At 73.7% G+C, this 56864-nt stretch carries 52 protein-coding genes, 1 tRNA gene and 1 riboswitch (1 of these 54 only partly in view); of the genes, 30 read left to right on the forward strand and 23 right to left on the reverse strand.

What is annotated here, in order from left to right:
* Positions 1-886, reverse strand: the 5' portion of a protein-coding gene (locus tag GXB85_RS10415; RefSeq protein WP_161917590.1) for a glycerophosphoryl diester phosphodiesterase membrane domain-containing protein. Its footprint begins 476 nt before the window's first position; 886 of the gene's 1362 nt are visible here — the first part of the coding sequence; the start codon lies at positions 884-886; its stop codon lies off the left edge, out of view.
* Between the two features lie 193 nt (positions 887-1079).
* Here GXB85_RS10415 and mtrA point away from each other — a divergent pair, with 193 nt between their 5' ends.
* The 8 genes from mtrA to secA all read left to right on the forward strand — a co-directional run bounded on the left by mtrA (position 1080) and on the right by secA (position 12117).
* Positions 1080-1763 (forward strand): MtrAB system response regulator MtrA, encoded by a 684-nt coding sequence (gene mtrA / locus GXB85_RS10420; protein ID WP_161917591.1) that lies wholly within the window; start codon positions 1080-1082, stop codon positions 1761-1763.
* Positions 1764-1773: 10 nt separating this feature from the next.
* Positions 1774-3489, forward strand: a complete 1716-nt coding sequence (gene mtrB, locus GXB85_RS10425) for an MtrAB system histidine kinase MtrB (protein WP_370524157.1) — start codon at positions 1774-1776, stop codon at positions 3487-3489.
* A complete protein-coding gene (locus GXB85_RS10430) occupies positions 3489-5213 on the forward strand; it encodes an LpqB family beta-propeller domain-containing protein (protein ID WP_161917592.1) in 1725 nt (574 codons plus the stop codon). The genes mtrB and GXB85_RS10430 overlap by 1 nt, the downstream gene beginning before the upstream one ends.
* A 67-nt stretch (positions 5214-5280) precedes the next feature.
* Positions 5281-6054 (forward strand): ComF family protein, encoded by a 774-nt coding sequence (locus GXB85_RS10435; RefSeq protein WP_370524158.1) that lies wholly within the window; start codon positions 5281-5283, stop codon positions 6052-6054.
* 173 nt (positions 6055-6227) lie between these two features.
* Positions 6228-6851, forward strand: a complete 624-nt coding sequence (gene hpf / locus GXB85_RS10440; RefSeq protein ID WP_161917593.1) for a ribosome hibernation-promoting factor, HPF/YfiA family — start codon at positions 6228-6230, stop codon at positions 6849-6851.
* A gap of 35 nt (positions 6852-6886) precedes the next feature.
* Positions 6887-8227 (forward strand): winged helix-turn-helix domain-containing protein, encoded by a 1341-nt coding sequence (locus tag GXB85_RS10445; RefSeq protein ID WP_161917594.1) that lies wholly within the window; start codon positions 6887-6889, stop codon positions 8225-8227.
* 9 nt (positions 8228-8236) lie between these two features.
* Positions 8237-9241: a DMT family transporter gene (locus GXB85_RS10450; protein WP_202627823.1), complete on the forward strand. Its 1005-nt coding sequence runs from the start codon at positions 8237-8239 to the stop codon at positions 9239-9241.
* Positions 9242-9258: 17 nt separating this feature from the next.
* Positions 9259-12117, forward strand: coding sequence for a preprotein translocase subunit SecA (secA, locus tag GXB85_RS10455; protein WP_161917595.1), 2859 nt, complete (start codon positions 9259-9261; stop codon positions 12115-12117).
* Positions 12118-12126: 9 nt separating this feature from the next.
* Here the strand turns inward: secA and GXB85_RS10460 are convergent, their stop codons facing one another.
* Together GXB85_RS10460 and GXB85_RS18665 are read right to left on the reverse strand one after the other, a co-directional pair.
* Positions 12127-12702 carry an Rv3235 family protein gene (locus GXB85_RS10460; RefSeq protein ID WP_161917596.1) on the reverse strand — a complete coding sequence of 192 codons (576 nt, stop codon included), beginning with the start codon at positions 12700-12702 and terminating at the stop codon, positions 12127-12129.
* Positions 12699-13544 carry a LysM peptidoglycan-binding domain-containing protein gene (locus GXB85_RS18665; RefSeq protein ID WP_161917597.1) on the reverse strand — a complete coding sequence of 282 codons (846 nt, stop codon included), beginning with the start codon at positions 13542-13544 and terminating at the stop codon, positions 12699-12701. The genes GXB85_RS10460 and GXB85_RS18665 overlap by 4 nt, the downstream gene beginning before the upstream one ends.
* A gap of 147 nt (positions 13545-13691) precedes the next feature.
* Here GXB85_RS18665 and GXB85_RS10470 point away from each other — a divergent pair, with 147 nt between their 5' ends.
* Entirely contained in the window at positions 13692-14231 is a 540-nt protein-coding gene (locus tag GXB85_RS10470; RefSeq protein WP_161917598.1) for a hypothetical protein, read from the forward strand.
* On the opposite strand, the gene GXB85_RS10475 is transcribed toward GXB85_RS10470, so the two are convergent.
* Positions 14202-14444: a helix-turn-helix domain-containing protein gene (locus GXB85_RS10475; RefSeq protein ID WP_161917599.1), complete on the reverse strand. Its 243-nt coding sequence runs from the start codon at positions 14442-14444 to the stop codon at positions 14202-14204. The two genes, GXB85_RS10470 and GXB85_RS10475, sit on opposite strands and share 30 nt — an antisense overlap.
* A gap of 141 nt (positions 14445-14585) precedes the next feature.
* Between GXB85_RS10475 and GXB85_RS10480 the strand changes: the two genes are divergently transcribed.
* From GXB85_RS10480 to GXB85_RS10490, 3 genes are read left to right on the forward strand one after another with little or no spacing between them, the layout of a single operon-like run.
* A complete protein-coding gene (locus GXB85_RS10480) occupies positions 14586-15269 on the forward strand; it encodes a hypothetical protein (protein WP_161917600.1) in 684 nt (227 codons plus the stop codon).
* Positions 15266-16615: a hypothetical protein gene (locus GXB85_RS10485; protein WP_161917601.1), complete on the forward strand. Its 1350-nt coding sequence runs from the start codon at positions 15266-15268 to the stop codon at positions 16613-16615. The genes GXB85_RS10480 and GXB85_RS10485 overlap by 4 nt, the downstream gene beginning before the upstream one ends.
* A 4-nt stretch (positions 16616-16619) precedes the next feature.
* Entirely contained in the window at positions 16620-17063 is a 444-nt protein-coding gene (locus GXB85_RS10490; protein ID WP_161917602.1) for a hypothetical protein, read from the forward strand.
* Positions 17064-17084: 21 nt separating this feature from the next.
* On the opposite strand, the gene hisN is transcribed toward GXB85_RS10490, so the two are convergent.
* On the reverse strand, positions 17085-17888 hold the full coding sequence (hisN, locus tag GXB85_RS10495; RefSeq protein ID WP_161917603.1) for a histidinol-phosphatase: 804 nt from the start codon (positions 17886-17888) through the stop codon (positions 17085-17087).
* Between the two features lie 138 nt (positions 17889-18026).
* Here hisN and map point away from each other — a divergent pair, with 138 nt between their 5' ends.
* Entirely contained in the window at positions 18027-18797 is a 771-nt protein-coding gene (gene map / locus GXB85_RS10500; protein ID WP_161917604.1) for a type I methionyl aminopeptidase, read from the forward strand.
* Positions 18798-18830: 33 nt separating this feature from the next.
* Here the strand turns inward: map and rsgA are convergent, their stop codons facing one another.
* The 3 genes from rsgA to GXB85_RS10515 all read right to left on the reverse strand — a co-directional run bounded on the left by rsgA (position 18831) and on the right by GXB85_RS10515 (position 21834).
* Positions 18831-19913: a ribosome small subunit-dependent GTPase A gene (rsgA, locus tag GXB85_RS10505; protein ID WP_161917605.1), complete on the reverse strand. Its 1083-nt coding sequence runs from the start codon at positions 19911-19913 to the stop codon at positions 18831-18833.
* The gene (gene aroA, locus GXB85_RS10510) at positions 19914-21257 is read right to left on the reverse strand and encodes a 3-phosphoshikimate 1-carboxyvinyltransferase (RefSeq protein WP_161917606.1); all 1344 of its coding nucleotides are present in this window, start codon (positions 21255-21257) and stop codon (positions 19914-19916) included.
* A 64-nt stretch (positions 21258-21321) separates the two neighbouring features.
* Positions 21322-21834 carry a DoxX family membrane protein gene (locus GXB85_RS10515; protein WP_161917607.1) on the reverse strand — a complete coding sequence of 171 codons (513 nt, stop codon included), beginning with the start codon at positions 21832-21834 and terminating at the stop codon, positions 21322-21324.
* Positions 21835-21955: 121 nt separating this feature from the next.
* On the opposite strand from GXB85_RS10515, the gene GXB85_RS10520 reads away from it, so the two are divergent.
* A complete protein-coding gene (locus tag GXB85_RS10520; protein ID WP_161917608.1) occupies positions 21956-22708 on the forward strand; it encodes a sigma-70 family RNA polymerase sigma factor in 753 nt (250 codons plus the stop codon).
* Positions 22708-22971: a mycothiol system anti-sigma-R factor gene (gene rsrA / locus GXB85_RS10525; RefSeq protein ID WP_161917609.1), complete on the forward strand. Its 264-nt coding sequence runs from the start codon at positions 22708-22710 to the stop codon at positions 22969-22971. Before GXB85_RS10520 ends, rsrA begins: the two co-directional genes overlap by 1 nt.
* A 72-nt stretch (positions 22972-23043) precedes the next feature.
* On the opposite strand, the gene GXB85_RS18855 is transcribed toward rsrA, so the two are convergent.
* Entirely contained in the window at positions 23044-23118 is a 75-nt protein-coding gene (locus tag GXB85_RS18855) for a 50S ribosomal protein bL37 (protein ID WP_156968370.1), read from the reverse strand.
* A 118-nt stretch (positions 23119-23236) separates the two neighbouring features.
* Between GXB85_RS18855 and GXB85_RS10530 the strand changes: the two genes are divergently transcribed.
* Positions 23237-24328 carry a type IV pilus twitching motility protein PilT gene (locus tag GXB85_RS10530; RefSeq protein WP_370524159.1) on the forward strand — a complete coding sequence of 364 codons (1092 nt, stop codon included), beginning with the start codon at positions 23237-23239 and terminating at the stop codon, positions 24326-24328.
* An 18-nt stretch (positions 24329-24346) separates the two neighbouring features.
* Here the strand turns inward: GXB85_RS10530 and GXB85_RS10535 are convergent, their stop codons facing one another.
* Both GXB85_RS10535 and GXB85_RS17835 read right to left on the reverse strand, forming a co-directional pair.
* A complete protein-coding gene (locus tag GXB85_RS10535) occupies positions 24347-24946 on the reverse strand; it encodes a GDSL-type esterase/lipase family protein (protein ID WP_161917611.1) in 600 nt (199 codons plus the stop codon).
* Positions 24947-25028: 82 nt separating this feature from the next.
* Positions 25029-25178 (reverse strand): hypothetical protein, encoded by a 150-nt coding sequence (locus tag GXB85_RS17835; RefSeq protein ID WP_202627825.1) that lies wholly within the window; start codon positions 25176-25178, stop codon positions 25029-25031.
* A 93-nt stretch (positions 25179-25271) separates the two neighbouring features.
* On the opposite strand from GXB85_RS17835, the gene GXB85_RS10540 reads away from it, so the two are divergent.
* Positions 25272-26231 (forward strand): GlxA family transcriptional regulator, encoded by a 960-nt coding sequence (locus tag GXB85_RS10540; RefSeq protein ID WP_161917612.1) that lies wholly within the window; start codon positions 25272-25274, stop codon positions 26229-26231.
* Between the two features lie 21 nt (positions 26232-26252).
* Here the strand turns inward: GXB85_RS10540 and GXB85_RS10545 are convergent, their stop codons facing one another.
* From GXB85_RS10545 to GXB85_RS10565, 5 genes are all read right to left on the reverse strand, one after another.
* Positions 26253-30149: a multifunctional oxoglutarate decarboxylase/oxoglutarate dehydrogenase thiamine pyrophosphate-binding subunit/dihydrolipoyllysine-residue succinyltransferase subunit gene (locus GXB85_RS10545; protein ID WP_161917613.1), complete on the reverse strand. Its 3897-nt coding sequence runs from the start codon at positions 30147-30149 to the stop codon at positions 26253-26255.
* 231 nt (positions 30150-30380) lie between these two features.
* A complete protein-coding gene (locus GXB85_RS10550) occupies positions 30381-31190 on the reverse strand; it encodes an ABC transporter permease (RefSeq protein WP_161917614.1) in 810 nt (269 codons plus the stop codon).
* Positions 31187-32137, reverse strand: coding sequence for an ABC transporter ATP-binding protein (locus tag GXB85_RS10555; RefSeq protein ID WP_161917639.1), 951 nt, complete (start codon positions 32135-32137; stop codon positions 31187-31189). Before GXB85_RS10555 ends, GXB85_RS10550 begins: the two co-directional genes overlap by 4 nt.
* Before the next feature lie 59 nt (positions 32138-32196).
* Positions 32197-33267, reverse strand: a complete 1071-nt coding sequence (locus GXB85_RS10560; RefSeq protein ID WP_161917615.1) for an ATP-binding protein — start codon at positions 33265-33267, stop codon at positions 32197-32199.
* Positions 33267-34007 carry a response regulator transcription factor gene (locus tag GXB85_RS10565; RefSeq protein WP_161917616.1) on the reverse strand — a complete coding sequence of 247 codons (741 nt, stop codon included), beginning with the start codon at positions 34005-34007 and terminating at the stop codon, positions 33267-33269. The genes GXB85_RS10560 and GXB85_RS10565 overlap by 1 nt, the downstream gene beginning before the upstream one ends.
* Positions 34008-34201: 194 nt before the next feature.
* Between GXB85_RS10565 and GXB85_RS10570 the strand changes: the two genes are divergently transcribed.
* The 3 genes from GXB85_RS10570 to GXB85_RS10580 all read left to right on the forward strand — a co-directional run bounded on the left by GXB85_RS10570 (position 34202) and on the right by GXB85_RS10580 (position 37628).
* Positions 34202-35515 (forward strand): hemolysin family protein, encoded by a 1314-nt coding sequence (locus GXB85_RS10570; RefSeq protein ID WP_370524160.1) that lies wholly within the window; start codon positions 34202-34204, stop codon positions 35513-35515.
* Positions 35512-36594, forward strand: coding sequence for a hemolysin family protein (locus tag GXB85_RS10575; protein ID WP_161917617.1), 1083 nt, complete (start codon positions 35512-35514; stop codon positions 36592-36594). The genes GXB85_RS10570 and GXB85_RS10575 overlap by 4 nt, the downstream gene beginning before the upstream one ends.
* Before the next feature lie 353 nt (positions 36595-36947).
* On the forward strand, positions 36948-37628 hold the full coding sequence (locus GXB85_RS10580) for a M15 family metallopeptidase (RefSeq protein WP_161917618.1): 681 nt from the start codon (positions 36948-36950) through the stop codon (positions 37626-37628).
* Between the two features lie 126 nt (positions 37629-37754).
* On the opposite strand, the gene GXB85_RS10585 is transcribed toward GXB85_RS10580, so the two are convergent.
* The 3 genes from GXB85_RS10585 to adhE form a co-directional block, all read right to left on the reverse strand.
* The gene (locus GXB85_RS10585) at positions 37755-38717 is read right to left on the reverse strand and encodes an aldose 1-epimerase family protein (protein ID WP_370524161.1); all 963 of its coding nucleotides are present in this window, start codon (positions 38715-38717) and stop codon (positions 37755-37757) included.
* Between the two features lie 55 nt (positions 38718-38772).
* A complete protein-coding gene (locus GXB85_RS10590) occupies positions 38773-39213 on the reverse strand; it encodes a hypothetical protein (protein ID WP_161917619.1) in 441 nt (146 codons plus the stop codon).
* Positions 39214-39447: 234 nt separating this feature from the next.
* Complete coding sequence (gene adhE / locus GXB85_RS10595; RefSeq protein WP_370524162.1) at positions 39448-42186, reverse strand: bifunctional acetaldehyde-CoA/alcohol dehydrogenase; 2739 nt, start codon at positions 42184-42186, stop codon at positions 39448-39450.
* A 247-nt stretch (positions 42187-42433) separates the two neighbouring features.
* Here adhE and GXB85_RS10600 point away from each other — a divergent pair, with 247 nt between their 5' ends.
* Positions 42434-42913: an Hsp20/alpha crystallin family protein gene (locus GXB85_RS10600; RefSeq protein WP_161917620.1), complete on the forward strand. Its 480-nt coding sequence runs from the start codon at positions 42434-42436 to the stop codon at positions 42911-42913.
* 13 nt (positions 42914-42926) lie between these two features.
* On the opposite strand, the gene GXB85_RS10605 is transcribed toward GXB85_RS10600, so the two are convergent.
* Both GXB85_RS10605 and GXB85_RS10610 read right to left on the reverse strand, forming a co-directional pair.
* Positions 42927-44177 (reverse strand): MalY/PatB family protein, encoded by a 1251-nt coding sequence (locus tag GXB85_RS10605; protein WP_161917621.1) that lies wholly within the window; start codon positions 44175-44177, stop codon positions 42927-42929.
* A 40-nt stretch (positions 44178-44217) separates the two neighbouring features.
* Positions 44218-44667 carry an SRPBCC family protein gene (locus GXB85_RS10610; RefSeq protein ID WP_161917622.1) on the reverse strand — a complete coding sequence of 150 codons (450 nt, stop codon included), beginning with the start codon at positions 44665-44667 and terminating at the stop codon, positions 44218-44220.
* A gap of 275 nt (positions 44668-44942) precedes the next feature.
* A riboswitch (cyclic di-GMP riboswitch) is annotated at positions 44943-45019 on the forward strand.
* A gap of 15 nt (positions 45020-45034) precedes the next feature.
* Between GXB85_RS10610 and GXB85_RS10615 the strand changes: the two genes are divergently transcribed.
* Positions 45035-45268, forward strand: coding sequence for a BldC family transcriptional regulator (locus GXB85_RS10615; protein WP_161917623.1), 234 nt, complete (start codon positions 45035-45037; stop codon positions 45266-45268).
* A gap of 158 nt (positions 45269-45426) precedes the next feature.
* Entirely contained in the window at positions 45427-47181 is a 1755-nt protein-coding gene (locus GXB85_RS10620; RefSeq protein ID WP_370524163.1) for a BCCT family transporter, read from the forward strand.
* Between the two features lie 57 nt (positions 47182-47238).
* On the opposite strand, the gene GXB85_RS10625 is transcribed toward GXB85_RS10620, so the two are convergent.
* Both GXB85_RS10625 and GXB85_RS10630 read right to left on the reverse strand, forming a co-directional pair.
* Positions 47239-47314, reverse strand: a tRNA-Arg gene (locus GXB85_RS10625).
* Between the two features lie 60 nt (positions 47315-47374).
* A complete protein-coding gene (locus GXB85_RS10630) occupies positions 47375-48073 on the reverse strand; it encodes a FadR/GntR family transcriptional regulator (protein WP_161917624.1) in 699 nt (232 codons plus the stop codon).
* A 150-nt stretch (positions 48074-48223) separates the two neighbouring features.
* Between GXB85_RS10630 and GXB85_RS10635 the strand changes: the two genes are divergently transcribed.
* The 7 genes from GXB85_RS10635 to GXB85_RS10665 all read left to right on the forward strand — a co-directional run.
* A complete protein-coding gene (locus GXB85_RS10635; RefSeq protein ID WP_161917625.1) occupies positions 48224-49507 on the forward strand; it encodes an MFS transporter in 1284 nt (427 codons plus the stop codon).
* A gap of 9 nt (positions 49508-49516) precedes the next feature.
* Positions 49517-51196: an arginine--tRNA ligase gene (gene argS / locus GXB85_RS10640; protein ID WP_161917626.1), complete on the forward strand. Its 1680-nt coding sequence runs from the start codon at positions 49517-49519 to the stop codon at positions 51194-51196.
* Positions 51193-52584: a diaminopimelate decarboxylase gene (lysA, locus tag GXB85_RS10645; RefSeq protein ID WP_370524164.1), complete on the forward strand. Its 1392-nt coding sequence runs from the start codon at positions 51193-51195 to the stop codon at positions 52582-52584. The genes argS and lysA overlap by 4 nt, the downstream gene beginning before the upstream one ends.
* 111 nt (positions 52585-52695) lie before the next feature.
* Positions 52696-54057 carry a homoserine dehydrogenase gene (locus tag GXB85_RS10650; RefSeq protein WP_161917627.1) on the forward strand — a complete coding sequence of 454 codons (1362 nt, stop codon included), beginning with the start codon at positions 52696-52698 and terminating at the stop codon, positions 54055-54057.
* Positions 54058-55128, forward strand: a complete 1071-nt coding sequence (thrC, locus tag GXB85_RS10655; protein ID WP_161917628.1) for a threonine synthase — start codon at positions 54058-54060, stop codon at positions 55126-55128.
* Positions 55129-55138: 10 nt separating this feature from the next.
* Positions 55139-56068: a homoserine kinase gene (gene thrB / locus GXB85_RS10660; protein ID WP_161917629.1), complete on the forward strand. Its 930-nt coding sequence runs from the start codon at positions 55139-55141 to the stop codon at positions 56066-56068.
* Between the two features lie 267 nt (positions 56069-56335).
* The coding region (locus GXB85_RS10665; protein WP_370524165.1) for a Rho termination factor N-terminal domain-containing protein at positions 56336-56864 on the forward strand (529 nt) is incomplete at its 3' end.

Consider the following 56864-nt stretch of genomic DNA (forward strand, 5'->3'; position numbering starts at 1 on the left):
CGGTGCTGAGCCCCACGATGCCTGCGACGACGCCCGCGAGCGGTAGGAGGCTCGCGATCGACAGGACGACCGTGTAGCCGACCACCCGCAGGATGTGCGGCCAGCTCGAGGTCCACAGCATGCCGATGCTGATCCGCTGGCCGATCACGGAGCGGCTCACCGACACGGTCAGGGCTCCGCTGAGTACTGCGGTCGCGATCAGCGTGAACGGGGTCATGACGAGCGAGCTGAACGAGTAGCCGAGCGAGTCGTCCATGTAGGCGTCGGCCATCATGTCGCCCGTCGACGCCGTGGAGCTCAGCGCCCGCGTGATCTCGGGGAGCACGAGCCACTGGAACAGCGTTCCGACCACGGTCGCGATCACGACGACGATCGTGCTGAAGCCGAACATCACCTTGGGGTTGTGCCGCACGGCACGGAACGCGCCGTCGTAGATCTCTCCGAGGCTCAGCGGGCGAAGGGGCACGATCCCGCGCTGGACGGGCGGCGGCCGGTATCCCGGAGGGAGGCCCGGCTGCCCGTACTGGGGCTGCCCGTACTGGCCCTGCGGCTGGCCGTACTGAGGCTGCCCGTACTGAGGCTGCCCGTACTGGCCCTGCGGCTGGCCGTACGAGGGCGGCTGCCCGTACTGAGGCTGCTGCCCGTACTGGCCCTGCGGCTGGCCGTACGGCGGCTGCTGCCCGTACAGGCCCTGCGGCTGGCCGTACGAGGGCTGCTGCCCGTACTGCGGCTGCTGGCCGTGCTGACCACCCTGCGGCTGGCCCTGACCCGCAGCGGGCGCCCCCTGTCCGTACCCGGGCGGGGACGCGGCCACCTCGCCCCACCCGCTGGGTGCGGCGGGCGCGGGACGGCCGTCCCCGCGCGTGGGCTCGTCGGGCACGGTCACGGCGTCTCCTGCGTCCTGGGCTGCACGGACATCGCGCGGTGCGTCCGGCTGCTGCCGCACGCGCCTGCGCACCGGTGGCGCCACGTGCGCGGCCCCTCCCCGGCGGGGCCATCGTGCCACGTCACGCCGACGCGCCGCGTCGGCTCGCCACAGGATGTCCCGGCCCGGGGGTGCGAGGTGACACCATGAGGCCATGAAGGGTCGCATCTTGGTGGTGGACGACGACGTCGCGCTCGCGGAGATGATCGGCATCGTGCTGCGCTCGGAGGGCTTCGAGCCCCTGTTCTGCGCGCACGGTGACGAGGCGATCGGGGCGTTCCGCAACGGTCAGCCGGACCTCGTCCTGCTCGACCTCATGCTCCCCGGCAAGGACGGCACGGAGATCTGCCGCGAGATCCGGGCGGAGTCCGGGGTGCCGGTGGTGATGCTCACCGCCAAGAGCGACACGGTCGACGTCGTGCTCGGGCTCGAGTCCGGGGCGGACGACTACATCTCCAAGCCGTTCAAGCCCAAGGAGCTGATCGCGCGCGTCCGCGCCCGGCTCCGCCGCACCGACGAGCCGACGCCCGAGCACCTCACCATCGGTGACCTCGAGATCGACGTCACGGGTCACCGTGTCACGCGCGCCGGCACGCTCATCCCGCTCACGCCGCTCGAGTTCGACCTGCTGGTCGCGCTCGCGCGCAAGCCGTGGCAGGTGTTCACGCGCGAGGTGCTGCTCGAGCGCGTGTGGGGCTACCGGCACGCGGCCGACACGCGCCTGGTCAACGTCCACGTGCAGCGCCTCCGCTCGAAGATCGAGCACGACCCGGAGAAGCCCGAGATCGTCGTGACGGTGCGCGGTGTGGGCTACAAGGCGGGCTCCGGCTCGTCGTGAGGTCCCTGGCGTGAGCTCCCTGCAGCGGCTCCGGCGCGGGCTGAGGCTGGTCCGCCTGCGGGGCGAGCGCGTGACACGTGTGCTGTGGCACCGCTGGCGCGCCTCCCTCCAGGTGCGCGTGGTGACGTCGACCCTCGTGGTGGGCATCGTGGCGGTGGGCCTGCTCGGCACGTACCTGTCGGACAGCATCCGCGACGGCCTCGTGGACCAGCGCGTGAGCCAGATCCTCGAGGACAGCGCGCGGTCCACGGAGGAGGCCCAGCGCACCCTCGACGCGTCGACGGCCTCGACCGGCGACGACGTGCAGGCCCTGCTCAACAACCTCGTCCCCGCGCTCCAGGTACGCGGCCCCGGCGAGCGCGACGTGTTCCTGCGCAGGTCACCGGGAGGTGTGCCCTCGCTGTTCGTCACCGATCCCGCGAGCCGCCCCGAGCTCGTCAGCCTCATCAGCCAGCCCGTGCGGGAGGCCGTGCGCACCTCCGACGTGCAGCGCTGGACCCACGTGGGGATCCCGGCCGACGGCGCCCTCCCGGGCAGCGAGGCCGCCGTGGTGCCGGGCGTGCTCGTGGGTTCGGTGGTCAACGTGCCCGCCGTCGGGCAGTACGAGCTCTACTACCTGTACGACCTGCAGACCGAGCAGCAGACGTTGTCCTTCGTGCAGCAGGTGCTCGCGGTCGCGGGTGCGCTCCTCATCGGCCTGCTGGGCGCCATGACCTGGCTCGTCACGCGTCAGGCGGTGCTGCCCGTGCGGATCGCGGCACGGGTCGCCGAGCGTCTCGCCGACGGCAACCTCACCGAGCGCATGACCGTGCGCGGCGTCGACGAGATGGCCACGCTCGCGCGCTCGTTCAACGAGATGGCCGAGAGCCTCCAGGACCAGATCCACCGGATGGAGGAGCTGTCGCACATGCAGCGGCGGTTCGTCTCCGACGTGTCCCACGAGCTGCGCACACCGCTGACCACGGTGCGCATGGCCGCCGAGGTGATCCACGAGTCCCGGGACGAGCTCGACCCGGCCGCACGGCGCTCGGCCGAGCTGCTGACCACGCAGCTCGACCGGTTCGAGGCCCTGCTCGCGGACCTCCTCGAGATCAGCAGGTTCGACGCCGGCGCGGCGATGCTCGACGCCGAGCACCGCGACGTGCGCGACGTCGTCCTGACCGTGGTCGAGCAGGCGGCGCCCCTCGCGCAGCGGCGCGGCACGTGGCTCGACGTCGAGGTGCCCGAGACGCGCGTCGGGGCGGACATCGACCCGCGCCGTGTCGAGCGCGTGCTTCGGAACCTGCTCGTCAACGCGATCGAGCACGGCGAGGGGCGACCGGTGCGTGTGCGGCTCGCGGCCGACGCGACGGCGGTCGCGGTCTCGGTGCGTGACCACGGCGTGGGCATGACGGCCGAGGAGGTCGAGCACGTCTTCGACCGCTTCTGGCGTGCGGACCCCGCTCGCGCCCGCACGCTGGGCGGCACGGGGCTGGGCCTGGCGATTTCGATCGAGGACGCGCGTCTGCACGGAGGGTGGCTCGAGGCGTGGGGGAGGCCCGACGAGGGTGCGTTGTTCCGCCTGACGCTCCCGAGGCGCGCGGGCATCGTCCTCGACTCCTCCCCGCTCCCGCTCGCGCCCGACGACCGCGCGGACGCGACGACCTCGACGCCTGCGGCCACGCACGCGGTGCCGTCGGGCTCCGACCCGGCAGCCCTGCCCGACCTCGACCGGCTGGAGGCCTGATGTCGCGCACCACCCGTCGCAGGACCCGGTCCCGCGCGCTGGGCGTGCTCGTGCTCGCCGCCGTCGGGCTCGCGGGCTGCGCGGCGATCCCCACGTCGGGCCCCATCAACAGCGGTGAGGTGCCCGTGTCGGAGCCCGCACCCGTCATCCCGATCGGCAACGACCCGGTGCCCGACGCCGAGCCCGAGCGCCTCGTCATGGACTTCATCAGCGCGAGCAGCGCGGGCTTCTACGACGACTTCGAGATCGCGCGCAAGTACCTCACCACGCGGACGGCCGATGCGTGGGACCCGCGCGCGCAGGTGCTGGTCTACCAGGGCGAGGAGCCGACGATCGTCGAGGGCGACGACGAGCAGACGTTCCTCGTGCGGGTGCCCGTGATCGCGACGGTCGACGCGGGTGGTCGCTACACCGAGACCGTGCCGGGCTCGCTGCCCACCGAGCTCGTGTTCGAGGTGCGGCAGGAGAACGGCCAGTGGCGCATCTCCGCGCTCGCGGACGGCGTGCTCATGCGTGCGCCGAACTTCTACGACGTCGTGTTCCGGCGGACCGCGTTGTACTTCGCGACCCCCGACCGCACGCACCTGGTCCCGGACATGCGGTGGTTCCCGTCGCGCAACACCGCGAGCTCGGCGGTCTCCGAGCTTCTCGCGGGCCCCTCGCCGTGGCTGCGCGACGCCGTCGTCTCGGGCTTCCCGGAGGGCACACGCCTGAGCACGGCGACGGTCCCGGTCACCAACGCCGTCGCGACGGTCGACCTGTCCGCCGACGTGCGCGTGGCCGAGCCCGCCGACGCGAGCCTGCTGCGTACCCAGCTCGAGACGACCCTCGGGCGTCTGCCGGGCACCCTGGTGACCTCGGTCGAGACGCTCGTCGGCGGTCTGCCCTGGGACGTCGGGGAGCCCCTGGAGCTGCGTCGGGACGTCGCGCCCGAGCGCGGCCCGTTCGTGCTGTCGGACGACCGGCTCGCCGTGGTCGAGGGGCGCGACGAGGTGGTGCCCCTCGACGACGCCGCACCGCTGACGGGGATCGACGCCAACAGTCCTGCCCTCAGCCCGGACGAGCAGGTGCGCGTGGTGCGCGACGGCACGACGCGGGTGCTGCTGCTGCCTCTCGACGCGTCGCCGCCCGTCGAGCTGCTGCGCGGCAGCTCACTCATCGCGCCGACGGTGGACCGGTTCGGCTGGGTGTGGGCGGGTGAGACGTCCTCGGGCGGGACGCTCACGGCGGTCGACGCCGGGGGGAACCAGGTGGCCGTCGAGGCCGAGTGGCTCGACGCGCGCGTCGTGCGCTCGCTGCGCGTCTCACGCGACGGCGCGCGGATCGCCGTGGTGTCTGCCAGCGCGGGCGGACGTGACGCGACGATCGAGGTGGCCGGGGTGGTGCGGGACGAGAACGGTGTGCCGCAGCGGGTGACGACGGAGACGGTGCGTGTCGGGTCGGCGCTCGAGGACGTGACCGAGGTCGCCTGGACGGACGAGGGCATGCTCGCGGTGCTCGGCACGAGCGGGACCCTGAGCACGCCGACGCCCACGATGCACCTGGTGCCCATCGGCGGGCCGACGCAGGTGCTCCCGATGGTGCGCGACACCGTGGGCATCGCGTCGAGCCGCGGTGACCGCGGTCTGTACCTCGCGGTCGAGGGCGGGGTCCTGTACTCGCGGCAGGGCTCGAGCTGGGTGGTCGCCGCGACCGGCGTGCGCGACCCCGTCTTCCCCGGGTAGCCGCGCTCCCGTGGCCCGGCCTGTGGAGGACGCACCTGCCGACCCTGGGACCGGGCATGGTCGTCGCGTGCACCTCACCGCCACCACCGTCGTCGGCGCAGGCCTGCGCGACCTCGCGCGCCTGGTCGTACCCGTGCGCTGCCCCGGCTGCGGGCTCTGGGACGAGCCCCTGTGCTCGCGCTGCGCGCACTGCTTCGACGGTCCGCCGCAGCGCTGCGAGGACGACGTCCCGCGTCTGGACCGCGACCCGGCCCGGCTTCGCGGCCTCGACCCGCTCCCCGTCTGGGCCCTCGCGACGTACCAGGGCGAGGCGCGCGGTGTCGTGGTGGCGTGGAAGGACCGAGGGCGCCGCGACCTGGGGCGTCCCCTCGAGCGAGCGGCCCGGCGTGGCGCCCGGCGCCTCGACGACGTGGTGCAGGCGGCACGGGGCACCGCGGTGCACGTGGTCGGCGTCCCGACGGGGACCGCCGCCCGGCGCAGGCGCGGTGGTGACCTGGTGGCCGGCCTCGCCTCGGCCGTGGTGGACGGCCTGGTGCGCGCGGGGGCCGACGCGCGGGCCGCGCCGCTCCTGCGACGGGCGGGTGGGCTCGACCAGGTAGGGCTGGGGGCCCGGGCCCGCGGACGCAACACGGCTGGTTCGTACGTCCTCGCACGGCGTCCCGCGCCGGGCGCGCTCCATCTGCTGGTCGACGACGTCGTCACCACGGGCAGCACCCTGGCCGCGTGCGAGGCGCTCGTGTCCGGTTCGGGTGGGCTCGTCCTGGGCGCTCTGGTGCTCGCCGCGACTCCGTCCCCCGGACGGCGCACGTCGAGCGTGGCGAAAGGGGGGACGGGGGTCTAGCGTCAGTGCATGGAGCTGTACGTCAGGGCCCGGGAGGGCGAGCCGCGAGGCCGTCGGGCCCGCCCGGTGCAGCGCGGCCCCGGGAGGGGGTGGTGCGTCTCGTCCGCCCCGTGAGGGTTTCTCTGAAGTCCCCCCGGACGGCGTCGTCGCCGTCCCACTCCCAGGAGGTCAGCATGGAGATCGTCGTCGTCGGCCGTCACGTCGAGGTGCCCGACCGGTTCCGCCGCCACGTCCAGGACAAGCTCACCAAGATCACCCAGCTCGCGCCGCGTGCGCAGCGGGTCGACGTCGAGCTCACGCACGAGAACAACCCGCGCCAGTCGGGGACGTGCGAGCGCATCGAGCTGACCGTGCGGGGGAAGGGGCCTGTGATCCGTGCGGAGGCCGCCGCCGACGACATGTACGCGGCGCTCGACGTCGCGTCCGGGAAGCTGCTCGAGCGGCTCAGGCGCGCGCGCGACCGGCGCAAGGACCACCACAAGCAGCCCCCGCCGCTCGCGCCGGTGGACGTGCGCCCGCCCGCCGAGCCCGAGCCCGAGCCCGAGCCGCCGGCACCGGGTGAGGCGGTCGAGTCGACCTGGGGGGACTCGCCCGTCGTGATCCGCGAGAAGCTGCACCGCGCCCAGCCGATGACGCTGGACGACGCGCTCTACGAGATGGAGATGGTGGGGCACGACTTCTTCCTCTTCATCGACGCCGAGACCGCGCTTCCCTCGGTGGCCTACCGACGCCGCGGCTGGAGCTACGGCGTCATCCGCCTCGACGCACCCGTGGGGCAGAGCGTCGAGGCCGTCTGACCTCGCGTGTCGGTGGCGGGGGCGAGGATGGCGGGATGCCGACCTCGCCCCCGCGCGCCGATGCCGGATCCCCCGGCGCACGGACGACCGACCTGGCGCGCGCACCTCGATCCGGGGCGCCGCGCGCGGTGACCGAGCTGTCCCTCGCGCAGGCCCGCCGCGTGGCGCTGCGCGCCCAGGGCCTCGACCGCAGGCGCGTGTCGCGCAGCGCTCCCGTGACCATGCGTCAGCTCCAGCAGGTGATCGACCGGCTGGGTCTGTTCCAGATCGACTCCGTGAACGTCCTCGCGCGTGCCCACCTCATGCCCACCTGGTCGCGCCTGGGCGACTACGACGTGGGTCTGCTCGACCGCGCCTCGGGCCGCTCGCCACGCCGCCTGGTCGAGGCGTGGGCCCACGAGGCGTCGTTCATCCCTCCCGAGACCTACCCCCTGCTGGCCTGGCGCCGACGTGACCACGAGCGCCACTGGTCCACGCTCCCGGCCGAGGCCGGCCACGGCGCCGTGATCGACGAGGTACGTGCGCTCCTGCGGACCGCGGGGCCCATGACGGCGCGCGAGGTCCACGCGGCGCTCGAGGTCGAGCACCCGCGCACCCGCACCGACTGGGGGTGGAACTGGACGGTCGCCAAGCGGGTCCTCGAGCACCTGTTCTTCACCGGAGAGATCTCGTCGGCCGGTCGCACGCCGTCGTTCGAGCGGGCGTACGACCTGACCTCGCGCGTGCTCCCGCCGGCGGTCCTGGCACAGCCCGCGGTGTCCGACGCCGACGCCGTGCGCGGGTTGATCGAGATCGGGGCACGCGCTCACGGGATCGGCACCGAGCGCTGCTTCGCCGACTACTTCCGCGTGCGCGGGCCGGCCGTGCGCGGGGCCGTCACCGACCTCGTCGACGACGGCGTGCTGGTGCCCGTGCGCGTGCGGGGCTGGGACCGCCCCACCTACCTGCACCGCGACGCCCACCTGCCTCGCCGCGCGACGGGTCGCGCACTGCTGAGTCCCTTCGACCCGCTCGTGTTCGAGCGGCGTCGCCTGCTCGAGCTCTTCGGCCTCCACTACCGGATCGAGATCTACACGCCGGCCGACCAGCGGGTGTACGGCTACTACGTGCTGCCGTTCCTCCTCGGCGACACCTTCGTGGCCCGTGTCGACCTCAAGGCCGACCGCCGCGCAGGTGCGCTCCTCGTGCAGGCCGCGCACGCCGAGGAAGGGGCTCCCGTCGAGACCGCGGACGAGCTCGCCGACGAGCTCGGTGACCTCGCGCGCTGGCTGGGCCTCGACCAGGTCGTCGTGCCCGACGGAGCGCGTGGTGCGCTCGCGGGCTCCCTCGTGGGGCTCGCGGGGGTGCGCGCCGAGAGCTCGTCGCCGGCCCCCTAGGCTCGGCCCGTGCCGCCGACCGCGCCCGGGTCCCGTCCGTCCCCGGACTTCCTGCTCGTGTGCCTCGGCGCGGTGCTCTGGGGCACGGGCGGCCTCGCGGGCTCGGCCCTGCGAGAGGCGACCGCTGCCCCGATGCTCGTGGTGGCCGCGCTGCGGTTGCTCGTGGGCGGCGGGCTGCTGCTCGTGGTGCTCGCGCTCGTGGGGCGGGTCCGAGGTCTGCGTGCTCCCGGGGCGCCAGGGCGCGTCGCCGTCACGGGCCTGCTCGCCGCGGTCTACCAGTCCGCGTACTTCGGCGCGGTGCAGCTGACCGGGGTCGCGGTCGCGACGGTGGTCGCGCTGGGCTCCGCGCCGGTGGCGGTGGCCGTCGCGACGGCCCTCGTGCGTCGCCGCGTGCCCGGCCTGCGCACGGTCGGTGCGCTCGCCCTCGCCACGGGCGGCCTGGTGCTGCTGGTGCTCGGCCCGGGGGAGGGCGCGGTGGTGGCACCGGGAGGGGTGCTCCTCGCCCTGGTCGCCGGCAGCGCGTTCGCGGCGATGACGCTGGTGAACCGCCGTCGCCGGCCCGGTCCGGACCCCCTCGGGCTCACCGCGGTCGCGTTCACGGTCGGCGGGCTCCTGCTGGCACCGTTCGCGGTGCTCGTCGGGGGCTGGCCCGGGGAGGCCGGGGCGACCGACGGCTGGGACGCGTCGGCGTGGCTGCTGGTGATCTACCTGGGCATCGGTCCGACGGCCCTCGCCTACGCCGCGTACTTCCGCGGCCTCCACGGCGTCCCGCCCACCACGGCGACCGTGCTCGCCCTCCTCGAGCCGCTCACCGCCGCCGTCGGGGCCGCGGTGCTGCTGGGGGAGCGGCCTGGTCCGGTCGCGCTCGTCGGCGGCCTCGCCCTCGTGGCGGCGGTCCTGGTGCTGCGTCCCGCCTCCCCTACGATGGAGGATGGTCGGCGCCGACCGCGCGCCCTCGGGCGCTCGGACGAGCTGCCACCCATCGGCCCGCTGCCACCCGGCGCGGGGAGCTGACGAGTCTGGAGCAATACGTGCCCTCGATCCTCGACAAGGTCCTGCGCATCGGTGAGGGGCGCATCCTCAAGAAGCTCTCGGGGATCGCCGACCAGGTGAACGCCCTCGAGGACAGCTTCAGCGGGCTGACCGACGACGAGCTCCGCGAGGAGACCGAGCGCTTCAAGGCGCGTGTCGCCGAGGGCGAGTCGCTCGACGACCTGCTGCCCGAGGCCTTCGCAGCGGTCCGTGAGGCAGCCAAGCGCACGCTCGGTCAGCGGCACTTCGACGTCCAGATCATGGGTGGTGCGGCCCTGCACATGGGCAACATCGCCGAGATGAAGACCGGTGAGGGCAAGACGCTCGTCGCGACGCTCCCCGCCTACCTCAACGCGCTCAGCGGCAAGGGCGTGCACGTCGTCACCGTCAACGACTACCTCGCGCAGTACCAGAGCGACCTCATGGGTCGCGTCTTCCGCTTCCTCGGGCTGAGCACCGGCTGCATCGTCGCGGGGCAGAAGCCCGCCGAGCGACGTGAGCAGTACGCGGCCGACATCACGTACGGCACCAACAACGAGTTCGGCTTCGACTACCTGCGCGACAACATGGCCTGGAAGCCCGAGGACCTGGTGCAGCGCGGGCACAACTTCGCGATCGTCGACGAGGTCGACTCGATCCTGATCGACGAGGCGCGCACGCCGCTGATCATCTCCGGGCCCGCGTCGGGTGACGCGAACAAGTGGTACGGGGAGTTCGCGAAGGTCGCCCGCAGGCTCACCGCGGAGACCGACTACGAGGTCGACGAGAAGAAGCGCACCATCGGCGTGCTCGAGCCGGGCATCGCGAAGGTCGAGGACTACCTCGGCATCGAGAACCTCTACGAGTCGCTCAACACCCCGCTCATCGGGTTCCTCAACAACGCGATCAAGGCCAAGGAGCTGTTCAAGCGCGACAAGGACTACGTCGTCATGAACGGCGAGGTGCTGATCGTGGACGAGCACACCGGTCGCATGCTGCCCGGGCGCCGGTACAACGAGGGCATGCACCAGGCGATCGAGGCCAAGGAGGGCGTGGCCATCAAGGCCGAGAACCAGACGCTCGCCACGATCACGCTGCAGAACTACTTCCGTCTGTACGGCAAGCTCGCGGGCATGACGGGCACGGCCCAGACCGAGGCGGCCGAGTTCCAGGGCACCTACGGGCTGGGTGTCGTGCCCATCCCGACCAACCGCCCCATGCAGCGCATCGACCAGCCCGACCTCGTCTACAAGAACGAGGAGGGCAAGTTCGCCGCGGTGGTCGAGGACATCGTCGAGCGTCACGCCCAGGGCCAGCCGGTGCTGGTCGGGACGGTGAGCGTGGAGAAGTCCGAGCTGCTCTCGTCGATGCTGCGCAAGCAGGGCGTCCCGCACGAGGTCCTCAACGCGAAGCAGCACGCACGCGAGGCGGCGATCGTCGCGCAGGCCGGACGCAAGGGTGCCGTGACCGTCGCGACCAACATGGCCGGCCGAGGCACCGACATCATGCTGGGCGGGAACGCCGAGTTCATGGCGGTCTCCGACCTCGCGGGCCGCGGGCTCGACCCGGCCGAGCAGGCCGAGGAGTACGAGGCCGCGTGGCCCGAGGCGCTCGAGCGTGCGCAGGCGGCCGTCGCCGCCGAGCACGAGGAGGTCGTCGAGCTCGGTGGCCTGTACGTGCTCGGTACCGAGCGCCACGAGTCGCGCCGTATCGACAACCAGCTGCGTGGGCGCTCGGGCCGTCAGGGCGACCCCGGTGAGAGCCGGTTCTACCTGTCGATGGCCGACGACCTGATGCGCCTGTTCAACTCGTCGCTCGCCGAGTCGATGATGCACCGGGCCGGGTTCCCGGACGACCTGCCGCTCGAGTCCAAGATGGTCACACGCGGCATCCAGAGCGCACAGGCTCAGGTCGAGGCCCGCAACTTCGAGATCCGCAAGAACGTCCTCAAGTACGACGACGTGCTCTCGCGTCAGCGCACCGTCATCTACGACGAGCGTCGTCGCGTGCTCGAGGGTGAGGACGTCGCCGACCAGATCCAGCACTTCGTGACCGACGTCGTCACGGCCTACGTGGACGGTGCGACGGCCGAGGGCAACCCCGAGCAGTGGGACCTCGACGCGCTGTGGACCGCGCTCAAGCTCGTCTTCCCGGTGTCGATCACCCCCGAGGAGGTGGTGACCGAGGCCGGGCACGAGTCGCGGCTGACCCGCGACATGCTGCTCGAGGAGATCCTCTCGGACGCCCGGGTGGCCTACGAGGCGCGCGAGGAGCAGATCGGCTCGGAGAACATGCGCCAGCTCGAGCGGCGGGTCGTCCTGTCGGTGCTCGACCGCAAGTGGCGCGAGCACCTCTACGAGATGGACTACCTCAAGGACGGCATCGGCCTGCGCGCGATGGCGCAGCGCGACCCGCTGGTCGAGTACCAGCGCGAGGGTTTCCAGCTCTTCGGCGCGATGACCGACGCCATCAAGGAGGAGTCGGTCACGTACCTGTACAACCTCGAGGTCAAGGTCGCCCAGCCGGCGGACGGTGACGCGGCGGAGACGGGGGAGGCCTCCGACGGTGCGCCGGTGATCACGGCCTCGTCGGCGGCACGCACCGCGGCGTCGGACACGACCCGCCCGGCGCAGTCCCCGCGTGCGGCCACGCCGCAGCTCATCGCCCAGGGTCTCGACGGCCCCGAGCGTCAGGTGCCGTTGCACTACTCGGCGCCGAGCGTCGACGGTGACGCACGCGAGGTCCGCAGCGCAGACGCGCCGGCGTCCGCACCCGAGAGCGACGGCCAGACCTTCCCGGGGACGCCGCGCAACGCGCAGTGCCCGTGCGGCTCGGGGAAGAAGTACAAGGCCTGCCACGGCAAGAACGAGGAGAGCTGACCCCCCGGGTCAGCCGATCTGCAGCTCCGTCGCGCGCCAGTGGCCGCGATGCACCTCGAGGCGCACCGCGGCGGCTCGGATGCGGGTGCCGTCCTGCACCACGACCGAGCACTCGGCGACGGTGTCGCTGAGCCGGCACACGCGTGAGCGGCGCACGCGTGCGCTCCGCAGCGCCCCGGTGAGGCGGTCGGCCGGCACGCGGCCCTCGAGGGTGGCGTAGACGGCGGGGGTCACCCACCGGACGAGCTGCGTGAGCGGCCGGGCGCCGGCGAGGGCCTCGACCGCAGCGAGCACCACGGGCCCGCACACCTGGCCGGGGTCCGTGAGCGGCACCACGGGCCGTGGCGCGGGCGCCATGGCGGGCCACCCGTCCAGGGCGGCCGAGCGCGCCGTCCGCGCAGTGACCGCGAGAGCCGCCTCGGCGACGCCTTCCGCGCGCTCGGTCACGGGCGGCAGGAGCAGCACGGGCCCGCGACGCGGACCGCGCGCCCCCGGCCGGGGCTCCGGTCGGGGCCCCGGCCGGGGGCCAGGCGCCCCGCGGCGGGTCTCGGGCGGACGGGTGCGTGTGGGCGCGAGGGCGGTCATGGCTGCTCCTTCGATGGGACGTGGACGGCGGGCGCAGGCGCACGGAGCTCCTGGCCGGGGTGGATCAGGTCCGGGTCGTCGAGCACGTCGCGGTTGGCGTCCCACCACCGGGGCCACGCGGCGGCGATCTCGGCGGTCGTGGGATCGTCGAGGCTGCGGGCGGCGATGTGCCAGAGGGTGTCCCCGGCCTCGACGACGACGTCCTGCTGCCCGCTCCGCTCCGGGCCGTCGGCCACGGGCTCGAGCAGCTCGACCGACGTCCCAGGCGTCGGTTCCCGCGCAGGTCCGGTGACGTCCGCGGTGCGCGCGACGTCCGACCCTGGGACGGGGGCGGCAGGGGTGGCGGCGGTGGCTGCGTCCACGGGCGGTGGCTCGGTCTGCTCGGACGGGTCCGTCGCAGACGTGGCGCCCCAGCCGAGGTCGACGTCGGCCGCGGTGGCCGGAGCCATCAGGCCGAGGCCGAGGCCCGCGCCCAGACCCGCGGCGAGTACACGACGCACCACGACAGGCGTGAGCAGTGCCGCGGCGCGTTCGAGCGCGCGGGGCCGGACGCCCACGAGCGAGCCGGTGACCGCAAGCCAGCTGACCGCGAGGCCTGGCAGCAGGAGCAACGCCGCGACGGTCGCGAGAAGGGCACCGAGCGCCGTGACGGCGTCGTCCGCGCCGCCGGCCACCACGGTGCGGTGCGTGAGCGTGGGCAGCGTCGGGGCGAGGAGCGCGAGTGCCGCCGCATCGGTGACGACCGCCACGGATGCCCGCAGCCACGCGGTGGGGCCGGGCTCCGGTGCCGTCGCCGCGGGCGCCGCCTCCTCAGGAGCGTTGACGCGGGTGGGCTTTCCCATGCGTTGTGGTCCATTCGATCGTATTTGATGACGTTTGATGCGATCTGAGCATGCTAGGTGCAGGCTGCGCTGTCCAGCCGCGACGGGCGACCTGTGGACGATGCGCGGCTCGGTCCGTGGCGCACCCGGTGCGGCTACGGTGGCCGGATGCGCTGGCACGAGCTCCTCGCCGACCTCGAGCGGAGGTTCGACGCCGAGATGGGCCAGGCCCGGGCGGCCGAGGTCGCGGAGCTCACCCGGGCCGAGTGGGCGCGCACCACGCTGGACGATCGCCTCCGTGCGCACCGTGAGGTCCACCTGGTGCTCCGCCTGCGGTCCGGCGGGTCGCTCGAGGGTCGGCTCGTCGAGTCAGGGGTGGGCTGGCTGCTGGTGCACGGTCCGGCGGGACGCGAGGACCTCGTCCACCTGGCCGGTGTCGTCGGGATCGACGGCCTCGGCCAGGGCGTCGCGCCACCGCCGGGCGAGGTGGGCGCCCGCCTCGGCTTCGGTCACGCGCTGCGTGCGGTCGCACGCGACCGCACCGTCGTCAGGCTCGCGACCTGCGACGGTGGCCACGTGGACGGACGGGTCGACGTCGTGGGTGCCGACCACCTCGTGGTCGCGCTCGTCAGCCCCGAGACCGGCCGACCGGTCGGGCCGGTGCGGACGGTGCCCTTCTCAGCCGTCGACGCCGTCCGCAGCCTGTGACGGGGTGATCTCGCCCGACGCGATGCGTGAGCGCGTCTGGGCGTACATGCGTTGGATGTAGGTCTCGAGCTCGGTCGCCTCGACGCGCCACTGGCCACGGCCGCCGACCTGGATCGCCGGCAGCTCTCCGCTGCGCACCAGCGCGTACGCCTGTGCGGAGGAGATGTTCAGCACCTCGGTCACGTCCGCGAGGGTCAGGAAGCGCGCTGCCATGCCCGCCATCCTTCCACGCCCGCCGCCGGCGACCGCGTCGTCCACACCCCCCGGTCGGCGGTGCCGTGGAGGCGTCGCGACCAGCAGAATGGCGCCCGGAATGCCCGGATCGGCATGATGTGGGCGGAACGAGGAGGCCACATGACGACGACCGAGGCGTCACGACCCATGACGGCGGGCCGGACGGCCGCCGAGCCGGTGAGCCCTGCGGCGGTCCGGCTGCGACGACCGGGGTGGCGTGACCCGCGCCTGCTCGTGGGGCTCGTGCTGCTCGGGGCGTCGGTGGTGCTCGGCTCCTTCGTGGTGAGCTCGGCCTCGCGCACCGTGCCCGTGCTCGTGGCGGACGAGGCGCTCGTGCCCGGGCAGCAGATCGACCCGGGCGTGCTCGTGCCGCGCGAGGTGCGTCTGCACGACGTCGGCCTGTACCTGCCCGCAGGCGTCGACCTCGACGGGCTCGTCGCGGTGCGAGCGGTCGCCGCGGGCGAGCTGGTGCCCCGATCGGCACTCGCCCGTGACACCGAGCTGGATCTGCGTCCCGTGGCGATCACGCCCGAGGGCCCCGTGGCGAGCGGTGTCGTCGCCGGGGCGGCCGTCGACCTCTGGTTCGTCCCCGCCGCCGGGCGCGACGGCGGCGCAGTGGAGCCGCGGCCCCTCGCGGAGGGCTTGACGGTCGCAGAGGTGACCGAGGCGGGTCGGTTGGCCGTCGGTTCGGGGGTCACCGTGCACGTCCTCGTCGACCTCGCGACGCTGCCGCACGTGCTGGCGGCGCTCGCCGAGGACGGCTCCGTCGAGATCGTCCACGTCCCCGGCGGGCTGTCCGGATGAGGGGAGTCGCACCCGCGGGCGTGCTGTGCGCCGTGCGGGGCCCGGCCGAGCAGGACGTCGTGCGCGCGCTCTGCGGCCACCCGCGCGAGCTCCACGTCAGCCGCCGCTGCGCGGATCTCGCCGAGCTCCTGGCAGCGGCGGACGCGGGCCACGGCTCTGTCGCGGTCGTCTCGGCGGACCTGCCGGGGCTCGACCGTGAGGCGGTCCGCCACCTGCACGGCTCGGGTGCATGGGTGGTGCTGCTCGCCGATCTCGCGGGACCGGCCGGTGCACACGCCCTCGGGGCGGACGCCCTGCTCGACGGGGGAGACCTGGGTGACCCGCTCGTCGCGACCGTGCGCGGCCTGCTCGACCGTGCCGCCGACGGTGCGCGTCCCGGTGGCCGCCCGCCCGGCGCGGGTGCCCAGGCGCCGAGTCGCCTCGAGGCCGTCCTCGGTGGCCCGGGTGCGGCACCGACGCCGTCGCGGCCGGGGCGGGTCGTCGCGGTGTGGGGCCCGACCGGGGCACCGGGTCGCACCACGGTCGCGCTCGGTGTCGCCGACGCGCTCACGCGGGTGGCTGCCGCGGAGAACGCCTCCGTGCTGCTCGTCGACGCCGACACCTACGGTGGGACCGTCGCCCAGCAGATCGGGCTGCTCGACGAAGCGCCCGGCCTGGCGGCGGCGACGCGCACGGCCGCGACGGGGCGGCTGGACGCGGTGACGCTCGCGGCGCTGACCCCTCGCCTGGACTCCGGGTTGCGGGTGCTGACGGGTCTGAGCCGGGCCGAGCGCTGGCCCGAGGTCACGGCCTCTGGTCTGACGGAGATCTGGCGGGCCGCCCGGGAGCTCGCGACCTGGACCGTCGTCGACTGCGGCTTCTGCGTCGAGCAGGACGAGGCGCTCAGCTACGACACGCGCGCCCCGCGCCGCAACGGCGCGACGCTCTCGGCGCTCGAGGAGGCCGACCTCGTGCTCGTGGTCGGTGCGGGTGACCCGATCGGTCTGCAGCGGCTCGTCCACGCGCTCGGGCAGCTCGACGCCCTCGGCGTCGCGACCGCCCACCGTCGTGTCGTCGTGAACCGGCTGCGTGCGTCGGCGAGCGGCTCGCGGCCCGAGGTGGCGGTGCGGGCCGCGCTCGAGCGGTACGCGGGGGTGCGTGAGGTCTCCGTCCTGCCCGACGACCGCGCGACGTGCGACGGTGCCGTCCTCGCGGCCCGCACGCTGTACGAGCAGGACCCGACGGCGGCCCTCACGCGCGCGCTCGTCGAGCTCGCCGGGACGGTCCTCGCCGCCGTGCCTCCCGCACCCGCGGACGGTGACGCGCGTGGCGCCCTGGCCGGTGCTCTCGTGGCCGGGGCACACTGAGCACGTGCGCATCTACCTGCCCTCGAGCCTCGACGAGCTGAGCGCGAGCGACCTCGCACCGCGCGTCGTCCACGCGGTCACGTCCGGACTGCGGGCCGCCCTTCCGGACGAGGACGAGGAGGGGCTCGAGTACGCGGCTCAGCTGCTCGCCGCGGACGACAGCCTCGACCGTCCCGGGGCGGGCGATCGCCGCGTGGTGGTCGCGGCCGACGTGCCCGAGGCGCTCGTCGAGAGCCTCGAGGACGCCGACGACGGGACCGCGCCGAGCGCGGTCCGGCTCACGGCCAGGGTGACGTGGGACGCGGTGGCGTGCGCGCACGTCGACGAGGCGGCCGCCGAGCCGGACGTGCGTGCGGCACGTGGCGGGGATGACGCCGCGGCCGAGCGGCTCGCCGAGCGTGACCTGCTCTGGTACGACGTGAGCGAGCTCGCGGGCCTCGCGCGCTGAGCCCTGGCCGCCCGCGGGCGGTCAGTCGTCGCGGAACGGGTCGAGCAGGGCGAGCACCTGCTCGTGCAGCGCACCGTTCGTCGCGAGCGCCGAGCCCCCGAAGGGCCCGGGGACGCCGTGCACCGACGTGAAGGTCCCGCCCGCCTCGGTGACGATCGGCACGAGCGCAGCCATGTCGTGCAGCGCGAGCTCGGGCTCGCACGCGACGTCGACCGCGCCCTCGGCGACCAGGACGTACGACCAGAAGTCGCCGTAGGCCCGGGTGCGCCACACCGTGCGGGTGAGGTCGAGGAACGACTCGAGGCGGTCCTGCTCCTCCCAGCCGCTCAGGCTCGAGTAGGACAACGAGGCGTCCTCGAGCCTCGACACGTCGGACACGTGCAGGCGCGTCGCCGACGACAGCGAGCGGCCGGTCCAGGCGCCCGAGCCCTCGGCGGCCCACCAGCGGCGCCCGAGCGCGGGGGCACTGACGACGCCGAGCACGGGGCGGCCCGCGTCGATGAGCGCGATGAGCGTGGCCCACACGGGCACGCCGCGCACGAAGTTCTTGGTGCCGTCGATCGGGTCGATCACCCACTGGCGCGGGCCGTGGCCCGTGTCCGGCATCTCCTCGCCCATCACGGCGTCGCGCGGCCGCGTGCGTGCGAGCTGGGCCCGGACGATCTCCTCGGCGTGCGTGTCCGCGTCCGTGACCGGGGTGGTGTCGGGCTTGGTCGAGACCACGAGGTCCTGCGCCCGGAAGCGCTCGGTGGTCATCGCGTCCACCTGGTCCGCGATCACGTGGGCCAGCCGGAGGTCGTCGTCGTAGCCGGAGCGCAGGGACATGGCTGCACCGTAGCGTCCCCGCCTCCGGCGGCGGGGGACCTCCTGGGCGTCCGGGCCGGCCGTCCCGTGGTCAGGGGCGCGGCCCGGACGCGGGAGGATGGCACCGACAGCACGCACGGACGCACGAGAGGCCCGCCCATGATCGAGATCCTCGACCCCAGCGAGGTGGTGCGGGCACGCGCCACGGGCGCCCTCGTCGCCCGCATCCTGCAGACCCTCCGCGACCGTGCGGGCGTGGGCACCAACCTCCTCGAGATCGACCGGTGGGCGCGGGAGATGATCCTCGACGCGGGTGCGGAGTCCTGCTACGTCGACTACGCCCCGAGCTTCGGCCGCGGACCGTTCGGTCACTACATCTGCACCTCGGTCAACGACGCGGTGCTCCACGGCCGTCCGCGGGACCAGGTGCTCGCGGACGGTGACCTGCTCACGCTCGACCTCGCCGTCTCCCTCGACGGGGTCGTCGCGGACTCGGCCGTGAGCTTCCTCGTGGGCTCGACCCGTCCTCCCGAGAGCGTCGCGCTCATCGACGCGACCGAGCGCGCGCTCGCGGCCGGCATCGCCGCGGCCGGGCCGGGAGCCCGGATCGGTGACGTCGCGCACGCCATCGGCACGGTGCTGAGCGCGGCGGGGTACCCGATCAGCACCGAGTTCGGCGGCCACGGCGTCGGCTCGACGATGCACCAGGACCCGCACGTGCCGAACACGGGACGCCCCGGACGCGGCTACACCCTGCGCCCGGGCCTGCTGCTCGCCCTCGAGCCCTGGGTGATGGCCGACACCGCCGCGCTCGTGACGGACGCCGACGGCTGGACGCTGCGCAGCGCGACCGGCTGCCTCACCGCGCACTCCGAGCACACCATCGCGATCACCGACGACGGCGCCGAGATCCTCACCCTGCGTGCGTGATCGCGCGCCCGCACCGACCCCGGTGCGGTGCGGTCATACGCCCTCGGTGGTCGTGCGCGCGACCAGGAGGCGTCGCAGCGAGTCGAGGCGCACGCCGCGTGCCTCGCGCTCGGCTCCCGGCTCGGCCTCGTCGACCCACTCGTCGAGGGCGCAGTCCGGGGCGTCCGGGAGGTGCGTGCACCCGCGCGGGCAGCGCTCGTCGACCACCTGGGCGAGCTCGGGGAAGGCTCCGACCACGGCCGAGGGCTCCACGTGGGCCAGCCCGAACGACCGGACGCCCGGGGTGTCGATCACCCAGCCACCGTGCTCGGGCAGTCGCAGGGCGACCGCGCTCGACGACGTGTGCCGGCCGCGGCCCGTCACGTCGTTGACGACGCCCGTGGCCCGCGCGGCCTGCGGCACCAGTGCGTTGACGAGTGTCGACTTCCCGACGCCCGAGTGGCCCACGAGCACCGACGTGCGTCCCGCGAGGCGGGCCCGCACGTCGTCGAGGCCGACCACCGCACCGCGCTCGGGGGCTTCGCCGGCGGCCGAGGCCGTACCGCCCGACGGGCGCGAGGTGACCACCACCTCGACGCCCAGCGGCGCGTACGCCGCGACGAGCGCCTCGGGGCTCGCGAGATCCGCCTTGGTCAGGCAGAGCAGCACGGTCATCCCCGCGTCGTAGGCGGCGACGACGCAGCGGTCGATCATCCGGGTGCGGGGCTCGGGGTCGGCGAGCGCCGTGACCACGACCAGCTGCTCGGCGTTCGCCACGATCACGCGTTCGACGGGGTCGTCGTCGTCCGCCGTGCGGCGCAGCACGGTCGAGCGGGGCATGATCCGCACGATGCGCGCGAGCGTGCCCTCGTCGCCGCTCGTGTCACCGACCACCTCGACCATGTCGCCGCAGACCACGCGCACGCGGCCCAGCTCGCGCGCCTTCATCGCCACGGCGACGCGCTCGTCGGGGGAGTCGGGGCGGACGAGCAGGGTGTAGCGCCCGCGGTCGACGCCCGTCACGAGGGCGGGCTCGGCGTCCGTGTGTCCGGGCCGGATCTTGGTGCGCGGGCGCGACCCCCGGGGATTGGGACGGGTGCGGACGTCGTCCTCGTCCCACCGCCGCGCGCGCGACACTCAGGCCTGCCCGGCGCCCGTCGGGGCGGGGTGGTCGGCCGGGTCGAGGCCGAGCATCGCGGTCCACATGCCCGCGAAGTCCGGCAGCGTCTTGGCGGTGGTCTCGACGTCGACCACCTCGACGCCCGGCACGCGGAGGCCCACCAGGGCCGCTGCCGTGGCCATCCGGTGGTCGTGGTAGGTCTCCATGCGGGCAGGTCGCAGCGGTCGCGGCGTGATGACGAGGCCGTCGTGGGTCTGCTCGACCTGCGTACCCACGCGGCCCAGCTCGGTCGCGAGGGCGGCGAGCCTGTCGGTCTCGTGCCCCCGGATGTGGCCGACGCCGCGCAGGCGGCTCGGCGAGTCACCCAGCGCAGCGAGTGCCGCGATCGTGGGGGTGAGCTCACCTACCGCCCCGAGGTCGACGTCGACGCCGCGCACGGTGCCGTCGCCCGTCACGGTGAGCACGCCGTCGTGCACGTCTGCGCTCGTCGCACCCATGCGCCGCAGAAGCTCCGGCAGCACCCCGCCCGGCTGTGTGGTCGCGCTCGGCCAGCCGGGGACGCGCACGGTCCCGCCGGCGACGAGGGCCGCGCACAGGAACGGTGCCGCGTTGGAGAGGTCGGGCTCGACCCGGACGTCGCGCGCCGCGGGGCGGCCCGGGGCCACGTGCCACAGGTCCGGCCGGGAGTCGTCGACGGCCACGCCCGCCGCGCGCAGCACGTCCACCGTCATCCGGATGTGCGGCAGGCTCGGCAGCGTACGGCCCGTGTGACGCAGCAGCAGGCCGTCGGGCAGGGCCGCGCCAGTGAGCAGCAGGCCCGAGACGAACTGCGACGAGGAGCTCGCGTCGACGTCCACCGCTCCTCCGCGCACCGCGGGACCACCCGTCACGGTGAACGGGAGGGTGCCGCGACCCCCGTCGTCGACCTGCGCGCCCAGCTCGCGCAGCGCGAGCAGCACGGGCCCCATGGGGCGCACGCGTGCCTGCGGGTCACCGTCGAAGCGGACCGGACGCTCGAGCAGGGCCGCGACCGGGGGAAGGAAGCGCATGACCGTCCCGGCGAGCCCGCAGTCCACCTGGAGCGGACCGCCGTCGGGCCCGGGCACGAGCGGCTCGACCCGCCACGAGGCGCCGTCGGCGTTGACGCGGGCGCCGAGCGCGTCGAGCGCCGCGGACATCAGCCGTGTGTCGCGCGAGTCGAGCGCCCCGTGCAGCGTCCCGGGGCCGTCGGCGAGGGCGGCGAGCACGAGATAGCGGTTGGTGAGGGACTTGGAGCCCGGGACCTCGACGGTCGCGTCGAGCTCCCCGGATGCGGCGGGAGCCCGCCAGGCCGTGGGTGCGGTGGGGCTCGGCGCGCTCATGAGCCCGAGGTTACCGGGGGGCGCGCGCCGGGTGCGGGGGCGGTCCGCCCGTCGGGCCGGGCCCTCAGGTGGTGGCCTTGCGCAGCGCGCGGGCGGTGGTGCGAGCCTCCGAGGCCGCCGCCGCGACGGCGCGACGGGCCTCACGCGACGCCGCCTTGTCCAGGCGCGCGTGCCGCACGCGCCACGCCATGCCCGGCCTGCCCGCGGTGTCGGCGGCGAGGATGAGCGCCGCGCCCACGCGGCTCAGCCGCTCGAGCAGACGGCGCGGCTCGTCGGAGCCCGCGAGCTTCTCGGTGACGACCAGGGGCACCGTCAGCACGGCGAGCGCGAGTGCCGCCGCGCGTGGCGCCTTCCCGAGCGCGAGGAGCACGCCGGCAGCGGCGGTCGCACCTCCGTGCACCCGGACCGCGGTCCGCAGCTGCGCGTGGTCGAGCGAGGGGAGGTCGGTACGGGCACGGGCGTCCTCCCACGCCTTGCGGGCGCGGGCGACGTGGGGCTCGGGCGTCCGGAGCACGTCGACGCCGTCGGCCACGACGACAGCGGCGAAGAGCGGACGGGCGATGCGACGGACAAACATGGCGAGCTCCTTGCGGGTGCGGCGAGGCGTCCTCGTCACGCTAGCGCGCGCAGCGGTGGCGGGCACGGTGGGAGCGCGGACCTCGGGAATGGGAGACCGGGTGCGCGGCGTTCTGGACCTCATGAGCGTTCTGCACGCCCGGGCCCGGCCAGCCTCCACGGGCCGCCCCGCACCCTCCACGCGTCCCGCGGGCCGCAGCACCGTGGTCCCGGGACGTGGGGGCGCACGCGGCGGGCTAGTCTCGACCCCGATGAGCGAGGACACCCAGCGGGCCCCCGAGGCCGAGGACGCGGCGGCCCGGACCGCGAGGTTCGAGGCCGAGGCGCTGGTCTACGTCGACCAGCTGTACTCCGCCGCGCTCCGGATGACCCGGAACCCGACCGACGCCGAGGACCTGGTCCAGGAGACCTTCGCCAAGGCGTTCGCGGCCTTCCACCAGTACCGGCCCGGGACGAACCTCAAGGCGTGGCTCTACCGCATCCTGACGAACACGTTCATCAACACCTATCGCAAGAAGCAGCGTGAGCCGCTCCAGTCGTCCGCCGAGGACGTCGAGGACTGGCAGGAGGCGCGGGCCGCGTCGCACACCTCGCGCGGGCTCCGCTCGGCCGAGACCGAGGCGCTCGACAACCTGCCCGACTCGGACGTGAAGGAGGCGCTGCAGTCGATCGGCGAGGACTTCCGGCTCGCGGTCTACCTCGCCGACGTCGAGGGCTTCGCCTACAAGGAGATCGCCGAGATCATGGGCACGCCCATCGGGACGGTGATGTCGCGCCTGCACCGGGGACGCCACCAGCTGCGCGAGCTGCTCGCGGAGTACGCACGCGACCGGGGCCTCGTGAGGACGCCGTCGGGCACGGGGGAGGGGCAGTGATGGGCGAGAGCCACGACGAGGTCGACTGCTCGAAGGCGCTGGCCCGGCTGTTCGAGTTCCTCGACGCCGAGATCGGCGAGGCCGAGGGGGACCGCATCCGTCAGCACCTCGCCGACTGCGAGCCGTGCCTGGGCGAGTTCGACGCCGGAGACCACCTCAAGCGGCTCGTGCGGCGCTCGTGCTCCGAGCCCGCGCCGGCCGAGCTGCACGTGCGGATCCGTCAGCAGATCACCGTGCTGCGTCGCGAGGTCGACCTGGGCTGAGCCGTCCGGCTCACCGTCACGCCCGGGACGGGGGGCGGTGGGCACGCTCGGCGCCCACCGCCGACCCCCGGCTCAGGCGTTGGGGCGCTTGCCGTGGTTGGCGGCGCTGCCCTTGCGAGAACGGCGCTTGCGACCGCGCTTGCTCATGGTGACTCCTCTACGACAGGCCGATCGGCCGATCAGCGGCGTCCATGGTCCCATATCCGCGGCACGGACCCGACCTCGAGGGCTCAAGTCCGCGCGCCCGTCTCCCGATCAGACAGGTGTGACCCAGCAGCCTCCCCAGTCCGTGATCCCGCTCCTGCACGCCCTCGCGAGCTCGGGTGGCTCGGACCTGCACTGCAAGGTGGGCTCGGCCCCCCGGCTGCGGGTCGACGGCCGCCTGCGCCGGCTCCAGGTGCCCGACCTCACCCCCGCCGACACGCGCCACATGGTGTCCGAGGTGCTCCCCGAGAAGCTGGTGCAGCACTTCGAGGACCACCACGAGGCGGACTTCGCGTACTCGCTGAGCGGCGTGGGGCGCTTCCGTGTCAACGCCTTCCAGGCCCGTGGCACCCTGGGCATGGTGTTCCGCCGCGTCGCGGTCGGTGCCCAGACGCTCGCCGAGCTGTCGCTGCCCGAGGTGGTCGGCGAGCTCGCGCTCGAGCCGCGCGGCCTCGTGCTGGTGACGGGTCCCACGGGTTCGGGCAAGACGACGACGCTCGCGTCGATGGTCGACCTCATCAACACCTACAAGGAGGTCAACGTCGTCACGATCGAGGACCCGATCGAGATCCTCCACCACGACAAGAAGGCGATCGTCTCCCAGCGCGAGGTGGGGCACGACACCGACGACTTCACGACGGCTCTGCGTGCCGCGATGCGTCAGGACCCGGACGTGATCCTCGTCGGCGAGATGCGCGACGTCGAGACCGTGCGTGCCGCGCTCTCGGCCGCCGAGACCGGGCACCTCGTGCTGTCGACCCTGCACACGATCGACGCGCAGGAGACGATCAACCGCATCGTCGACTTCTTCCCCCCGCACGAGCAGAAGCAGGTGCGGCACGCGCTCTCCCAGGCCCTGCGCGGCGTCGTCTCGCAGCGCCTGGTGCGCAAGCAGGACGGCTCGGGTCGCTCCGCCGTGATCGAGGTGCTCGTCAACACCGGGCGCACGGCCGAGGCGATCGTGGACCCCTACAACGCGCCGCCGCTGCTCGACCTGATCAAGGACGGCGAGTACTACAAGATGCAGACCTTCGACCAGCACCTGTTCCGGCTGGTCCAGGAGGGTGTCGTCTCGTACGAGGACGCGTGCACGGTCGCGAGCAACCCGCAGGACCTCACGGTCGAGCTGCGCGGTGCGGGCGTCCTGGCCTGAGCCGGGACGCCGGGCGCGTCACACGCCGTCGTCGGGCAGGCCCAGCCAGCGGTGCCAGCCCGCGTGCAGCACGAGCCAGGCCATGAGGCCGTAGCCGGCCTGCCCCGGCGTGCGCCCGTCGCCCGCGGCCAGGTCGGCGCGCCACTGCTCGTGGCGCTCGAGGGGGGCGAACGTCTCGACGTAGGGGATGCGACGGCGCAGCGAGACGTCGGCGAACGCCGAGGAGAGCTCCGCCGTGCGGTCGGCGTCGGCATCGTCGCCCGGGGGCGGGCCGACGACGAACGTGGGGATGCGACGCTGCTCGGCCACGTCGAGCACGTTGGCGAGGTTGAGCCGGCTCCGCGCGAGCGAGACCCCCGCGGTGAGGTCGGCGCGTCCGAGCGCCACGACCAGGTGGTCGGAGCCGTCGCCCGCGAGGCGCCGCCCGACCTCGTCCTCCCAGCGGGCGGAGAGCGCCGTCGTGGTCTCACCGGGCACGGCCAGCGGCAGGAAGGTGGGCGGGGGGTCGAGCGGGGTGCGCGCGGCCACGCGGCCCAGCCACCCGAGCCCCTTGGGGTCACCCACCCCCGCGACCAGCTCGTCGCCGACCACGCAGATGCGTACCGGGCGGTCCGCCACCCGTCCTCCCCTCGTCGTCCTGCCGCCAGTCTGGCGGACGGCGTGCCGTGGGTGGCGACGACGCGCGGGGGAGGGCGGGTGGTCAGTCGGACAGGCCGAGGTGCTCGTGGTGCGAGCGCGGTCCGGGTCGGTGTCCCAGGCCGTCGCCGCGCACCGTGCGGGCGACGGCCGCGCCGAGGGTCACGAGTGCCACGAGGGACGCGAGGACCAGCAGGACGGTGAGAGTGCTCATGGCAGAAAGTGTCCTCACGTCGATAGTCCGCCACGACTGGCAGAACGGACATCCTCCGTCGACTTCCGGCCAACCGCGTGGCACCATCGGCGCATGCTCCGCACCGTGGCCGCCGTCGTGCTCCCGCACGTCGCCCCCTTCGAGCTGGGCGTCGTGTGCGAGATCTTCGGCATCGACCGCAGCGACACCGGCGGCCCCGTGTTCGACCTCACGCTCTGCACCCCGACACCCGGCCGGGTGCCCACCAAGCTCGGCATGGAGCTCGTGGTGGACGCCCCGCTCGAGTCCGCCGCGGGGGTGGACCTGGTGGTCGTCCCGGCCTACGGCGACGACCGCGACGTGCCGGACACGGTGCTCGAGCTGCTGCGTGCCGCCGAGCAGCGCGGCGCGTGGGTGATGAGCGTCTGCTCAGGGGCGTTCGCGCTCGGGCGCGCCGGCCTGCTGGACGGTCGCCGCTGCACGACGCACTGGATGTACACCGAGGAGCTCGCAGCCCGCTTCCCGACCGCCCGGGTGGACCCCTCGGTGCTGTACGTCGACGACCGCCGGGTGATCACGAGCGCCGGCACGGCCGCGGGGATCGACGCCGGGCTGCACCTGGTGCGGCGTGAGCTGGGAGCTGCGGCGGCGGCGGTGATCGCCCGACGCATGGTGGTCCCGCCCCACAGGGACGGCGGTCAGGCCCAGTACATCGACACGCCGCTGCCCGAGGGGGACGGGGCCGGCGAGCTCGAACCCGTGCTGGCGTGGGCGCTCGAGCACCTCGACACCGAGCTCACCGTGCCGCGCCTCGCCCGACGCGCGCAGATGTCCGAGCGCACGTTCGCGCGGAGGTTCCGCGCGACCACGGGGACGACCCCGGCGGGCTGGGTCGCCCGGCAGCGGCTCCAGCGGGCGCAGGAGCTCCTCGAGGGCAGCGACATGCCCGTCGAGGAGGTCGCCCGGCGCGCGGGCTTCGGTGCCTCAGCCGCGCTGCGGCACCACTTCGCGCGCACGCTCGGGACGAGCCCTCAGGCCTACCGGCGCGCGTTCCGCGATCCACGCCCCGCCTGAGCGGTCCGGGCGTGGACGGGATCAGCGGCGGAAGGCCTCCTCGACCAGCTGTCGCTGCTCGACGGCGTGCGTCTTGCTCGAGCCCGTGGCGGGCGAGGCGGCCGCCGGGCGCGACACCCGGCGCAGCTCACGGCCCAGAGCCTCGGCCAGGTGGAGCCGGACGAACGACCACGCCCCCTGGTTGGCGGGCTCGTCCTGGACCCACACGAGCTCGGCGTCGCCGAACGGCTCGAGAGCCGCGCGCACGTCGTCGATCTCGAGCGGGTACAGCTGCTCCAGACGCACGATCGCCGTCCGGCGGTCGTCCGCCTTCGCGCGGTGGGCCAGCAGGTCGTAGTAGACCTTGCCCGAGCACAGCAGCACCCGGTCCACCTGCGCGGCGGCCTGCGGGTCCTGCGTCGCGAACGGGTCGGCGAGCACCGGACGGAACGTGCCGGAGGTGAAGTCCTCGACCGACGACGCGGCCGCCTTGAGGCGGAGCATCGACTTGGGCGTCGCGACCACGAGCGGGCGCCGTGGACGCGCGTACGCCTGCCGGCGCAGCAGGTGGAAGTACGACGCCGGCGTGCTGGGCACGGCGACCGTCATGTTGTCCTCGGCGCACAGCTGCAGGAAGCGCTCGACCCTGGCGGACGAGTGGTCCGGGCCCTGGCCCTCGTAGCCGTGCGGGAGGAGCAGGACGACCGACGAGCGCTGGCCCCACTTCTGCTCGGCGGAGCTCACGAACTCGTCGATGATCGTCTGGGCGCCGTTGACGAAGTCCCCGAACTGCGCCTCCCACAGCACGAGGGCGTCGGGGCGCTCGACCGAGTACCCGTACTCGAAGCCCATGGCGGCGAACTCGGACAGCGAGGAGTCGTAGACCCAGAACTTCGCCTGGTCGCTCGAGAGGTACGACAAGGGCGTCCACTCCGAGCCCGTGTCACGGTCGTGCAGCACAGCGTGCCGCTGCACGAACGTCCCACGGCGCGAGTCCTGGCCCGCGAGCCGCACGGGCGTGCCCTCGAGGAGCAACGACCCGAAGGCCAGCAGCTCGCCGAAGCCCCAGTCGATCCCGCCCTCGCGCGACATCTGCTCGCGCTTGCCGAGCAGCTGCTCGAGCTTGGGATGGACCGTGAACCCTGCCGGCGGGCGGACGTGCGCGCGGCCGATCCGGTGCAGGACCTCGGGGTCCACCGCGGTGCGCCAGCCGACCATGATCCCGGCGTCCTCGAGCTGCGACTCGGGCTTCTCGAGGCCCGCGATGGGCTCGCTCTCGGGCGAGGGCGGGGTGTACGCGCCGTCGCGCGTCTCGGTGAAGACGCGCTCGAGCTGGGCCTGGTAGTCCTGGAGCACCTGGGCGGCCTCGTCGACCGTGATGTCGCCACGGCTCACGAGGGCCTCGGTGTAGAGCTTGCGCGCCGAGCGCTTCGCCTCGATGAGGTTGTACATGAGGGGCTGCGTCATCGAGGGGTCGTCGCCCTCGTTGTGACCGCGGCGGCGGTAGCAGATCATGTCGATGATCACGTCGCGGTCGAACTGCTCGCGGAACTCGAACGCGAGCTCGGCGACCCGCACGCACGCCTCCGGGTCGTCGCCATTGACGTGGAAGATCGGGACCTGCAGCCCCTTGGCGACGTCCGTGCAGTAGTGCGTCGAGCGCGACGACGACGGCCCGGTGGTGAAGCCCACCTGGTTGTTCACGATCACGTGCACCGTGCCGCCCGTGCGGTACCCGCGCAGCTGCGCGAGGTTGAGGGTCTCGACCACGACGCCCTGGCCCGCGAAGGCCGCGTCGCCGTGGATGAGGATCGGCAGCACCGAGAAGCCGTCGCCGCCCAGGTCGATCCTGTCCTGCTTGGCCCGCACGATCCCCTCGAGCACCGGGTCGACGGCCTCGAGGTGCGACGGGTTCGCCGCGAGGTAGACCTGCGTGGTCGCGCCGCTCTCGGCCGTGAAGGTGCCCTCGGTGCCGAGGTGGTACTTCACGTCGCCCGAACCCTGCACGCTCTTGGGGTCCTGGTTGCCCTCGAACTCGGCGAAGATCTGCGCGTAGCTCTTGCCCGCGAGGTTGGCCAGCACGTTGAGGCGTCCGCGGTGGGACATGCCGATGCAGACCTCGTCCAGGCCGCCCTGCGCGGCCTTCGACAGCACGGCGTCGAGCAGCGGGATGAGGGCCTCGCCGCCCTCGAGCGAGAAGCGCTTCTGGCCCACGAACTTGGTCTGGAGGAAGGTCTCGAACGCCTCGGCCGCGTTGAGGCGACGAAGGATCCGCAGCTGGTCCTCGCGCGGCGTGCGGGCGTAGCCCGACTCGAGCCGCTCCTGGAGCCAGCGTCGCTGGCGAGGGTCCTGCAGGTGCATGTACTCGACGCCGATGGTGCGGCAGTACGAGTCGCGCAGCAGACCCAGGATCTCGCGCAGGCGTGCCTTGGGCTTGCCCGTGAAGCCCGCCGTGGGGAACACCCGGTCCAGGTCCCACAGCGTGAGCCCGTGGTTCTGGATGTCGAGGTCCGGGTGCTTGCGCTGGCGGTAGGCGAGCGGGTCCGTCTCCGCCATCAGGTGACCGCGCGAGCGGTAGGCGTGGATGAGCTCGGCGATGCGGGCCGGCTTCGCGGCCTCGGTGTCGGCGTCCACGGTGTTGTCCCGGACCCAGCGCACGGGCTCGTAGGGCACACGCATCGCCGTGAACACGCGGTCGTAGAAGCCGCCCTCGCCCAGCAGCTTGGCGCTCACGATGCGCAGGAAGTCGCCCGACTGCGCGCCCTGGATGATGCGGTGGTCGTACGTCGAGGTGAGCGTGAGCACCTTCGAGATGCCCAGGCGGGCGAGCTGCTCGTCCGACGCGCCCTGGAACTCGGCGGGGTAGTCCATCGCGCCGACGCCGATGATCGTCCCCTGGCCGGCCATGAGACGAGGCACCGAGTGCACGGTGCCGATCGTGCCCGGGTTGGTCAGCGTGATCGTGGTGCCCGCGAAGTCGTCCGCGGTGAGCTTGCCTGCGCGCGCCCGGCGCACCAGCTCCTCGTACGCGGCCACGAACTGGCCGAAGTCCATGGCGTCGGCGTTCTTGATGCTCGGCACGAGCAGCTGACGCGTGCCGTCGGGCTTCGCCAGGTCGATCGCGAGGCCGAAGTTGACCCCGGCGGGCTGCACCACCGCGGGCTTGCCGTCGACGAGCGTGTAGCCCGCGTTCATGGCGGGCATGTCCGCGAGTGCCTCGACCACGGCGTAGCCGATGAGGTGCGTGAACGAGACCTTGCCGCCGCGTGTGCGCACCAGGTGGTTGTTGATCACGATCCGGTTGTCGACCATGAGCTTGGCCGGCACCGCCCGGACCGACGTCGCCGTCGGGACCTCGAGGCTCGCCTCCATGTTGGTCACGACGCGTGCCGCCGGGCCGCGGAGCTTCTCGACCACGGGCTCGCTGCGGTCCGCCGAGGTCTCGATGCGCGCCTTCGGCATCTCGGCGTACGGCGCGGTCGCCGGCTGCGCGGCGGCCTCGGGCGCAGTGACGGCCGCGTCGGCGTCGGGCTCACGCGGGGTGCGCGGTGTCGCCTGCGCGGCCGAGCGGCGCGCCTGGGCCTCGGGCGCCGGGCGCTCGTCGGGCGAGGTGGGGGGAGTGGTGGGCGTGCCGGCGCGAGGAGGCTCGGGCTCGGAGCGACGGCTCGGGGGGCCGTCAGCCGCCGTGGTCTCCGTTCCCGCCGTCCGGGAGCCGGCGGGTGCCGTCGACGTCTGGTCGGTGCGCGCACCCGAGCCCGCGGCCCGGGCGCCGTCACCGTTGGTGGAGCCGGGCTCGCCGGGCCGGTAGTCCTCGAAGAACTCCCACCAGGCCGGGTCGACGGACTGCTTGTCGGTCAGGTACTGCTCGTACAGCTCGTCCACCAGCCACTGGTTGGCACCGAACTGCGACGCTGCGTCCGGATCAGCCTTCTGGGACACGCCAGGTTCGCCCACTTCCACCACGGGACCTCTGGCCGTTGCGCACGGCCCTTCTTGTGCTTCCACCCTAGGCCACCGGGGGGCATGACACGTCCGGGGGAGCGGTCCGCCCGGCCGTCGTCGGGTGATCTTCGCCGCCCGTGCAGGGAGCGCGTACGGGCGCGGCAATGGCAGGGCAAACCGCGGGGGCCCACGGCAAAGACGGCGTCAGCGAGGCCCGGTGCGACGTGGTCAGGTGATGTCGCGGCGGAACGTCGTGAGCCGACCGATCGCGGCGAACACCACGGCGTACCCGACGAGCACGAGCAGGCCCTGCCACCACTCGAGCAGCTCGACCGCGCCCATCGACGCGAAGACGCTCGAGCCGACGACGGCCTCGGCCGCGGCGCCGGGGAGGTACGACGCGATCTCACGGCCCCAGTCCTGCGTGCCCAGGAAGATCCGCACGAGCGGCTCGACGAGCTGGTTGTAGGCGAGGATCACGACGATCGCGCCGACCTGGTGGGTGAGCACCGTCCCGAAGCCGACGCCGACCAGGGTCCAGACGGTGAGGGCCACGACCGAGAACGCGAGCCCGCGCTGCACCTCGGCATCGCCCAGCATCGCCTCGCCGCCGGTCAGCTCGAGGAGCGCGGCGCCGCCCCCCACGGTGGAGGCGGTCCCCACCAGGCCGAAGAGGAGGCCCACCGGGACCGCCGCCACGAGCTTGGCGGAGATGAGCAGGGAACGCCGCGGCTCGGCGAGGAGCGTCGGCGTGATCGTCATGTGCCGGAACTCACCCGTGACCGAGAGTGCACCGACGATCACCGGGAAGACGTAGCCGAAGCCCGCCGCGATCGAGTAGACGCCCAGGGCGGTCGCGACGGGGTCGCTGGGCGCACCCGCAGGCGCGCCCATGCCTCCCTCGTCGACGGGGATCGTGGCGCTGAAGCCGATCGCGGCGGCGAAGAAGGCCATCAGCACGGCCATGGACAGCAGGAGCACCCACCACAGCCGGGTGGTGACGAGCTTGCGGTACTCGGTGCGCAGCGCGGTGATCATGCCGCCACCTCACCCTCGGTCGCGGCGTGGCGGCCCTGGGGCGCACCGCCTGACGACGTGAGCCCCAGGAAGATGTCCTCGAGCCCGACGTCCCGCGTCGCGAGCTCGTGGAGCTCGACCCCCGCGGCGAAGGCCGCTGCGCCGATCGCGGCCGCGGGCATGTCGCGCAGCTCCGCGCTCGCACCCGTGCCCGCGGGGGAGGCGACGACGGCCTCGGCCTGGTCGGGCCACCGCTCGGCGACCAGCCGCCGCAGGCCGGCGTCGTCGGGGGAGGTGACCCGCACCGTGCGCTCCGCGAGCGCCGCGAGGTCCGCGAGGGAAGAGGCGTGCGCGAGCCGACCCCGCGCGATGATCACGACGTCGTCGACGGTCTGCTGGACCTCGGACAGCACGTGGCTCGAGACGAGCACGGTGCGTCCCTCGGCCGCGAGGTGGCGCAGGAACCCGCGCAGCCAGGCGATGCCCTCGGGGTCGAGGCCGTTCGCGGGCTCGTCGAGGATGAGGACGCGCGGGTCCCCGAGCAAGGTGGTCGCGAGGCCGAGACGCTGGCGCATGCCGAGCGAGAAGCCCCCCACCCGGCGCCCGGCGACCCCCGCGAGGCCCACGATCTCGAGAACCTCGTCGCACCGTGCGTCGGTCACGCCCACCTGCGGTGCGTAGACGCGCAGGTGGTCGCGAGCGGTACGGCCCGGGTGGAAGCTCGCGGCCTCGAGCGCCGCACCCACGGTGGAGGCGGGGCGCTCGAGCTCGGCGTAGCGCCGCCCGCCGATGGTCGCCGTGCCCGCGGAGGGGCGGACGAGGCCCAGCAGCATGCGCAGGGTCGTCGTCTTGCCCGCGCCGTTGGGGCCGAGGAAGCCGGTCACGCGGCCGGGGCCGACGGTGAACGACAGGTCCTCGACGGCCCGGACGGGCCCGAACGACTTGGACAGGTTCCGGACGGCGATCACGCCCTCGCCCGACGGGTCGAGGCCCGGGGGGACGGCGTCCGCGGCGGTGGTCTGCGTGGTCACGCGTCCACCGTAGTGGTGCGGGGGCGGCCCGCGGGCAGGGTCACACGCATCGTGCAGCCCTCGGGGGTGTCGGCCACGTGGACGCGTCCGCCGTGCAGCTCGACCGCCCACCGGACGATCGACAGGCCCAGGCCCGTGCCTCCCGTGCTCGCCTGCCCGGTCTGGGCGGGTGCGTTCCCGCGTTGGAAGCGGTCGAACACGCGATGCCGCAGCTCGGGCGGGATGCCCGGCCCCTCGTCGATGACGTCGAGCAGCACCGACGCCCCCGCCCGGCGTGCCTCGAGGCGCACCTCACCGCCGTCCGGGGAGTGCCGTACGGCGTTCTGCAGCAGGTTCGTGACCACCTGGTGCAGGCGCTCGGAGTCCGCGGGGACCGTGAGGTCGGTGGGCTCGGTGGCGACGTGCACCGTGAGGCCCTTCTCCGCGAGCAGGGGCTGTGCCGCGGTCGCGGCCTCGTGCAGGAACCCGCCCAGCGGCAGGTCCCGGATCTCGAGGCCCACGGCCCCGGCCTCGATCCGAGAGAGGTCGAGGAGGTAGGTGACGAGCCGTCCGAGGCGTTCGGTCTGGCTCAGCGCGGCCTCGAGCGCGGCCTCGTCGGGCTCCGTCACGCCGTCGACCATGTTCTCGAGCTGTGCCCTGAGCGCCGCGACGGGTGTACGCAGCTCGTGCGAGACGTTCGCGACCATCTCGCGTCGCAGCGTGTCGACCTGCTCGAGGTCCTCGGCCATCGTGTTGAAGGCCTGCGCGAGCTGGCCCACCTCGTCGCGGCTCGTCGCGCGCACCCGCTGCGAGTAGTCACCGCTCGCCATGGAGCGGGCCGCGGCCGTCATCTCCCGCAGGGGCGACGTCATGCCGCGTGCGAGGACCTGCACCATCACGACGCCCACGACGATCGCGAGCGGGAGCGTGCGGCTCGGGCCGAGCTCGTTGTACAGCCCGATCCAGGTGACGAAGGCCGCGATCGTCACGGTCGCCGTGACGAGGATGCCGAGCTTGATCTTGATGGAGGAGAACCGGTCGAGCGGGCGCACGTCCGGCAGGCGGCCCGCGTGACGCGGGGTGCTCATCAGCCCGCGGTGGGCTCGAACGCGTACCCGACACCGTGGACGGTGCGGATGAGGTCCGGCCCCAGCTTGCGGCGCAGTGCCTTGACGTGCGAGTCCACGGTGCGGGTGCCGCTCGCGTCGACCCAGTCCCAGACCTCCGCGAGCAGCTTCTCGCGGGTGAGCACGGTGCGCGGGCTCAGCGCGAGGGTGACCAGCAGGTCGAACTCGGTGGGCGTGAGGTGGACCTCCTCGCCGCCGCGCGAGACACGCCTCTGGTCCCGGTCGATCACGACGTCGCCCGCCGTGATCGCAGGCTCCGACGCGGGCCCCGCGCCCATCTGGGCCGCACGCTCGACCCGGCGCAGCAGCGCCTTGGTGCGCGCGAGCAGCTCGCGCATCGAGAAGGGCTTTGTCATGTAGTCGTCGGCGCCCACGCCGAGCCCGACGAGCATGTCGGTCTCGTCGTCACGCGCCGTGAGCATGAGCACCGGGACGGGGCGCTCGGCCTGGATGCGACGGCACACCTCGAGGCCGTCGATGCCCGGGAGCATCACGTCGAGCACCACGACGTCGGGGCTGAGCCGGGTCGCGGCCTCGACCCCCGCCAGACCGTCGGCCGCCACCTCGACGCGCCAGCCCTCGGCGGCCATGCGTCGGGCGATCGCCGTCGCGATCGCCGGCTCGTCCTCGACGACGAGCACCGTCACGCCACGTCCCGCACCTGCACCGGGCCCCGCGGGCCCCGCCTTCTGCGCTGCCATGGCCTCAGCCTGGCACAGGCTCCCGACGGCGCGGGGGACCCCTGCGGGTGCGCCCTCCCGAGACGTCACGGGCGTGCGCGACGGGGCTGGGGACGGCCGGTGCGGCTTCGGCGCGCTCGGATATGCTCGGCGACGATGAGCTCAAGTACCGGCCGGCGCCGCCGACGTGGCGCCGGCTCGCCCCAGGACCGGCCGTGCTGACGGACTGGCTGCTGGTCACCTTCGGTGTCCTGCTCACCGCGGGCACCGCGATCTTCGTCGCCGCCGAGTTCGCCCTCGTCACGCTCGACCCGGGCCTCGTGGAGCGCCAGGTCGCGCAGCGGCCCGGACGCCGCTCACGCTCGCTGCGGCTCGCGCTCGCGCGGCTGTCCACCCAGCTCTCGGGTGCGCAGGTGGGCATCACGCTGACGACCGTGCTGCTCGGCTACACCACGCAGCCGGCCATCGCGCGCCTGCTCGAGGGATGGGTCGCCGGCGGCGCGCTCGGCGCGGTCGCGACGACCGTCGCGACCGTCGGCTCGCTGCTGCTCGTCAACGGGTTCTCGATGCTCTTCGGCGAGCTCGTGCCGAAGAACCTGGCGTTGAGCCGGCCGCTGCCCACCGCGCTCGCGGTCGCCCCCGTGCAGCGTGGCTTCACCACGGCGCTGCACCCCGTGATCCGCGTGCTCAACGACAGCGCGAACGGTCTGCTGCGTCGTGTGGGCGTGGAGCCCCGCGAGGAGCTCTCGGGCGGGCGGTCCCCGCAGGAGCTCGCCGCCCTCGTGCGGCGATCGGCCCAGGCGGGGACGCTCGACGTCGGCACCGCGACGCTCCTGACGAACTCGATCGAGCTCGAGACGCTCACGGCCGTGGACGTGATGACCGACCGCACCCGGCTCGAGGTGGTCCGGCGTGACGACACGGCCGCCGACGTCGTCGCCCGCGCCCGGGCGACCGGGCACTCGCGGTTTCCCGTCATCGACGCGTCGCACGACGACGTCGTCGGGCTCGTGCACGTGCGACGCGCGGTCGCGGTGCCCTACGACCGGCGCGACGAGGTGCCGGCCGCGGCGCTGATGGACCCGGCGCCGCGCGTCCCGGAGACCGTGCGCGTGGGACCGCTGCTGGTCGAGCTGCGCGGCCACGGCATGCAGATGGCGGTCGTCGTCGACGAGTACGGCGGGACCGCGGGCGTGGTCACGCTCGAGGACGTGGTCGAGGAGCTCGTGGGGGAGGTGTCCGACGAGCACGACCCGCGCCGCGTGGGTGTGCACCGTGTGGCCGACGGCTCCTGGAGCGCGCCCGGCCTGCTGCGTCCGGACGAGCTCGTGGCGGCGACCGGTCTGGTGGTGCCGGACGACGGCGCCTACGAGACCCTCGGCGGGCTCCTGATGGCGACGCTGGGCCGGCTCCCCGTCACGGGGGACGTCGTCCGCGTGCCTGGTGCCGAGCTGCGGGTCGAGCAGATGGACGGGCGGCGGGTGGACCGGCTCCGCGTGCGCGCGCTGACCACGGACGGTGGGTCGTGACCAGCGGCGCCGCTCTCGTGCTGGCGGTCGTGCTGCTCGGGCTCAACGCGTTCTTCGTGGGCGCCGAGTTCGCGATCATCTCCGCGCGGCGCTCGTCGATCGAGCCGCTCGCCGCGACGGGGTCGCGCCGTGCCCGCACGGTGCTGTGGGCGATGGAGCACGTCTCGCTCATGCTCGCGTGCGCGCAGCTGGGCATCACGGTGTGCTCGACGTCCCTCGGCGTGGTCGCGGAACCGGCGATCGCGCACCTGGTCGAGGGACCGCTCGTCGCCGCAGGGCTTCCTGCCGGGTTCGCCCACCCGGTCGCGTTCGTCGTCGCGCTCGCGCTCGTCGTGTACCTGCACGTGGTGCTCGGGGAGATGGTGCCCAAGAACCTCGCCGTGTCTGGACCGGACCGCGCCGCGCTGTGGTTCGGTCCACCGCTGGTGTGGGTCGCACGTGGTGTCAGTCCGCTGATCACGGCGCTCAACTGGGCCGCCAACCACGTGCTCCGCGCCTTCGGCGTCGAGCCGAAGGACGAGGTGGCGTCGACCTTCACGGCCGAGGAGGTCCACTCGATCGTCGAGCGCTCGCGCGCGGAGGGGCTTCTCGAGGACGCTCACGGCCTGCTGACGGGTGCACTCGAGTTCAGCGACCGCACGGCTGGCGACGTCATGGTCGCGACCGCCGACCTCGTGGGCCTTCCCCGGGGGTGCACGCCCGACGACCTCGAGCGCCTCGTCGCACGCACGGGGTTCAGTCGCTTCCCGGTGCTCGACGACGACGGCGTCCCCGTGGGCTACCTGCACCTCAAGGACGTCCTGTACGCAGGGCCGTCCGAGCGCGACCTCCCCGTGCCGTCCTGGCGAGTCCGGGCCCTCGCACGCGTGGCCCCGGGGGACGAGGTCGAGGCCGCGTTGACGGCGATGCAGCGCACGGGGGCGCACCTCGCGACCGTGGGGAGCACGGACTCCTCGGCCGATCGGGTGATCGGCGTGGTCTTCCTCGAGGACATCCTCGAGGAGCTGGTCGGCGAGGTGCGCGACGCGATGCAGCGAGGTCAGCTGGGGCACGCTGGCCCCGCCGCCCCAGGTGTGTGACGTGTCCCACGGACAGGGGACCTAGGGCCGCTTGGTTCTCGGTCGCGGACCCGTTACTGTTTCGTAACCGCCTGGTCGTCGCCCCCCGTGCAGGACGTGACACGGACCAGGAGGGTGCGCTCCCATCTCGGGAGCGTCCTCGTGCCCGGCCTCAGCGTCGGGCACGTGCGCGCACGGGCGCAGCCAGGTGTCGTCGAGTGCGTGCAGGCCCCTCGGGGTCGGCAGGCGGAGGTGTTGTGGAGTCTCAGCCGTCGAGGTCCCGCCGTCCGTCGGCGACCTCACGACGCGAGATGCGACGCTCGGCGCGCAACGAGCCTCGGCCACCGTCCTTCCTCGCGACATGGGTGCCGCGCGTGAGCGTCCTGGCCGCCCTCGGTGCCGCGACGATCGCGGTGCCCGTCGTGGACGCCGCGACCGACGAGGGGTCCGGCCCCACGAGCGCTGCGGTGGCGCTCGGCCCCACGGCCTTCGACGTGCTCTCCGCCCCGGTCGACCTGAGCGCGCCGACGTCGATGCTGGCCCCGGCCCCGCAGGTGCAGCGCGTCGAGGTGGTCAGCCGCTCGTTCGACCGCGACCCTCTGCCGGGGTGTTCGGGCGAGGGCGTCACGGGTGGCGAGAACGGCCGCATCCCGGCGGACCAGCTGTGCGAGCTGTGGACGCCGGGGCAGAGCCTGCGCGGCGACGCCGCCGTCGCGCTCGCCGAGCTCAACCGCAGCTTCGAGGCCGCCTTCGGACGCAACCTCTGCATCACGGACTCCTACCGCTCGCTGTCCGCGCAGTACTCGGTCGCCGCACGCAAGCCGGGCCTCGCGGCCCGTCCCGGCAGCAGCAACCACGGCTGGGGCCTCGCGATCGACCTCTGCTCGAACGAGACCCGCAGCTCGGCCGTCATGGACTGGCTGTACTCGAACGGCCCGGCGTACGGCTGGGACAACCCGGACTGGGCGCGCCCCGGCGGATCGGGCCCGCGCGAGGAGTGGCACTGGGAGTACGAGCCCGGGACCATGGCGATGGGCACCGACTACTCGCGCTGAGCGGCTGCCTGCGCGTCCGGCCGTTCCCGACCCTTGTCCGCCCGGCGGCCGCTCGCGGAACCAGCCGGCTGACGGGCCGCCCCCACGGTCCGCCCCTCGGGCGACGGCCCGGGCCCAGGGTGGACCTCAGGCCAGCAACGTCGCGCCCCACCGCACGGTGTGCTCGGCACCCGGGGCCAGGTGCACGAGCCGGTCGCCCGTACGGAACGCGTCGGCGATGCAGCTCATCGGCTCGGCCGCCACGCCCGTGCGCCGGTAGTCGACCGCGCTGATGTGGTCGCCCGTGCACACCTGCCAGGTGTCCATCGACCCGTCCATCCAGATCGCCGCGGTGCGGCCGTCCGCGCCCGTCAGGCGTGCCCACGACAGGCCGTCGGCGTCCCGCAGCACGTCGACGAACGCGTCGTCGAGGTCGAGGCCGCGCGCGGTGCGCGGCTCGCGGAGGTCGTACTGGCCGCGCACGGGCTCGGTCCCCGTGGGGAGGAGGCGCTCGTCGACCGTCACCCGCGTGGCCGCGTCGAGGCTGAACGTGCAGTCGTCGAGCGAGCCCGGGCCCGGAGAGAGCCACGGGTGGAAGCCCACGCCGTAGGGCGCGGTGCTGCGGCCCAGGTTGCGCGCGGTCGTGACGACCTCGAGGCCCTGGTCGGAGAGGCTGTACGTGACGCGCAGCAGCACGTCGAACGGGTAACCGGGGCTCGGCGCGAGCCGTACGGCCAGCCGCACGGACGACGCCGTCCTGTCCTCGACCTGCCACCGGAGCCACATGGCCAGGCCGTGCAGCGCCGTCCCGCGCTCGGGCTCGCTGACGTCGACCTGCAGCTCGACGCCGTCCCAGGTGTAGCGGCCGTCGCGCAGCCGGTTGGGCCAGGGCGCGAGCACGGCGCCGTGCCCGGCCGGGGCCACCTCGTCGGCGCCGAACGGGGTCACGACGTCGCGACCGTCGACCTCGTAGGCGCGCAGCTTGGCACCGACGTCCGTCACGACGGCGTGGTGCGCGCCGTGTCGGATCTCGACCTGCTGCCCCGACAGGGGAGCGGCGGACGTGCTGACGAGCTGAGGGGTGGCCGCTGAGGCGTCGGTACTGGTCACGTCCCCACGCTAGCCCAGCCGCCGGCGCAGGGGACCAGGACGTCCGGCTCTCCGGTCAGGCGGTGCCCTCCAGCTGGTCGGCGAGCGAGCGCAGCTCGTCGGCCATCGCGTCGAGCGCGGTGCGGACGGCGCCGTCCGTGCTCTCGGCCACGCGTGCGAGCTCGGCCTCCGCATCGGCGAGCGCGTTGCGGGCGTCCTCGACGGCCTGGTCGGCGCGCGGTCCGGCCTCGGCCTGGGCGTCCTCGAGGGCTGTACGGGCCTGGTCGACGGCCTCGCCCGCACCCGCGAGGGCCTCCTCCGCCTGGCGACGGGTCTCGGCGTCGATGCCTGCGTCCTGGACCGCCTGCTCGAGATCGTCGGCCGCCGCGCGGGCGTCGTCCACGCCCTGCTCGACCTGCTCGCGCAGACCGGCCAGGTCCTCGCGGCTCTCGGCGTCGCACGCCGTGAGCACGAGCACGGCCGCGAAGACCACAGGGACGAGTCGGGTGCGGGTCATGAGGGCTCCTCGAGGTCGGGGACCGGGTCTCGTCCCCAGTCTGCCCTGCCCCGCCGACGGCGCCGTCCCGCGCTGGCGGATCCTCCTCGAGCCTCGCCGAGCCGCGTGCCCCGCGGCTCGGCCGCTGCATCAGCGAGAGTGGTCCGATACCAGGGACGACAGCGGCCCGGCGCCCCGAGGGGCACCGGGCCGGGGGTGGGCCCGCCCGCGCGACCGGGCGGGCCCACCGAGCGGTCAGGGGGCGTCCACAGCCTCCTGGGCGGACTGCTCCGCCTCGCCTGCCGCCGTGCGCCGTGAGCGCACGTCCTGCAGCGACGTCCCGTAGTACGCCGCGGTCATGAGGTCCTTCATGTCGTCGAGCATCGGCATGCGCGGGTTGGCCGGCGCGCACTGGTCCTCGTAGGAGCGCATCGCGAGGTCGTCGAGCTTGCCGATGAAGGCGTGCTCGGCGACACCCTGCGCGGCGAACGAGGCCGGGATGCCGACGGCGTCGCGCAGCTGCTCGATCGCCCGGGCGTAGGACTCGACTCCCTCGGCGGGGGTCGAGGCCGGGAGCCCGAGCGTCTTGGCGATCTCCTGGAAGCGCTCGGGGGCCACGTAGTGCTCGTACTTGGGCCAGCTCGTGAGCTTGGTCGGGACCGTGCCGTTGTAGCGGATGACGTGCGGCAGCAGCGTCGCGTTGGTCCGGCCGTGTACCAGGTGGAACGTCGAGCCGATGGTGTGCGCCATCGCGTGCACGATCCCGAGGAACGCGTTGCCGAACGCCATGCCCGCGATCGTGCCCGCGTTGTGCATCTTCTCGCGGGCGGCGACGGCGGTCTCGCCACCCTTCACCGAGGCCTCGAGGTTCTCGAAGATCAGCCGGATGGCGTGCAGCGCCATGCCGTCGGTGAAGTCGTTGGCGTAGACCGACACGTAGGCCTCGGTCGCGTGCGTGAGGGCGTCGAAGCCCGAGTCGGCGGCGAGCGACGCGGGCATCTTGCCCGTGAGCGCCGGGTCGATGATCGCGACGGTCGGCGTCAGGGCGTAGTCCGCGAGCGGGTACTTGACGCCCGTCTTCTCGTCCGTGATCACCGCGAACGGCGTGACCTCGGCACCCGTGCCCGACGTCGTCGGGATGCACACGAGCTTGGCCTTGTCACCCAGCGTCGGGAACTTGAACGCGCGCTTGCGGACGTCGAAGAACTTCTCGCGCATGTCCGCGAACACCACCTCGGGGTGCTCGTAGCGCAGCCACATGACCTTGGCCGCGTCCATGGGCGAGCCGCCGCCGAGCGCGATGATCGTGTCGGGGTTGAACTCGCGCATGAGCTCGGCGCCCTTGTCGACCGACGCGATGGACGGCTCGGGCTCGATGTTGTCGATGATCTGCAGCGCGATCTTCTCGGGCCGGCGGCCGAGCACGTCGAGCACCTTGTCGACGAAGCCCAGCTTGGTCATCGTCGCGTCGGTCACGATGGTGACGCGGTGCACGTCGGGCATGTCCTCGAGGTAGCGGATCGCGTTGGGCTCGAAGTAGGTCTTGCCCGGCACCTTGAACCACTGGAGGTTGTTGTTGCGCCGGCCGATCCGCTTGATGTTCACCAGGTTGACCGCCGAGACGTTGTTCGAGACCGAGTTCGCCCCGTAGCTGCCGCAGCCCAGGGTGAGGGAGGGGATGAAGGCGTTGTAGATGTTGCCGATGCCGCCCAGCGAGGCGGGGGAGTTCCAGATCACGCGGATCGCCTTGACGCGGCCGCCGAACTCCTCGGCGAGCGCGGCGTCCTCGGTGTGGATGGCGGCGCTGTGGCCGAGGCCGTCGAACTCGACCATCTGCTCGGCGAGCTGGATGCCCTGCTCGCGGGTCTCGGCGCGCAGGACGGCGAGCACGGGGCACAGCTTCTCGCGCGTGAGGGGCTCACCCGGGCCCACGTGGTCCACCTCGGCCAGGATGATCGAGGTCTCCTCGGGCACCGAGAAGCCGGCCTGCTCGGCGATCCACTGCGGGCTCTGGCCGACGACGGACGCGTTGAGCTTGGCGCCGCCGCAGTTCGCGCTCTGAGCCTCGACGCCGAAGATGAAGCGCTCGAGCTTGGCCTTCTCCTCGGGCGAGACGCGGTACGCGTGGAGCGCGTCGAACTCGACCATGGCCGCGTCGTAGATGGCGGCGTCGAGGATGACGGCCTGCTCGGACGCGCAGACCATGCCGTTGTCGAAGGCCTTCGACAGCACGACGTCGTTGACGGCGCGCTTGAGCTTGGCGGTGCCCTCGATGTACGCGGGCACGTTGCCCGCACCGACGCCGAGGGCCGGCTTGCCGCACGAGTAGGCGGCCTTGACCATCGCGTTCCCGCCCGTGGCGAGGATGAGCGCGACGCCCGGGTGGTTCATCAGCTCGTTGGTGGCGCTGATCGAGGGCTGGGTGACCCACTGGACGCAGTGCTCGGGGGCACCCGCGGCGACGGCGGCGTCACGCACGATGCGTGCCGCGGCGACCGACGACTCCTGGGCCGAGGGGTGGAACGCGAAGACGATCGGGTTGCGCGTCTTGAGCGCGATGAGCGCCTTGAAGATCGCGGTCGAGGTGGGGTTGGTGACGGGCGTGATGCCCGCGACGACGCCCACGGGCTCGGCGATCTCGACGATGCCGTGCAGCTCGTCGCGCCCGATCACGCCGACGGTCTTGAGGTCGCGCATCGAGTGCGTCACGTGCTCGCACGCGAAGATGTTCTTGACGGCCTTGTCCTCGAACACCCCGCGGCGCGTCTCCGCGACCGCGAGCTTGGCGAGCTCGCCGTGCTGGTTGAGGGCCGCTACCGACGCCTTGCGGACGATCTGGTCGACGTCGGCCTGGGTGTAGGTCGCGTACGCCGCCAGCGCCTTCTGCGCGTTGGCGACGAGGTCGTCGATCTCGGCGTTGCGTGCCGGGGCCTCCGGCGCCGGTACGTCGACCGCGGTCGTGGTGGGTGTGCTCGTCCTGCTGCGTGCGCTCACGGGATGCTCCCGATCATCTGGCTGGTGAGTGGTGGAGGATCCCCTTTGACCCGTCTCCGACGCTAGGTGCCCGCGCTGCGCCGATCGTGTGTCCAAGGTCCCGAGATGGATCCTCGTCGAGAGGTCTGGCACTCGCCCCATGAGAGTGCTAATACTGGAGCTGTAGCCGCCCGGGGGCCCGCAGACCTCCGGGTCAGCGCCCGGTGCGCCGGACGGTCCGGTGCACCCGCTCGAGGAGGTGAGGAGCGTGGCTACTCGTTTCGACCCCTTCGTGGACACCGCCCGCTGGATGGACCAGCTCCTGACGCCCATGCGCGAGGCGGCGGCGGCCCAGCCGGGCATGCCGATGGACCTCTACCGTGCGGGCGACCACTACGTGCTGCACGTCGACCTGCCCGGGGCGGACCCCGGCAGCGTCGACGTCGACGTCGAGGACCGCACCCTGACGATCCGCGCGCAGCGCACCCCGCGCGAGGACGCGGACGTCCAGTGGCTCGCGCGCGAGCGCTCGACCGGCACCTACGTGCGTCAGCTCACCCTCGGGCGCGGGCTCGCGCTCGACCGCATCGAGGCGGGCTACGCCGACGGCGTCCTGACCCTCACCATCCCGGTCGCGGAAGAGGCCAAGCCGCGCCGGATCGAGGTGCAGCACGCCTCGGGCACCGCAGGGGTGCCCACCGCGATCGGTTCGGGCGAGCAGCCCGCGCCGTCGTCGACGTCGGGCTGAGCCCGGACCGGCGTCATCCCTGGTCGGGCCGGGCGGCGAGACGCCGCCCGGCCTCGACCACGAGGTGGCGCGGCATCGCGAGGTTGAGGCGCACCCACCCCGCCCACGGCGCGCCGCACGCCGCGCCGTCGACGGTCACGAGGCCGGTGGCCTCGCGCAACCTGCGCGCGAGGCCACCGGCCTCGTCGTGCCCGCGGGCGACGAGAGGGTGGCGCGACAGGTCGAGCCACGCCAGGTAGGTCCCCTCGGGCGGGACGTAGCCCACGGCGGAGCCGGCGAGCTCTGTGGCGAGCGCGTGCCGGTGCGCGTCGAGCTGCGCGAGAAGGGCGTCGAGCCAGTCGCGTGCGTGGTCGTAGGCGGCCGTCGCGGCGATCGCACCGAGGGTGGACGCACCCTCGACCAGCAGGTGGTCGCGCGCGTGCCAGCGGCGCACGTCGTGCGGGGCTGTGAGCACCACCTGCGCGCACTTGAGACCCGCGAGGTTCCATGCCTTCGAGGCCGACGTCGCGGTGAGCGTGTGCGCGGCGGTCGTGGGGGACAGCGAGGCGTAGGGCACGTGCCGCGCACCAGGGAGCACCAGGGGCGCATGGATCTCGTCGGCGAAGACGCGGCCGCCGTGCCGGTCCACCACCTGCGCCACGGCCTCGAGCTCGGCGTGCGACATCACGCGGCCCGTCGGGTTGTGTGGGTTCACGAGCACCAGCAGGTGACCGCCCGCGGCGAACGCCTCGTCGAGCGCGTCGAGGTCGAGCACGAACCGCCCACCGTCGCGGACCATCGGGACCTCGAGCACCTCGCGGCCCCACGCACGTGGCGCGTCCCGGAAGGGCATGTACGCCGGCGTCGGCAGGATCACCGGCGAGCCCGGCCGTGAGGTGAGCTCGATCGCGATGCGCAGGGCGTTCAGCACGTCACCCACGGGCCGCACCTGCTCGGGCGCGACGTCCCAGCCGTAGCGGTCGCGGTGCCACGTGGCGCAGGCACGCGCCATCTCGGTCCGCACCGCGGGCGGGAGGTAGCCGAGCATCGGACGGTCGACGGCCTCGTGCAGCGCCCGTGCGACCACCTCGGGCGGGCGCACGTCGGCCTCCGCGACCCAGGCGGCGACGTCGCCGTCGGCGCCGGTCCACTTGAGGCTGCCGCGTGCGCGCAGCTCGTCGGCGTCGGCCGTGCCGAACGGGTCGGCCGTCCCGTACGGGCCGGGCTCGCGCGCCGGGCCGGCCGGGCCCGTGGACGACGACGGGGCGGTCGGTCGCGTCACCATGGGTGCACGCTACCGACCGCCCCGCAGGCCCGGGGGTGGGTCAGCTGACGTCGCCGCGCCAGGCGCCGGTCTCGACGCCCCGCGACTCGATGAACTCCTTGAACTTCGCCAGGTCCTTCTTCACCTGCGCGTCGTCGACGCCTACCGCCGCGCCGACCTTCTCGACGAGCGACTCGGTCTCCCAGTCGATCTGGACCATGACGCGGGTGGTGGTGTCGCTGAGCCGGTGGAACGTCACGACGCCGGCATGGGTCTTGCCGTCGGTGCTGCGCCACGCGACCCGCTCGTCGGGGTGCTGCTCGACGATCTCGGCGTCGAACTCGCGCTCGACCCCGGCGATCGAGGTCTTCCAGTGCGTGAGCGTGTCCGAGAGCTGGGTGATCTGCTCGACCCCGCCCATGAACTGGGGGAACGTCTCGAACTGCGTCCACTGGTCGTACGCCGTGCTGAGCGGGACGTCGACGTCGATCGACTGCTCGATGGTGGGCATGCCTACCTCCTCGTGGGGTCTGCGACGCGGTCCGCTGGTCGCGGAGCCGCGGGCTCCTCGCCACGGTAGGTCGGTGGCGCCGGGTGCGCGCGTCGAGCGTCTCGCGACGTGACGGGGCGGCCCGCGGACGGTTCGCACGGCGCCGTCCGGGGAAACCGGATACCACCGGTCCACGGGGTGCTGAGCACGAGGTACTGGTGCGAACGGGTGATTTCGTGCGGTTCGGCTTGTCCTGCCTTTGCGCCGATGTCCGGATTGTGTCAACCTGTCCACGTCAGCGAAAAGGGCAAACCCACCGCGAGGTGGGGACGCAAAGCCACCGGGACCCCAGGGGTCGGCCGGGCTCACCGAACGACAGGAGCGCACGATGTCGCCTCAGACCTCCACCCAGTCCAACGGACGCACCGACGCGCCGGGCGCGCTGCTCACGCCGTCGGAGGTCGCCACCATGTTCCGCGTCGACCCCAAGACGGTCACGCGCTGGGCGAAGGCCGGCAAGCTGTCCGCGATCCGCACGCTCGGCGGGCACCGCCGGTACAGCGAGGCCGAGGTCCGCAGCCTCCTCGGCGGGGTCCCGCAGCCGCGCGACGCGGAGGACTGACCCGCCGTCACGCGTGCCTGGGGCGGGAGCGCCCCGAGCCCGAGCACGAGGAAGCCCCGTCGGCGACGCCGACGGGGCTTCCTCGTGCCCGTTCCGATTGCGGTGCGTGACCACCTGTGGGGGGATGTGTGGCGACATCCGCACACTCGGGAGGACCCGTGCGCATCCTGAACCGCGTCCATGACGCCCTCGGCCTGCGGACGGGCCCCGTCATCTTCTTCGGGGCGGCGCTCGTCACGCTCGTGTTCGTGGTCGGGACGATCGCCTTCACCGGTCCGGTGGACTCCTTCTTCGCCGTGGTGACCACCTGGTTGCTGGACAACCTGGGCTGGTTCTACGTCCTCGGCGTGACCATCTTCCTCATCTTCCTGGCCTACATGGCCACGAGCAGGTTCGGCCGGGTGCGCCTCGGCCCCGACGGCGAGAAGCCCGAGCACTCGGGCCCCACCTGGTTCGGGATGCTGTTCGCCGCGGGCATCGGCACCATCCTGATGTTCTGGGGCGTCGCCGAGCCGATCAACCACCTCGCGAACCCGCCGATGCAGGACGTCGAGCCGGGCACGGCCGACGCCTTCCGCGAGGCGATGGCCTTCACGCTCTACCACTTCGGGCTGCACACCTGGACGATCTTCACGCTGCCCGCGCTCGCCTTCGCCTACTTCATGTACAAGCGCAACCTGCCCCCGCGCGTGAGCTCGATCTTCCACCCGCTGCTCGGCGACCGGATCTTCGGCCCCGTGGGTGCGGTCATCGACATCACGGCCGTCGTCGGCACGATGTTCGGCGTCGCGGTCTCGGTCGGCCTCGGCACCCTCCAGATCAACAGCGGCCTGGCGTCGATCTTCGGCATCGACGAGAGCCGGTTCATCCAGATCGCGATCATCGTGGCGGTCACGGCCATCGCCGTCGTGTCCGTCGCCGTGGGCCTCGACCGCGGGATCAAGCGCCTGTCGAACTTCAACATCGTCGTGGCTGTCGGGCTGCTGTGCTTCATCGTCGTCACCGGCCCGACCCTCCTGCTGCTCAAGGGCACCATCCAGAGCACGGGCACGTACCTGTCGATGCTCCCGCAGCTGTCGTTCTGGACCGACGCAGCCCTCGACAGCGGGTGGCAGAGCTCGTGGACCGTCTTCTACTGGGCCTGGACCATCTCGTGGTCCCCGTTCGTGGGCATCTTCATCGCGCGCATCTCGCGCGGACGGTCGATCCGCCAGTTCATCCTCGGCGTGCTCGCGGTGCCCGTGACCTTCAGCATCATCTGGTTCGGGGTGTTCGGCTGGGCGTCGTTCGACATCGAGCGCAACGCCCCCGGCACGCTCACGGGCCCGGTGGTCGACGACGGCGACATCCCGGGCGCGCTGTTCATCTTCCTGGACAGCTTCCCGCTCACCACCGTGATGTCCGTGGTGGCGATCGGTCTGGTGATCGTCTTCTTCACGACGTCGGTCGACTCGGCGGCCCTCGTCATGGACACCATCTCGAACGGCCACGAGGGCGCGGCGCCGACGCGCCAGCGAGTCTTCTGGGCGGTCTGCGTCGCGCTGGTCGCGGGGACCCTCCTCGGTGCGACGGGGGCCGGCGGCCTCGAGGCGCTGCAGCAGGTGATCATCGTCGTCGGGCTGCCGTTCTTCGTGATGGGCTACCTGATGATCTACAGCCTGCTGCGCGCACTGAAGGAGGACGCGGGCGAGGTCCCGCCGCTGCGCACCAAGCGCTGGAAGCGCGTGCTCCCGCCCGAGGAGGCCGAGCGCCGCAAGGCCGAGGCCGCCGAGCGCGCGGGCGAGGAGCCGGACTCCGTGGCCGCGCCCGACGACGCCCCGGTCGCGGCCCAACCCCCGGGCGGCGAGGGAGCGCTGCTGCGCAAGACCGAGTCGGCACCGCGGACGCAGGCGCCGACCGACCCGAGGTCCTGACGGCCTCCGGAACCGACGGCGAAGCCCCGGCCACCGTCGGTGGGCCGGGGCTTCGTATGGTGCCCGCGGCAGGAATCGAACCTGCGGCCTTCTGCTCCGGAGGCAGACGCTCTATCCCCTGAGCTACGCGGGCGGGGCGCTGCAGAACACTACCAGCGGTTCGGGCGGACGGCCGACGCGACCAACGGTCGCCTCAGCCCTCGTCGCCCGTCATCGCCTGGACCACGCCGTCCTGCGCGGTCTCGTCGCCGATGAGGTCCGACAGGTAGGCCTCGATCTCGCGCATCGCCGCGAGCGGGTCGGCGGCGGCGATGGCCTCGACCAGGCTGTGGTGGGCGTCGTCGTCGTGCGCGGGGTGCTCGAAGTTGAACCGGATGTTCTCGGTGATCGCGTCGAGGAGGTTCTCGTAGAGCGCGAGCAGCACCGGGTTCTGGGCCGCGGACGCGATCGTCCGGTGCAGCGCGAGGTCTGCCGCGACCATCTCGTCGAGCTGGCCTCCCGCGAACGCCGCGGCGCGTGTGGTCTGGAGCGCGCGGAGCTCGGTCACGTGCGCGTCGGTCCGGCGCACGGCGGCCAGCCGCGCGGTCTCGACCTCGAGGCTGCGACGCACCTCGAGGACGTCGCGCTGGTGGGCGCCGGCGATCTGCCGGCCCATCGCGTTGCCCAGCTCGGAGTCGGACAGCACGTACGTGCCCGAACCCTGCCGCCGCTCGAGCATCCCCGCGTGCACCAGGGACTGCACGGCCTCGCGCACGGTGTTGCGGCCCACGCCGATGAGCTCGGTCAGCTCGGGCTCGGCGGGGATGCGCGTCCCGACCGGCCACGCGCCCGAGGTGATCTGCTGGCGCAGGCGGCCGACGGCGAGGTCGATCAGGTTCGTGCGGCGGGTCATCCCATCTCCGGTGTGAGGCGTGAGAGGCAGTCAACACCACGTCGGCGCTCGCGCACGAGCCATAGGGCCCGGAATCACCCTGATCCGGCGGCGGTGCGGTGCCGTGGCGGCGGGACCGCGCCCGCCGCCGCCCGGGGGAGAATGGTGGGGATGAGCCACGACTCCGCGCGACCCGGCCCCTGGCGCGGCCGACGCGTCGTGCTCGCCGGGATCGTCCTGGTGGCGCTCAACCTGCGCATCGCCGTGGGCGCCGTGTCCCCGATCCTCGCCGACGTCCGCGAGGACGTCGCGCTCACCGACACGCTCACCGGGGTGCTCGGGGCCGTCCCCGTCGCCTCGTTCGCGCTGTTCGGGGCGCTCGCCCCGCTCGTCGCCCGCCGCGTCGGCCTCGAGCCCGCGCTGATCGCCGCGATGGTGCTCTCGACGGTCGGTGAGGTCGTGCGCTCGACCGTCGGCACCCCGACGGCGTTCCTCGGCTGGTCGGTGATCGCGCTCGCGGGCATGGGCATGGGCAACGTGCTCCTGCCGCCGCTTGTCAAGCGCTACTTCCCGGACCGCATCGGTGCGGTGACCGCCGTCTACTCGGTCGCGATGGCGGTCAGCGCGTCCGTGCCGCCGCTGATCGCGGTGCCGCTCGCGGCCCAGCACGGGTGGCGCGTCTCGCTCGCGGCGTGGGCACTGCTCGGCGCGCTCGCGGTCGCGCCCTGGCTCGTCGTCGTGGTGAGGTCGGCCCAGGCGCGTGCCCAGCTCGAGGGGCTCCTGCGACGCGGCCCGGCGACGACGCCCCGGCTCGCCGGGCGGCACCGTGGCGGCGGGCGGGTGCGGCGCAGCCCGCTCGCGTGGGGCCTCGCACTGACCTTCTCGGTCAACACGACGAACGTCTACATCATCTTCGCCTGGCTGCCGGACCTGCTGGTGGCCGAGGGCATGGAGCCCGCGGCCGCCGGTCGCTGGCTCGCGCTCTTCGCGGTCATGGGCCTGGTGCCCGCGCTGGTGGCGCCGCCGCTGACGGTGCGGCTGCGGGACCCGTGGTGGCTCGTGCTCGCCTTCGTGGCGATGTTCGCCGCGGGGTACGTGGGTCTGCTGGTGGCGCCGACGGCGGGCATCGCCTGGTGGATGGTGCTCACGGGGATCGGCTCGGGGACGTTCCCGGTGCTGCTCACGCTGCTCAACCTGCGCACGCGCACCTCGGCCGGTGCCTCGTCGCTGTCGGGGTTCGTGCAGGGGTTCGGCTACGGCCTCGCGGGTGCGGGGCCCGTGCTCGTCGGCCTGGTCGTGGGCCGTGGGGGCGGCTACGACGTCGTGCTGGTGGCGCTGCTCGCGAGCATGCTCGTGCTGCTCGCGGCCGCCCGCGTCGCGTGCCGTCCGGTGCTCCTCGAGGACACCTGGGCCGCGCGTGGGCACGACGACAGACCGGCGTCGCCCGCTCGGTAGGCTTGGCCGGTGACTCCCGCTGAGCTGTCCGAGGCCCTGCACGCCGTCCTGACGGCCGCCGTCGCCGACGGCGTCGTCCCCCTCCCCGCCGATGCCGTGCCCGCGTCCGTGACCGTCGAGCGCCCTCGCTCGCGCGAGCACGGGGACTGGGCCACGAACGTCGCGATGCAGGTCGCGAAGAAGGCGGGCAAGGCGCCGCGCGAGGTCGCCGAGGCGCTCGCCGCGCGGCTGCGCGAGGTCGAGGGCGTCGCGGCGGTCGAGGTCGCCGGACCCGGCTTCCTCAACATCACGGTGGACACCGCGGCCGCGGGTGCCCTCGCGCGCGTGGTCGTCGAGGCCGGTGAGGCGTACGGCCGCACCGACGCGCTCGCGGGTGAGCGCATCAACCTCGAGTTCGTCTCGGCCAACCCGACGGGGCCCATCCACATCGGCGGCGTGCGCTGGGCCGCCGTCGGCGACTCGCTCGCCCGCCTGCTCGAGGCGACCGGCGCGCAGGTGACGCGCGAGTACTACTTCAACGACCACGGCGCGCAGATCGACCGGTTCGCGCGGTCCTTGCTCGCTCGGGCCCGCGGCCAGGAGGCGCCCGAGGACGGGTACGGCGGCCAGTACATCGCCGACATCGCGGCCCAGGTGATCGCGCATCGCACGGCCGAGGGGCAGCCCGACCCGACGACCCTGCCCGACGACGAGGCGCAGGAGGTGTTCCGGGCCGTCGGCGTCGACCTGATGTTCACCGAGATCAAGGCGAAGCTGCACGACTTCCGCGTCGACTTCGACGTCTACTTCCACGAGGACTCGCTGCACGAGTCGGGGGCGGTCGAGCGGGCCGTGGCGCGGCTGCGCGAGATGGGCCACATCTTCGAGGACGCGGGTGCCACCTGGCTGCGCACCACGGACTTCGGGGACGACAAGGACCGCGTGATCATCAAGTCGGATGGGAACGCCGCGTACATCGCCGGCGACCTCGCCTACTACCTCGACAAGCGCGAGCGCGGGTTCGACCGCGCGATCATCATGCTGGGCGCGGACCACCACGGGTACATCGGTCGCATGATGGCCATGTGCGCGGCGTTCGGGGACACGCCCTGGACCAACCTCGAGATCCTCATCGGCCAGCTCGTGAACCTCGTCAAGGACGGGCAGCCGGTGCGCATGTCCAAGCGCGCGGGCACCGTCGTGACGATCGACGACCTCGTGGACGCGGTGGGTGTGGACGCCGCGCGCTACTCGCTCGCGCGCTCGTCGGTCGACTCGATGATCGACCTCGACCTCGACCTGCTCGCGACCGCGACCAACGAGAACCCCGTCTTCTACGTCCAGTACGCCCACGCCCGCACCGTGAACGTCGCGCGCAACGCGGCGGACCTGGGCGTGCGCCGCGAGGACGGCTTCGACCCGTCGCTGCTCGACCACCCCACCGAGTCGGCGCTGCTCGCGCAGATCGGCGAGCTCGGCCGCGTCGTGACCCAGGCTGCGGAGCTCCGTGAGCCGCACCGCGTGGCCCGGTACCTCGAGGAGCTCGCCGGCGCGTACCACAAGTGGTACGACCAGCGCCGGGTCACGCCGTTCGGCGACGAGCAGGTCACGGACGTGCACCGGACGCGGCTGTGGCTCAACGACGCGACGCGACAGGTCCTCGCGAACGGGCTCGGCCTGCTGGGCGTGAGCGCCCCGGAGCGCATGTGACGGCCGCACTCGGGGGAGGGGCCGCGCGGGACGCCGTCGTCGTCGAGCCGTTGGGCTCGCCCTGGCCCGTGACGGCCGGCCTCACGCGTGACGGCGCGACGGTCGTGGGGGGTGTCGACGTGCGCGACCTCGTCGCCGAGCACGGCACGCCCGTGTACGTGCTCGACGAGGAGGACTTCCGGGCGCGGGCGCGCGCGTTCCGCTCGGCCTTCAGCGACGCGTTCGCGAGGATCGGCACCGGCGTCGACGTGTACTACGCCGGCAAGGCGTTCCTGAGCGTGGCCGTCGCGCGGTGGGCCCGCGAGGAGGGGCTGCGGATCGACACGGCCACGGGTGGCGAGCTCGCCGTCGCGCTGCGTGCGCAGGTGCCTGGCCCGGAGATCGGCCTGCACGGGAACAACAAGTCGGACGACGAGCTGGACCGCGCCCTCGCCGCGCGCGTGGGTCGCATCGTGGTCGACTCGCTCGAGGAGGTCGCGCGCGTCGCGCGTGCGGTCGAGCGTCGCGGCGACGGCGTCCCGGCGCCCGTGATGGTCCGCGTCACCACCGGCGTGCACGCGGGGGGCCACGAGTACATCTCGACCGCGCACGAGGACCAGAAGTTCGGGCTGTCGGTGGCCGGGGGTCAGGCGCTCGAGGCGCTCGAGGCCGTGGTCGCGACGCCCGGCCTCGAGCTGCTGGGCGTGCACTCGCACATCGGCAGCCAGATCCTCGAGCCCGACGGCTTCGCGGTCGCGGCGCGCTCGGTGCTCGGTCTGCGGGCCGAGCTCGCGCAGCGCACGGGCGTGCTCGTCCCCGAGGTCGACCTGGGCGGCGGCTTCGGCATCGCCTACCTGCCGGGCGAGTCCGCGCTCGACCCGGCCGTCGCGGCCGAGGGCCTCGCGGCTGCGGTCGCCACGGCCTGTGCCGAGCTCGGCACGGCGGTGCCGCGCATCTCGATCGAGCCGGGGCGCGCGATCGTCGGTCCGGCGGGCCTCACGCTCTACTCGGTCGGCACCCTCAAGCCGGTCGCGGTGGACGAGGGCCTCGTGCGGACCTACGTGTCGGTCGACGGCGGGATGAGCGACAACCTCCGTCCGGCCCTGTACGGGGCGGACTACACCGCCCGCGTGCTGTCGCGCCCCACGGGCGACGTCATGACCCTCGCGCGCGTCGTCGGCAAGCACTGCGAGAGCGGCGACGTGGTGGTGCGCGACGTCATGCTGCCGGCGGACGTGCGGCGCGGGGACGTGCTCGGCGTCGCGGCGACCGGCGCGTACGGGCGGTCGATGGCGTCGAACTACAACCAGGTGCCGCGCCCGCCCGTGGTCGCGGTCCGGGGCGGGACGGCCCGCGTGCTGGTGCGCCGCGAGACCGAGGACGACCTGCTGGCCCTCGACCTGGGCTGAGCGGTGCCGCGTGGCGAGACGCCCGCACCCCGGGGGAGCGCCGCGCGCCTATCCTGGGGCCGCCCCGGGGCCACGAGGACCGCGGCGACGTCGAGCGAGAGGTGGGAACCGGTGACGAGCACCGCGGACGACGGCGACCGGCGGGGCGCTCCTGCGCCCGGCGCCGACCGGCCGGTGCGGGTGGCCGTGCTGGGCTGCGGCGTCGTGGGGACCGAGGTCGTGCGCCTGCTGCGCACGCAGGCCGAGGACCTCGCGGCGCGCACGGGCGCACGGCTCGAGCTCGTCGGCGTGGCCGTGCGCTCGCTCGAGGCCGAGCGGGACCCGGTCGTCGACCGCGACCTGCTGACGACGGACGCCGCGACCCTGGTCGAGGAGGCCGACGTCGTGGTCGAGCTCATGGGCGGGATCGAGCCCGCACGTGGGCTGCTGCTGCGCGCCATCGCCTCAGGGGCCTCCGTCGTGACGGCCAACAAGGCGCTGCTCGGTACCGACGGTCCCACCCTGTACCGCGCGGCCGACGCCGCCGGGGTGGACCTCTACTTCGAGGCCGCCGTCGCGGGCGCGATCCCGATCGTGCGGCCCGTGCGCGAGTCGCTCGCGGGTGACCGGGTGACGCGCGTCCTCGGCATCGTCAACGGCACCACGAACTACGTGCTCGACCAGATGGCCTCGACCGGTCTCGACCTCGACGAGGCCGTGAAGCATGCCCAGGAGCTCGGCTACGCCGAGGCGGACCCCACCGCCGACGTCGAGGGCCACGACGCGGCCGCGAAGGCCGCGATCCTGGCCTCGCTCGCGTTCCACACCCGCGTGGGCATCGACGACGTGCACTGCGAGGGCATCACGGGCCTCACCGCCGAGGACGTCGCGTGGGCGAACGAGACGGGGCACGTCCTCAAGCTCCTCGCCATCGCGGAGCGCTCCGGCCCGGACGACGGCGTGGTGGTGCGCGTGCACCCCGCGCTCGTGCCCCTGACGCACCCCCTCGCGAGCGTGCGCGGTGCGTTCAACGCGGTGTTCGTCGAGGCGGAGGCGGCCGGGGAGCTCATGTTCTACGGCCGCGGGGCCGGCGGTGCGCCGACGGCGAGCGCCGTGCTCGGCGACCTCGTGACGGCGGCGCGCCACCGCGTGCTCGGCGGCAAGGGACCGGTCGAGTCGAGCTACGCCGAGCTGCCCGTGCACCCGATCGCGGACGCGGTCACCCGGTACCAGGTGCACCTGCGCGTCGCCGACCGCTCGGGCGTGCTCGCGCAGGTCGCGCAGGTGTTCGCGGGCCACGACGTGTCGATCGAGACGGTGCGGCAGGCCCGTGCCGGGGCGGTGGGGGCGGGTACGGCCGACGCGGAGCAGGCCGAGCTGCTCGTGGTGACCCATGCGGCGACGGACGCGGCGCTCGCCGCGACCGTGCGCGACGTCGGCGAGCTGCCCGTGGTGACCCACGTGCTCTCGGTGCTCAGAGTCGAAGGAGTCTAGGTGGCCCACCAGTGGCGCGGCGTGATCGCCGAGTACGCCGACCGTCTGCCCGCACACCTGCAGCAGCAGGTCGTGACCCTCGGCGAGGGCGGGACGCCGCTCGTCGCCGCGCGCGCCCTCTCCGACCGTGTGGGCGCCGAGGTGCTGCTCAAGGTCGAGGGCATGAACCCCACGGGCTCCTTCAAGGACCGTGGCATGACGACGGCGGTCTCGGCCGCCGCGGCCCGCGGTGCGACCGCCGTCGTGTGCGCGTCGACCGGCAACACCTCCGCGTCCGCCGCGGCGTACGCGACGGCTGCCGGCATGACCTGCGCCGTGCTCGTGCCCGACGGCAAGATCGCGATGGGAAAGCTGAGCCAGGCCGTCGCGCACGGCGCGCGCCTGCTGCAGGTGGACGGCAACTTCGACGAGTGCCTGGTCGCGGCCCGCAAGCTCGCCGACAGCTACCCGGTCGAGCTGGTCAACTCGGTCAACCCCGACCGGATCGAGGGCCAGAAGACGGCGGCCTTCGAGATCGTCGACGCCCTCGGCGACGCGCCCGACGTGCACGTGCTCCCCGTCGGGAACGCGGGCAACATCACGGGCTACTGGCGGGGCTTCACCGAGTACGCCGCCGAGGGGCCCGCGACCCGACGCCCGGCCATGTGGGGGTTCCAGGCCGCGGGGGCCGCGCCCATCGTGCTCGGCCATCCCGTGACGGAGCCCGAGACCGTCGCCACCGCGATCCGCATCGGCAATCCCGCCTCGTGGGAGCAGGCCGTCGCGGCGCGTGACGAGTCGGGCGGCCTCATCGAGGCCGTGACCGACGAGCAGATCCTCGAGGCGCACCGCTTCCTCTCGGCCCAGGTCGGGGTGTTCGTCGAGCCCGCATCGGCGGCAGGGGTCGCGGGGCTGCTCATGCTCGCCGATGCCGGGCGCGTCCCCGCGGGGGTGCGGATCACGGTCACGGTCACGGGCCACGGCCTCAAGGACCCGCAGTGGGCCCTGCGTCGGGCCGACGGCAGCGAGGTGGTGCCCGAGCGTGTGACCCCGGACGCCATGTCGATCGCCCACGCGCTCGAGCTCGTCTGACGGGCCCGCCGTGCGACTGGGCAGCGACCACGTGCGCGTGCGCGTCCCCGCCACGAGCGCGAACCTCGGACCGGGCTTCGACGCGCTGGGGCTCGCCCTCGCGCACCACGACGAGATCGAGGTGCGCGCCCTCGGCAGCACAGAGGTCACCGTCGAGGTGACCGGTGAGGGCGCCGGAGAGGTCGAGGTGGGGGAGGACCACCTGGTCGTCCGCGCCCTGCGCACCGCCCTCGACCGCGTGGGCGCGCCGCAGGTGGGCGTGCACCTGCGCTGCGCCAACGCGATCCCGCACGGCCGGGGCATGGGCTCGTCGGCGGCCGCCGTGGTGGCGGGAGTGCTCGCGGCGCGCATGCTCGTGACCGAGCCCGAGGCGCTCGACGACGCGGCGGTGCTCGCCCTCGCCACGGAGATGGAGGGGCACCCCGACAACGCCGCGCCCGCGCTGCTCGGAGGTGCCACGATCGCGTGGACCACCCTCGGCGGCCCGCGGGCGACGGTGCTCCCGGTGCACGACGACGTCGTACCGGTGCTCCTCGTGCCCACGGTCCGGTGCGCGACGCGCACCGCACGGGGTGTGCTGCCCGCACAGGTGCCGCACGTCGACGCCGCCTTCACCGCGGGGCGCGCGGCCCTGCTCGTCCAGGCGCTGTGCCACCGCCCCGAGCTCCTGCTCGACGCGACGGCCGACCGCCTCCACCAGGACTACCGCGCACATGTCATGCCCGACACCTGGGAGCTCGTGCGCGCGCTGCGCGAGGCGGGGCAGGCTGCCGTGGTCTCGGGTGCCGGGCCCACGGTGCTCGTGCTCGAGCGCGCCTCGGCGGGGGACGCGGGCGCGCGCGTGCGGGCCGAGGTGCTCGCCGGCCTCGGTGGTGACGGTGCATGGCGCACCCTGACCCCCGGCGTCTCGGCGACGGGTGCGGTGGCCGAACGCGTGTGACGCCGTGCGCCCTGCGGGGCCGCACGGGCCGGTGACCGCACGGTGGTAGCCTGGGCGCATCCCCCCGGCACCCCCGAGCGTGCAGACCGCGCGCGTGCACAGCACGTCCTCGCGACGCGGAGCTCGTCGGCCGGCGGGAACCCAGCCACCTGAAGGTCGACCGAGCGTCCGGCCTGAGTGGAGCGCACAGCGATCCGGGCACGGCCTGGACGTCGAACCCAGCGGCACGTTTCTCCCGTGGCCGCCGACGAGGGGGAAGGATCCTTCGTGTCAGACACCATCGAGGCTGCCGTGAGCGGCGCCGCTGACTCCGCGACGACGGGGAGCAGCGGCCGGCCCGCAGCGCTGTCGAGCATGCGTCTGCCCGAGCTCCAGGCGCTCGCCGCCGAGCTGGGCGTGCCCGGCAGCGCCGGGATGCGCAAGAGCGACCTGGTGAGCGCGATCCGCGAGCGCCGCGGCGGTACGGGCCGCGCGGCGGCGAAGCGTGGTGCGTCCGGCGGCGCCGCGCCGACGTCGGACGCTGCGGCGCAGCAGCCGACCCTCGAGACCGCCACGGCCGAGCGCGAGGCGCGCGGTGCCAAGGGCCGCGAGGAGCGCGGTGCCGGTGAGCGCGAGGAGCGCGGTGCCGGCGAGCGCGACGCCGAGCCCCGTTCCACCCGCACCGCGGGTCGGGCCTCGCGGGAGGCGCAGGGACGCGAGGCCGCGTCGGAGCGCGGTGCGCGGGACGACGCGCGGGCGGGCGAAACCGCGGACGAGCGCGCCGCGCGGGCGGCCGAGGCCGCGCGCGCCGTGACCG

It is taken from the genome of Cellulomonas sp. APG4 (assembly GCF_009996735.1).
In the GTDB taxonomy this organism is placed as follows: Bacteria; Actinomycetota; Actinomycetes; order Actinomycetales; family Cellulomonadaceae; genus Actinotalea.

Bases quoted from the DNA above. Each gene is read 5' to 3' on its own strand.
- aroA (WP_161917606.1), bottom strand. From the start codon at position 21,257: ATGAGCGCGCCGAGCCCCACCGCACCCACGGCCTGGCGGGCTCCCGCC.
- map (WP_161917604.1), top strand. From the start codon at position 18,027: ATGATCGAGATCCTCGACCCCAGCGAGGTGGTGCGGGCACGCGCCACG.
- mtrA (WP_161917591.1), top strand. From the start codon at position 1,080: ATGAAGGGTCGCATCTTGGTGGTGGACGACGACGTCGCGCTCGCGGAG.
- GXB85_RS10540 (WP_161917612.1), top strand. From the start codon at position 25,272: ATGCTCCGCACCGTGGCCGCCGTCGTGCTCCCGCACGTCGCCCCCTTC.
- GXB85_RS10445 (WP_161917594.1), top strand. From the start codon at position 6,887: ATGCCGACCTCGCCCCCGCGCGCCGATGCCGGATCCCCCGGCGCACGG.
- GXB85_RS17835 (WP_202627825.1), bottom strand. From the start codon at position 25,178: ATGAGCACTCTCACCGTCCTGCTGGTCCTCGCGTCCCTCGTGGCACTC.
- GXB85_RS10480 (WP_161917600.1), top strand. From the start codon at position 14,586: ATGACGACGACCGAGGCGTCACGACCCATGACGGCGGGCCGGACGGCC.
- GXB85_RS10475 (WP_161917599.1), bottom strand. From the start codon at position 14,444: ATGGCAGCGCGCTTCCTGACCCTCGCGGACGTGACCGAGGTGCTGAAC.
- GXB85_RS10550 (WP_161917614.1), bottom strand. From the start codon at position 31,190: ATGATCACCGCGCTGCGCACCGAGTACCGCAAGCTCGTCACCACCCGG.
- hisN (WP_161917603.1), bottom strand. From the start codon at position 17,888: ATGTCCCTGCGCTCCGGCTACGACGACGACCTCCGGCTGGCCCACGTG.
- GXB85_RS10565 (WP_161917616.1), bottom strand. From the start codon at position 34,007: ATGGCAGCGCAGAAGGCGGGGCCCGCGGGGCCCGGTGCAGGTGCGGGA.
- GXB85_RS10610 (WP_161917622.1), bottom strand. From the start codon at position 44,667: ATGCCCACCATCGAGCAGTCGATCGACGTCGACGTCCCGCTCAGCACG.
- GXB85_RS10515 (WP_161917607.1), bottom strand. From the start codon at position 21,834: ATGTTTGTCCGTCGCATCGCCCGTCCGCTCTTCGCCGCTGTCGTCGTG.
- GXB85_RS10605 (WP_161917621.1), bottom strand. From the start codon at position 44,177: ATGGTGACGCGACCGACCGCCCCGTCGTCGTCCACGGGCCCGGCCGGC.
- GXB85_RS10520 (WP_161917608.1), top strand. From the start codon at position 21,956: ATGAGCGTTCTGCACGCCCGGGCCCGGCCAGCCTCCACGGGCCGCCCC.
- hpf (WP_161917593.1), top strand. From the start codon at position 6,228: ATGGAGATCGTCGTCGTCGGCCGTCACGTCGAGGTGCCCGACCGGTTC.
- GXB85_RS18665 (WP_161917597.1), bottom strand. From the start codon at position 13,544: ATGGGAAAGCCCACCCGCGTCAACGCTCCTGAGGAGGCGGCGCCCGCG.
- GXB85_RS10430 (WP_161917592.1), top strand. From the start codon at position 3,489: ATGTCGCGCACCACCCGTCGCAGGACCCGGTCCCGCGCGCTGGGCGTG.
- GXB85_RS10615 (WP_161917623.1), top strand. From the start codon at position 45,035: ATGTCGCCTCAGACCTCCACCCAGTCCAACGGACGCACCGACGCGCCG.
- GXB85_RS10590 (WP_161917619.1), bottom strand. From the start codon at position 39,213: ATGACCCGCACCCGACTCGTCCCTGTGGTCTTCGCGGCCGTGCTCGTG.
- GXB85_RS10470 (WP_161917598.1), top strand. From the start codon at position 13,692: ATGCGCTGGCACGAGCTCCTCGCCGACCTCGAGCGGAGGTTCGACGCC.
- GXB85_RS10560 (WP_161917615.1), bottom strand. From the start codon at position 33,267: ATGAGCACCCCGCGTCACGCGGGCCGCCTGCCGGACGTGCGCCCGCTC.
- rsrA (WP_161917609.1), top strand. From the start codon at position 22,708: ATGGGCGAGAGCCACGACGAGGTCGACTGCTCGAAGGCGCTGGCCCGG.
- GXB85_RS10460 (WP_161917596.1), bottom strand. From the start codon at position 12,702: ATGACCGCCCTCGCGCCCACACGCACCCGTCCGCCCGAGACCCGCCGC.
- GXB85_RS10485 (WP_161917601.1), top strand. From the start codon at position 15,266: ATGAGGGGAGTCGCACCCGCGGGCGTGCTGTGCGCCGTGCGGGGCCCG.
- GXB85_RS10630 (WP_161917624.1), bottom strand. From the start codon at position 48,073: ATGACCCGCCGCACGAACCTGATCGACCTCGCCGTCGGCCGCCTGCGC.
- GXB85_RS10635 (WP_161917625.1), top strand. From the start codon at position 48,224: ATGAGCCACGACTCCGCGCGACCCGGCCCCTGGCGCGGCCGACGCGTC.